The organism is Pseudomonas sp. BJa3 (assembly GCF_026343815.1).
Taxonomy (GTDB): Bacteria; Pseudomonadota; Gammaproteobacteria; order Pseudomonadales; family Pseudomonadaceae; genus Aquipseudomonas; species Aquipseudomonas soli.
In genome coordinates this window covers 1-55,416 of sequence record NZ_JAOXMC010000022.1, presented here as the reverse complement: position 1 = coordinate 55,416, position 55,416 = coordinate 1, and the positions used below count along the sequence as shown (strand labels likewise).

Sequence of the window (55,416 nt, the reverse complement as noted above, 5' to 3'; positions counted from 1 at the left end):
AACGTGTTCTACGAAGCCCGTGGCCAGGCCTGGGCGCTGTCGCACCTGCTGCGCGCCATCGAGGTCGACTTCGCCGACGTGCTGGCGAAGAAGAACGCCACGGTCAGCGTGCGGCAGATCATCCGCGAGCTGGAAGCCTCGCAGGAAGCGCTGTGGAGCCCGATGGTGCTCAACGGCAGTGGTTTCGGCATGTGGGCCAACCACTCGCTGGTGATGGCCAACTACATCTCCCGGGCCAACGCTGCGGTCATCGACCTGCGCCAACTGCTGTCCCAGGGCTGAGATGCCGGTCAATCCTGCCGAGGTCGCGCACCGCGCGGCCTCCGACGCCGAGCTGGTGGCCTGGGTCGATGAGCATGACCAACTGCTCGGCGCCCTGCCACGGGCTGAATTGCGCGAGCGCGGCCTGATCGGGCGCTGCACCTTCATCCTGCTGTTCAACAGCGCAGGCGACTTGTGCGTGCACCGGCGCACCCTGAGCAAGGCGCTGTATCCCGGCTACTGGGATGTGGCGGCGGGGGGAATGGTCGGGGTGCAGGAGTCCTATGCCGAATCCGCGGCCCGGGAGCTGGCCGAGGAATTGGGAGTGAGCGGCGTCGAGCTGCGCTTCCACGAGACGTTCTACTTCGAGCAGCCGGGCAACCGCCTGTGGGGCGCCGTGTTTTCCGCGGTGTGGGATGGGGCGTTGCGCCTGCAGCCCGAGGAGGTCAGCGAGGCGCGGTTCATCAGTGTCGAGCAGGCCCTGGCGGAAAGTGCAACGCTGCCGTATTGCCCGGACTCGCTGGTGGCGTTGCAGCGCTATCAGGCTGCCCCGCAATGAAGTCGCAAAACTTTCGTAAAATGGCGCAATCCTGTACTTAGCAACAGGCGGATTTATCGTTACACTGCGCGCCCTTTTCGGGCTGCCGCACAACCTTGCGGCAGTAAGCGCCGCCCCTGCCAGAGTGGGGCATCGCGGTCGGCTCCCGCCGACCAGTTTTTTGTCCTCGGCACAGAGGAACAAAAGTGGCCAAGAAAGCTTCTTCCTTTTCCGCCCTGGGCGGTCTCGTCTTTTCCACCGATGCCGGTCGGCACTGTCCCGACTGCAGCAAACCGGTGGACGACTGTATCTGCAAGCAGCAGGTCATCCCCGAGGGGGATGGCATTGCCCGCGTGCGCCGTGAAAGCAAAGGCCGTGGCGGCAAGACCGTGACCACCATCACGGGCGTCCCCCTGGCCTTGGAACCGCTCAAGGAGCTCGCCAGCACGCTCAAGCGTCGTTGCGGCACCGGCGGCGCGCTCAAGGACGGGGTCATTGAAATCCAGGGCGATCACGTCGAGCTGTTGCTCGCCGAGCTGATCAAGCAGGGTTTCAAGGCGAAGAAATCCGGCGGCTGAGTGCAGCCGCGCGATTTTTTGCCCAGCGCTTTCTAAACTCGTTCCCGTGGGCAGGGTCTATGCCTGACACGGAAGAATCGTCATTTTCAGTATTTACACTGCCAGCGCCCCGAGGTGGGGCAGTGTTTCGACTTTTCATACAGGGGACTTGAATGTCCGTACGACGCACACGCAAAGACGATGGTAGCCAGTGGACCGTGGCCGACAGCCGCAGTGTTTATGGCATCCGCCATTGGGGCGCAGGTTATTTCGCCATCAATGACGCCGGGCGCGTCGAAGTGCGCCCCAACGGCCCGGACAGCGCGCCGATCGACCTCTTCGAACAGGTCCAGGAACTGCGCCAGAGCGGCCTGTCGCTGCCGCTGCTGGTGCGTTTCCCCGACATCCTGCAGGACCGCGTGCGCCAGCTGACCGGCGCCTTCGACGCCAACATCGCCCGCCTCGAGTACCAGAGCCAGTACACCGCCCTGTACCCGATCAAGGTCAACCAGCAGGAAGCGGTGGTCGAGAACATCATCGCCACCCAGAACGTCTCCATCGGCCTGGAAGCCGGCTCCAAGCCCGAGCTGCTGGCGGTGCTGGCGCTGGCGCCGAAGGGCGGCACCATCGTCTGCAACGGCTACAAGGACCGCGAGTTCATCCGCCTGGCGCTGATGGGCCAGAAGCTTGGCCACAACGTGTTCATCGTGATCGAGAAAGAGTCCGAGGTCGCCCTGGTGATCGAGGAGGCCGCGGAGCTCAAGGTCAAGCCACAGGTCGGCCTGCGCGTGCGCCTGTCGTCGCTGGCGTCGAGCAAGTGGGCCGACACCGGCGGCGAGAAATCCAAGTTCGGCCTGTCTGCCGCCCAGCTGATCTCGGTGGTGCAGCGTTTCCGTGACGCCGGGCTCGACCAGGGCATCCGCCTGCTGCACTTCCACATGGGCTCGCAGATCGCCAACCTGGCCGACTACCAGCACGGCTTCAAGGAAGCCATCCGCTACTACGGCGAATTGCGCGCCCTGGGCCTGCCGGTCGATCACATCGACGTCGGCGGCGGCCTGGGTGTCGACTACGACGGCACCCACTCGCGCAACGCCAGCTCGATCAACTACGACATGGACGACTACGCCGGCGTGGTGGTCGGGATGCTCAAAGAGTTCTGCGACGCGCAGGGCCTGCCGCACCCGCACATCTTCTCCGAGAGCGGCCGCTCGCTCACCGCGCACCACGCCATGCTGGTGATCCAGGTAACCGACGTCGAGAGTCACAACGACGAAGTGCCGACCATCGAAAACAAGGAAAGCCTGCCCGAGACCGTGCAGTGGCTGGCCGACCTGCTCGGCCCGACCGATATCGAGATGGTCACCGAGACCTACTGGCGCGCCACCCACTACATGGGCGACGTGGCCGCGCAGTACGCCGACGGCAAGCTGACCCTGGCCGAGAAGGCCCTGGCCGAGCAGTGCTACTTCGCCGTGTGCCGGCGCCTGCACAACTCGCTCAAGGCTCGTCAGCGCTCGCACCGCCAGGTGCTGGACGAACTCAACGACAAGCTGGCCGACAAGTACATCTGCAACTTCTCGGTGTTCCAGAGCCTGCCCGACACCTGGGCCATCGGCCAGGTGCTGCCGATCATCCCGCTGCACCGCCTGGACGAAGAGCCGCTGCGCCGCGCCGTGCTGCAGGACCTGACCTGTGACTCCGACGGCAAGATCAACCAGTACGTCGACGAGCAGAGCATCGAGACCAGCATGCCGGTGCACGCGGTCAAGGAAGGTGAGGACTACCTGCTCGGCGTGTTCCTGGTCGGCGCCTACCAGGAGATCCTCGGCGACATGCACAACCTGTTCGGTGACACCGACTCGGTGAACATCTACCAGAACGCCGATGGCAGCGTGTACCACGCCGGTATCGAGACCCACGACACCATCGAGGACATGCTGCGCTACGTGCATCTGTCGCCGGAGGAGTTGATGACCCACTACCGCGACAAGGTCGCCAGCGCCAGGATCACCGCCCGCGAGCGTACCCAGTACCTCGACGCGCTGCGCCTGGGGCTGACCCGGTCCTCGTACCTGTCGTCCTGATCGTGCCCGGGTCGCCATGCGGCCCTTTGGCACAGGTGCCGCCACGGGTGATCACCTGTGGCGGCAGCCTTCAGGCGCTGCTGCCCAAGCGCTCGACAAGCAGGGCGGCGTAGCCAGGCAACGCACTGAAATCCCGCGAGCACAGCAACAAGCTGCGTTTCGCCCAGGCCTCCTGCAAGGCGACCCAGCGCAGCGGCAAGCTGTGCTCCCAGCGGCGCACCGAGGTCAACGGGACCACGGCCACCCCCGCGCCACCTCCGACCATCCTGATCACCCCATCGAATCCTTCGGCGCGAACGCGCACCTGCATCCGTTTGCCGAGACGCAGGGCCTGTTCCTCCAGATGCAGCGCCAGGGCGCTGTCGGCACCCAGCCCCACATATCCATGGGCAAGGCTGGCGTTGAAGTCTGCCTGGTCGCTGGCCGCCAGCGGGTGCTCGCGCGGCATCACCAGCACCAGTGGATCGTCGCGAAACGGTAGGGTCTGCAGGGTTGCGCAGGGCGCGGCATTCGAGACGATACCCAGGTCCGCCATGCCCTGGCTGATCGCCTGGACGATATGCAGGCTGGGCAGTTCCTGGATATCCACGCTCACCCCCGGATGCTCGGCCAGGTAGCTCGCCAGCAGCTCCGGCAGGTACTCGGTCAGCGCCGCGGTGTTGCACAGCAGGCGCACCTGGCCTTGCAGGCCGTGGGCGTATTGCCCGAGGTCGAACTGCAGGCGCTCGACCTGCTGCGCGATCAGCCGCGCATGCTGCAGCAGGGCCTGGCCGGCGGGCGTGGGTAGCACGCCGCGGCGGTTGCGTTCGAGCAAAGGAATGCCCAGCGAGGCCTCCATGGCGCGAATGCGCGCACTGGCGGCCGGCAGCGAGAGGTGGCTGCGCCGGGCGCCGGCGGTGATGTTGCCGCTTTCAAGGGTGTGCTGGAACAGCTTGAGGTCGATCAGGTCGAAATGCATCTGCCTCTGTCCTGGCAAGAGTCTGCCTGAGTATATGGCAGATTTTCAGCGCGCTTGCCGCACGGCAGGATGGTGGTCATGAATACCTTCCTGGCTTTTTATCAGAACATCGGCCCGGCGCTGTCATTGCTGGTGATCCTGACCTTCTTCCTGGCCGGCGCGGTCAAGGGTGTCATCGGCCTGGGGTTGCCGACCGTCGCCATGGGATTGCTTGGCCTGGCTATGGCTCCGGCGCAGGCAGCGGCGCTGCTGATCGTGCCATCGACCTTGACCAACCTCTGGCAGCTGGCGGCCGGTGGCCACCTGCTCGCGCTGCTGCGCCGCCTGGGCGGGATGCTGACGATGATCTTCATCGGCACCCTGCTGGGCAGCGTCTGGCTGGGGATCGACAGCGGTCCGTGGGCGGCCCATGGCCTGGGCGCCGCTTTGCTGGTCTATGCCCTCTATGGGGTGGTCGGCCCAGGGCTGCGCGTGGCACCGGCCATGGAGGCCTGGCTGGGGCCGCTCTGCGGGTTGCTCACGGGCGTGGTGACGGCCGCCACCGGCGTGTTCGTCATGCCCGCGGTGCCCTACCTGCAGGGCCTGGGCCTGAGCCGCGACGAGCTGGTCCAGGCGCTGGGCCTGTCGTTCACCGTCTCGACCCTTGCACTGGCGGTCGGCCTGGCCGGGCAGGACGCCCTGGGTGGCCAGGCCCTGGGGGCTTCACTGCTGGTGTTGGCACCGGCTTTGCTGGGCATGTTCGCCGGCCAGTGGCTGCGCGGACGGATCAGCGCAGCGCTGTTCAAGCGCTGCTTCTTCATCGGCCTTGCGCTGCTGGGCGGGCACCTGCTGGTCAACGGCTAGCGGAAGAGGCGCTGAGCATGTCGATCATCTGGATATCGAAATCGCGCTCCAGGTAATCCATGCGTTTTTCGAAGAAGGCACGCATATGTGGCAGTGCCGAATGCTCGTCCAGCGCGTCCTTGCTGGCCCACACCTCGAAGAACACGAACAGGCTCGGGTCTGCCTTGTCGCGCAGCATGTGGTACTCGATGCAGCCCGGTTCCTGGCGGCTCGGCTCCACGTAAGGACGGAACAGTTGTTCGAAGGCCTCGGCCTGCTCCGGGCGGGTCTTGGCTTTGAGAATGAAAGCGTATTGCTCGGTCATGGGAAAACGCTCTGTAAGGGGAGTGAGCAAATTCTAAATCAACAATATGCTTACCATTCGTGATTTCCAGGCAAAAGAATTTTGCCCTGCCCTGGCTGTTTCCCCGCCGCCTGGTTGCCTAACCTGCCGGCAACTTCACTTACAGGGCTGACCCTCCCATGAAAAAGATTCTCCTGCTCAACGGCGGTAAACGCTTCGCCCATTCCGACGGCCGTCTCAACCAGACCCTGCACGATGCCGCACTGGCCCATCTGGACCGCGCCGGTTTCGATGTGCGGGAAACCTTCATCGACGGCGGCTACGACGTCCAGGCCGAGGTGGAGAAGTTCCTCTGGGCGGATGTAGTGATCTACCAGATGCCCGGTTGGTGGATGGGCGCGCCTTGGACTGTGAAGAAGTACATCGACGACGTGTTCACCGCCGGCCACGGCAGCCTGTACGCCAACGATGGCCGTACCCGTTCGGACGCCTCGCAGAAGTACGGCAGCGGCGGCCTGGTGCAGGGCAAGCAATACATGCTGTCGCTGACCTGGAACGCGCCGCAGCAGGCGTTCGATGACCCCAGCGATTTTTTCGAGGGCAAGGGCGTGGACGCGGTGTACTTCCCGTTCCACAAGGCCAACCAGTTCCTCGGCATGAGCGGGTTGCCGACCTTCCTCGCCGTCGATGTGATGAAGCGGCCGGATGTGCCAGCGGCGCTGGCGGCCTATGAGCAGCATCTGGACCAGGTGTTTGGCAAGGCTCAATGACAGCGCGGCTCCAACTGTCTTGTTGTTCCTGCACGGGCCTCTCGCCGGCAAGCCGGCGAAAGGGGCGCGTAGCGGCCCCTTGCGCGGTTGCTGTCCAACCGCTATGAATCACGGCATCCACCTGCCAAGGCCATCCGCGTGAAAACCCGATCCGAAGAACTCCAGGTATTTGTCGCCGTCATCGACAGCGGCTCGATCTCCGCCGCCGCGGAGCAGATCGGCCAGACGCCCTCCGCAGTCAGCCGCACCCTGTCGCGCCTGGAAAGCAAGCTCGGCACCACGCTGGTCAACCGCACCACGCGGCGCATGGACCTGACCGAGGAAGGGCGCTTCTTCCTGCAGCGCGCCCGGGCGATCCTCGAGCAGATGGACGACATGGAAGAGCGCCTCTCGCTGAACCGCCAGACCCCGACCGGGCGCCTGCGCATCAACGCCGCCGCGCCGTTCATGCTGCACGCGATCCTGCCGTGGATCGGCGAGTTCCGTCAGCAGTACCCTGGCATCGAGCTGGAACTGAACACCGACGACCTGATCATCGACCTGCTGGAGCAAAGCACCGACGTGGCCATCCGCATCGGCGAACTGGCCGACTCCAGCCTGCATGCCCGTTCGCTCGGCTGCAGCCCGGTGCAGGTGCTTGCCAGCCCCGACTACCTGGCCCGGCATGGCACGCCGCAGCGGGTCGAGGATCTCGAGGCCCATTGCCTGCTCGGCTTTAGCACCCTCGAGTCGCTCAACCAGTGGCCACTGCGCCATGCCCAGGGCGACCGCTGGGCGATCCGCCCGCAGCTGGTCGCCTCGAGCGGCGAGACCTTGCGTCAGCTGGCCATCGCCGGCGAGGGCATGGTCAGCCTGTCGCACTTCATGACCCACGAGGACATCCGCGCCGGCCGGCTGAACGTGATCCTCGCCGAGCACAACAATGGCTATCGCCAGCCGATCCACGCGGTCTACTACCGCAATACCCAGCTGGCCCTGCGCATCCAGTGCTTTCTCGATTTCATCCAGAAAAAGCTGGCGGTCTATGCCTGCTGAGTTGCCTGAACGCGACAGGGTCTGCCCGTCGGCGGCGTGAAACGACCGGGGTGTTTGCTTAGTGACAGGGCTTCGGCCTTAATGACTGATCAACAAAAACAACACCAAGGAAGTGCGCATGCGTATTGTCATGTTCCAGCCCCTGGCCCTCGGGGCCGCGATCCTGAGCTGCTCCTCCGCCTTTGCCGTGACGCTTGAAGGCGGCGCGGTGGCCGCGCCTGATCAATATGGCGCACAGGTGGCCGCCGACATCCTCAAGAAGGGCGGCAACGCGGTGGACGCCGCCGTCGCCACCGCCTTCACCCTGGCGGTGACCTACCCCGAGGCTGGCAACATCGGCGGCGGTGGCTTCATGACCCTGTTCGTCGACGGCAAACCCTACTTCCTCGACTACCGCGAAGTGGCGCCCAAGGCCGCGACCAAGACCATGTACCTGGACGACAAGGGCGAGGTGATCGAGAACCTCAGCCTGGTCGGCGTGCGCGCTGCCGGTGTGCCGGGCACGGTGATGGGGCTGTGGGAGGCACACCAGAAGTTCGGCAAGCTCAAGTGGAGCGAGCTGCTGACCCCGGCCATCGGCTATGCGCACAACGGTTTCAAGATTGCCCAGAAGCAGTACCAGTACCGTGATGACGCCCAGGGCCTGTTCAAGACCGCGACCAACTTCAACGACTACTTCGGCAGCATGAAAGTCGGCGAGCTGTTCAAGCAGCCGGAGCTGGCGCAGACCCTCGAGCGTATTGCCGACAAGGGCGTCAGCGAGTTCTACCAGGGCAAGACCGCCGACTTGCTGGTGGCGCAGATGCAGGCCGACAAGGGCCTGATCAGCAAGGACGACCTCAAGGACTACAAGGCCGTGTGGCGCGACCCGATCGCCATCAACTGGCGCGGCAACGTGGTCTACACCGCGCCGCCGCCAAGCTCAGGCGGCGTCGCCCTGGCCCAGCTGCTGGGCATCAAGGAAGACCGCGCGGCGGACTTCAAGGGCGTCGAGCACAACTCCGCCAAGTACATCCACCTGCTGGCCGAGATCGAGAAGCGCGTGTTCGCCGACCGCGCCGACTATCTCGGTGATCCGGCCTTCACCAAGGTTCCGGTCGACCAGCTGGTGGCCAAGGATTACCTGGCCAAGCGTGCCGCCCAGGTCAACCCGAACGCGATTTCCGCAACCGACCAGGTCAAGCCGGGGCTGGAACCGCACCAGACCACCCACTTCTCCATCGTCGACAAGCAGGGCAACGCGGTGAGCAACACCTACACCCTCAACCTCGACTACGGCAGCGGCGTGGTGGTCAAGGGCGCGGGCTTCCTGCTCAACGACGAGATGGACGACTTCAGCGCCAAGCCGGGCGCGGCCAACGCCTTTGGCGTGGTCGGCGGCGACGCCAATGCCATCGCGCCGGGCAAGCGCATGCTCTCGTCGATGAGCCCGAGCCTGGTGGCGCGTGACGGCAAGGTGGTGCTGGTGCTGGGCACCCCGGGCGGTTCGCGGATCTTCACCTCGATCTTCCAGGTGATGAACAACCTGTACGACTTCGGCATGCCGCTGGAGAAAGCCGTGGCGGCGCAGCGCGTGCATCACCAGTTGCTGCCCAAGGACACCATCTACTTCGACAGCTATGCGCCGCTCAAGGGGCAGGTGGCTGACGACCTGAAGAAGATGGGCTACGTGCTGGAGGACCAGGGCTGGGAGATGGGCGACATCCAGGCGATCCGGGTCACCGGCGAGAAGCTGGAGACGGCGTCTGATCCGCGCGGGCGCGGGGTGGGGATGATCGTCAAGTAACCCGAGGCAGAAATGATCGCGGGGCAAGCCCGCTCCCACGAATCTGTGGGAGCGGGCTTGCCCCGCGATGCTTTACAGGATCAGACGCGGAACTGGCTGACCAGGGTCTGCAGGTGGCCACCCAGGCGCGCCAGCTCGACGCTGGAAGCGGCGGTCTCGTCGCTGGCCGCGGCGGTCTGCTCCGACACGTCGCGCACGTTGAGGATGCTGCGGCTGATCTCTTCGGCCACGGCGCTCTGCTGCTCGGCGGCGGCGGCGATCTGCTGGTTCATCGACTGGATGTTCGACACCGTGCGGGTGATGCTTTCCAGCGAACCACCGGCCTTGCGCGCCAGCTCGACGCTGCTGTCGGTCAGGTTGCGGCTGCCGTTCATCACTTCGGCAACCTGCTGGGTGCCGTGCTGCAGGCTGGCGATCAGGCCTTCGATTTCCTCGGTGGACTGCTGGGTGCGCTGGGCGAGGCCACGCACCTCGTCGGCGACCACGGCGAAACCACGCCCGGCCTCACCGGCACGGGCGGCCTCGATGGCGGCGTTGAGCGCCAGCAGGTTGGTCTGCTCGGCCACCGACTTGATCACGTCCATGACGCTGCCGATCTTCTGGCTTTCCTGCTGCAGCAAGGTCATGGCCTCGGTGGAGCGGTGAACTTCGTGGGCCAGGCGCTCGATCTGGCTGATCGCTTCACCCACTACCTTGTCGCCGACACGGGCTTCGTCGTCGGCGTTGGTCGCGGCGTGGGAGGCTTGTTCGGCGTTGCGCGCGACTTCCTGCACGGTGGCGGCCATCTCGTGCATGGCGGTGGCTACCTGGTCGGTCTCGACCTTCTGGCTGTTGGCGCCGGCGCTGGTCTGCTCGGTCACCGCCGACAGTTCTTCGGCGGCGCTGGCGATCTGGGTGACGCCGTCGCGGATGCCGGTGATCAGGTCACGCAGGGTGGTGCCCATGCGTGCGATGCCTTGCTGCAGGGCGCCCAGTTCGTCGCGGCGGGTGACGCGCAGTTGCTGGGTGAGGTCGCCGCTGGCGATGCGGTTGACCACGTCCATGGTCTCGCGCAGCGGACGGGTGATCTGACGGGTGATGATGAACGCGGCGAGCACGCCTACCAGCAGCGCCAGCAGGGTTGCGGTGGTTTGCAGGCTGCGGGCCTGGACGCTTTCGTCGTCACGGCGCTCGATCTGGATCTTGTACAGCTCGTCGCTGCGCTTGACGATATCGGCGCCCTGCACGGTCATTTCGGCACGGGCTACGCCAATGGCGGCAGTGGCGTCGCGGAACTGACGCACGGCATCACGGTAGGCCAGAACGGCGCTTTCGAACTGCTGGATGCGCGAGGCTTCGGCCGGCAGCTGGCGCTTGAGGCTGTCGATTTCGCTGAGGGCGTTTTCCAGCTGGCGCAGGGCGGCCTGCTCGGCTTCGCTGGTCAGGTCGGCGATGTAGCTGCGCACGTCCAGGCGGACCTGCACCAGCTGCTGCTTGGCCTTGCTGATCAGCAGGTATTGGGCCAGGCGGCTGGCATCGCTTTCGCTGCTGGACAGCACGGCGCCGCTGATCGCTTCGATGGCGTCGTTGGCGCGGGCTGCGGCCTGGTTCATCGAGTCGCGGGCGGTGAGGGTGGTCTTGTAGCCCTGGCGCATCTTCTCCAGCGAAACCCGGTACTCGCTGATGCTCTGGCCCTGCTCGCGCAGCAGCTTGAGGTTCTCGGGGCTCTTGAAGGTGTTGACCAGGTGCTGCTGCTGGCTGCCGAAGGCGTCGAGCTTGGCCTGGACGTTGGCTGCCGAGGCGTCGTCGCCGTTGGTCAGCATCCACTGCAGGCGGGCCACGCGCAGGTTGGTCAGGTCACTGTTGAGCTGGGTGATGTCGCTCATCCAGTTGCTGCGGTCGATAAGGCTGCCCAGGCTGTTCCAGCCGGTCAGGGCCAGCAGGCCGGTCAGGACCAGGACCAGGCCGAAGCCCAGGCCGAGTTTGAGGTTGACGCTGATATTGGCGAACCAACTGTTCATGCACGCTCTCCCAGAGAATGATTTCGCTCACTTGATCTCAAAAGTTGGGCGTTGTTGTTGTCAGATAGCCCGCAGATTTGTGTAGGACTTATCGGCAACGCTGGGAGAAGCTGAAACGCTTTTTCCGCAATTTTGTAACTTGTTGAATACGTTTACGTTTTTGATGTTGTCAATTGCGGGTCAGCGGACTCGCAGCAGGAGCCGGCTGACCGCCGATCGCTATTTCAGAGGCTACGCGCGCTGAAGGTATCGCACTGGTTCAGATCGCCGCTGGAGAACCCGGCCTTGAACCAGCGCATGCGCTGCTGGGAGGTGCCATGGGTGAACGAGTCGGGCACCACGCGGCCCTGACCCTGCTGTTGCAAACGGTCGTCGCCAATGGCGTTGGCGGCGTTCAACGCCTCCTCGACGTCACCCGGCTCCAGCCAGTTCAGACGCTTCTGCGCCTGGTAGGCCCAGACCCCGGCCAGGCAGTCGGCCTGCAGCTCCTGGCGCACCAGCAAGCCATTGTCGCCCTCCATGCGCTGGCCACTGCGGCGCGCCGCATCGACTTTGGCCGAGACGCCCAGCAGGGTCTGCACATGGTGGCCGATCTCGTGGGCGATCACATAGGCCTGGGCGAAGTCGCCGGCGGCCTTGAAGCGGGTTTCCATTTCGCGGAAGAAGGTCATGTCCAGGTACACGCGCTGGTCGCCGGGGCAATAGAACGGCCCGACCGCCGAGGAGGCGAAGCCGCAGGCAGAGTTGACCTGGCCGCTGAACAGCACCAGCTTGGGGTCGCGGTACTGTTTGCCGGCCTGGGCGAACAGTGCCTTCCAGGTGTCCTCCGTGTCGCCGAGGATCAAGGCGACGAATTCGGCCTGCTCGTCGTTGGCCGGCGGTGCCTTGCCGTCGACGTTGGCAGGGGCGGTCTGTTGCTGCTCCATCTGCCCAGCCAGTTGGCCGAGGATCTGCAGTGGGTCCTGCCCGGTAAGCCAGCCGATGCCGACGATCAGCAGGATGGCGCCGAGCCCCAGGCCCTTGCCGCCGCCGAAGCGCATGCCGCCGCCACCCCCTTCGCCGCGGGCATCGACCACGTTGTCGCTGCGTCGGCCTTTTCGCCATTCCATGTAGAGCTCTCCGGTTGCTGAAACATGAAGTCCAAGATTAGTTCAGCGAAGACCGAGGTGTATTCCCGACCGCTGACGCATAACCAAATGGTTATGCCTGGGACCGCTGAATTCAATATTCATCCCGTCGCACCTGCCGGAAACTGCAAGTCCGCCTGCCACGCCCAGGCGTTCGATAATTCCAAGAGAGGAAACCGGCATGCCCGCCCAGGACACCAGCCGCTTCGTGATCCGTGATCGCAACTGGCACCCCAAGGCCTTCACCCCCGACTACAAGACCTCGGTGGCGCGCTCCCCGCGCCAGGCGCTGGTCAGCATCCCGCAGTCGATCAGCGAAAGCACCGGCCCGGACTTTTCCCACTTGCGCTTCGGCGAGCACGACCATGACCTGCTGCTCAACTTCAACCAGGGCGGCCTGCCCATTGGCGAGCGCATCATCGTTGCCGGACGGGTGGTCGACCAGTATGGCAAGCCGGTGCCCAACACCCTGGTGGAAATGTGGCAGGCCAATGCCGGTGGCCGTTACCGGCACAAGAACGACCGCTACCTGGCACCGCTGGACCCGAACTTCGGCGGTGTCGGCCGCTGCCTGACCGACCGCGACGGCTACTACAGCTTCCGCACCATCAAGCCCGGCCCGTACCCCTGGCGCAACGGCCCCAACGACTGGCGTCCGGCGCATATCCACTTCTCCATCAGCGGCCCGTCGATCGCCACCAAGCTGATCACCCAGTTGTACTTCGAGGGCGACCCGCTGATCCCGCTGTGCCCGATCGTCAAGTCGATCGCCAACCCGGATGCCGTCGAGCGGCTGATCGCCAGGCTCGACATGAGCCACGCCAACCCCATGGATTGCCTGGCCTACCGCTTCGACATCGTCCTGCGCGGCCAGCGCCAGACCCACTTCGAAAACCGCTGAGGAGCCCCGTCATGCCTATCGAACTGCTGCCGGAAACCCCTTCGCAGACCGCCGGCCCCTATGTGCATATCGGCCTTGCCCTGGAAGCGGCCGGCAACCCGACCCGTGACCATGAAATCTGCAACCGCCTGGCCCAGCCCGATGCACCGGGCGAGCACATATTGCTGATCGGCCAGGTGTACGACGGCAATGGCCACCTGGTGCGCGACTCGTTCCTGGAGGTGTGGCAGGCGGACGCCGAGGGCCGCTATCAGGACGAGTACCACCTCGAGAACGCCTTCAACAGCTTTGGCCGCACCGCGACCACCTTCGATGCCGGCGAGTGGACCCTGCACACGGTCAAGCCGGGGGTGGTGAACAACGCCGCGGGCGTGCCGATGGCGCCGCACATCAACCTCAGCCTGTTTGCCCGGGGCATCAATATCCACCTGCATACCCGGCTGTATTTCGATGACGAAGCCGAGGCGAACGCCAGGTGCCCGGTGCTGAACCTGATCGAACAGCCGCAGCGGCGCGAGACCTTGATTGCCAGGCGCTGCGAAGTGGACGGCAAGACGGCGTACCGCTTCGACATTCGTATCCAGGGCGACGGGGAGACAGTGTTCTTCGACTTCTGACGCCCCCGGTCGGCAAGCCCGGCAACACTGGCAGGGCTTGCCGCTTGTACTAATGAGTTACGACTAATCCTTTCGTGGCGCATCCCTGCGCGCGTCGTCAAACTACTGAAATTCTTCTTGTTTTCCCGCCCTCATTGCCCCTGCCACAGGTACTAACACCAAGTTGTGAGCTACCCGATTCGGCGCCATGCGCTTTCACTGCTGTTGTGAGCAAAACATTTAGCAGCGGGAGTCCTTCCATGAACACTCAAGCGTGGATCAAGGCGGCAACGGCGCTGACGATGGCCGTGAGTCTGGGCCTTGCCGGTTGCAGCAGCGGCGGCGGCGGGCATCACAGCGAGGTCGATGGTTCGTCGTCCGACGGCGGCGCGGGTGCCGGAGCCGGTGGCGGCGGGGGCGATGGCACGGGCGGCAGTGGTGGAGGCGGTAGCGGTGGCACCACGTCCCCGGGTGATGGCAGCGCCGGTACCGGTGGCGGCGGCGGCGGTGGAGGCACTGGCGGCGGCAGCACGCCTGGTGGCGGTGACGGCGGCACGGGCGGTGGTAGCACACCCACCGCGCTGGTCACCGGCCAGGTGGTCGATCAATTGGGCAATACTGTGTCCGGGGTCGGTGACGGCGTGAGCAATCTCGGCCAGGTGATCGGTGCGCTGCCCATTGCCGGCAATACCTCGTTGAGCGGTGGCGTGGGCACGCTGGTGTCCTCCGCCGGCAACGCCGTGAACAGCGTCGGCGGTGGCCTGAGCGAGGGCCTGGGGCAATTGGGTACCGGCAACAATGCCGTGGGCACCACGGTCGGCGTGGTCGGTGCTGCCACCGCCGACCTGGGCGGCGGCGTCTCCGGCCTTGGCCAGGGCGTGGCCGGGCTGGCCACCAACGGGCCGGTCGAGCAGGTGCCGGTGGTCAACCAACTGGTTGCCGGGGCCGGTCAAGGCGTCGACCGGGTCGGCCAGGCGGTGACCATGCTCGGCGACACCCTGTCGCCGGTCGGCACCAGCGGCCCGCTCGCCGGGGCGACCCAAGGCGTGAGCGATGCCTTGGTGCCGGTGGTCTCGCTGGTGGAAAACACGGCGGCCAATGCCACGCGGCAGACCGGGCTCGCCGGGCCGCTGAACCAGGCGCTGAACCAGACCGGTGGTGCCCTGAACCAGGCCGGCCAGCAACTGGCGGGGGCGGGCAACGGCAACCCCTTGAGCAACACGCTCGGTCAGGCGGTGGCCAATACCGGCACCACGGTCAGCACGGCGAGCGGGCTGGCCCCTGCCACCGGCGGCCCACGCAGCGGCCTGCTGGAAACCGTCGGCGGCGTGCTGGCCGGTGCCGGCAATGGGCTGACGGCGAGCACCACCAGCCCGACCGTGAGTGGTATTGGCGGCACTTCGGTGCAGACGGGCAATACCGTCGCCAGCCTGGGCACTGTGCTCGGTGGCAACGGCGTGGCCAACAGCGCTGCCGGGGCGCCGGTCGCGGCGCTGACCCAACAGGTGGGCAGCGGCCTCAACCCGGTGGTCACTGGTGTCTCCAGCGTCACCCAGCAAGTTGGCGCCAGCACCGGCGTCGGCGCCCCCGTGGCGGGGCTGCTGAACCAGGTCGGTGGCGCGGTGGGCTCTGCCGGCACGCAGCTGGCCGGTACCACAGGCAACCCGGTTGTCAGCCAGGTTGGCGCGACGGTGACCGCGGTCGGTACAACGCTCGGCCAGGCGGGCACCTTGGTCAATGGCGGCGCACCGGCCGGTGGTCTTGGTGGTGCGCTCAATGGTGTGTCAGGGGCTCTGGCAGGCGGGCAGCGCTGACGCCACGGGCTACGCTCAAGGTGAGTGAGACCGACCGGCGCGCCGTTCGCCGGTCGGTCACCCCGCAACTCGTGGATCATGGAGTGTCCGAATGCGCCGATTGCTGCTGACGATGCTGGGCCTGTCCGCAGCCTGCCTGGCCCGGGGCGAACCCCTGCCGAGCTTCCTCAACCGCAACGAGACCGAACGCCGCCTGCCCACGCCCAACCTGCCGGTGGATGCCTACCGGCCCGACCAGCCCGGCTTGCGCGTGCCCAGCGTGGACACCACGCGGCAACCACCGTTGCTGATGAACACCCGGGTGGCGGTGCGCAAGGTGCGTTTCGAAGGCGGCACCGTCTACCCCCTGAGCGACCTGCGCGAGCATTTCCAGCCGGTGATCGGGCGCGAGGTCACGCTCGCCGAGTTGATCGAGATCACCCGCCGCCTGACCCAACGCTACCAGCAGGACGGTTACCTGCTGTCATACGCCTACCTGCCGCCCCAGGACTTCGCCGATGGCCGGGTGCGGGTGGTGCTGGTGGAAGGCTACATCCACGACTATCACATCGAGGGCGACATTGGCGCGGCGCGGGCCTACCTGGTGCAACTGCTGGACCGGCTCAAGGCCGAGCGTCCGCTGACCCGCGAAAGCTTCGAGCGCTATACCAGCCTGGCCGGGCGCATCCCCGGGGTGACGTTCCAGGCCCAGGTGCCGCCGCCGGCGACCACCGACGGCGCGACCCGCCTGCTCGCCCAGGTGTCGCGCAAGCCGGTCACCACCACCTTGAGCCTCAACGACGGCAGCCGCGACGACCTGCAGGCACTGCTGGGTGCCAGCAGCAACGCGCAGACCCGCTTTGCCGAACAGTTGAGCGCCAGCGTGCTGGTACCGCCTGGCGAGGACAAGGAGCATTACTACCGCCTCGACTACAGCCAGTTCCTCGATGCCGAAGGCTCGAAGCTGTTGTTGTCGGCTTCGCGCTACCGCAGCGACCCTAAGGCGCGTATTCGTCTGGACAACGGCATCGACCTGACCCAGCACCGCGAGAACGAACGCTACTCGGTGGGCATCAGCCAATCGCTGATCGCCTCGCCCAGTGAATGGCTGGAGGTGGTCGGGCGCTTCTACGTGGTCAACGACCGCATCGATTACCAGGTGGTGGGTTTCCCCCTGCGCCTGGACAGCGAGACCGATATCCGCGCGCTGTCCTTCGAAGGCGACTGGCGCAAGGCTGATGCGCGCCGCCTGCGTATCCTCAGTGCCGGGGTCTATCAGGGGCTCGACCGCCTTGGCGCCAACACCAATGCCGACTACGACCTGGACTTCCTGCGCCTGCGGGTCTCGGGCGTGCAGAGCGACAACTTCAGCGACAACTGGCAGGGCGTGGCATCGGCGGCGGCCTACTGGAGCAACGACAGCCTGCCCGACAGCGAGCGGGCGGTGTTCGGCGGGCAGAACTTCGGGCGCGGCTACCCCAGCGACCAGGGCTCCGGAGACAAGGGCTGGGGGTTGGCCTACGAGCTCAACTACAGCTTCCGGCGCGACGCTGGCTGGCTCAAGGTCGTGCAGCCGTACGTGGCGCTCGACACCGCGCGGGCCTGGTTCAACGCGCTGGAGGTGCGCGACTCGAAGATGTCGTCGGCGGCGCTGGGGCTGCGCTTTGGCGATATGCGCTACTACAACATCGCGGTGGAGGTGGCCAAGCCGATGTCGGACATGGCGCTGGACAGCTTCAACCGGCGGCCACGGCTGAACCTGAGTTTCAGTTATCAATTGTAAGGGGGCCGTGCCCCTCATCGCCGGCAAGCCGGCGATGCGCCGCGTCAGCGGCGCCTTCTGTAAGGGCGTTGTACGGTGCCGACTCCGGCGTTATTTCACCGCCTGCATCAACGGTTTGGGAAACAGGTTCTCCAGCGTCTCGAGCAAGCGGGCGTGATAGATCGGCTTGCGAAACAGGTCGAGTACCTGCAGCCGCAACAGGTCGCTGACGTCGTCCATGTCGGCATGCCCGGACATGACGATTACCGGCAAGTGCTGGCGGGCGGTGTGGTCACGTAGGCGCTGGACCAGGCCCAGGCCGCTCTCCTCGGGCATGCGCAGGTCGGTGATCACCAGAGCCACATCGGGATGGCGGGTCAGCTGTTGCAAGGCAGACCTGACCGAAGTGGCGGTGTGACAACAGAAACCTTCGTTTTCCAGCAGCTCGGCCAGCTCCAGCAAGGCCTCCTCCTCGTCGTCCACCAGCAGGATCTGTTGACGCAAGGAAGAGGTCGGCATGCTTGGCTCCGGGCGGTTGGACTACACGTCTCGCTGGCGCGGTGCGGTCACTGGGTGATCGCGGTCTGGATCTTGGTCATGATCTCCGACACTTCGCCCGAAATGGGGGTGACGAAGCCAGCCAGCACCACCGCGACCATGGCCGCGATCACCGCGTATTCGATACCGGAGGCGCCATCCTTGCGCAGGAGGAAGGTCTTCACGTGGAGGAGGATCTGTTGCAGCAGCATGGCACGTCTCCTTGCGCTCGATGGGCGCCGGTCGGAGGGGCTTGATAAGTGATACCCCTTTGCCATCAGAGCATCGCCAAGCCGTGGCGGCCTGCAAATGTAAAAAAGCATTAATCCAAAAGTATTGGTTGGAATTGGCGGCGCTAAGTTTTTGTTTTGTCGGTGCGTCAATTTCGTGGCTCGAAAAAACCAGCACAGGTAATGGCGAAAGATTGCGCCTCAGCTACCGTCCAATAGCGAAATAGTTACTTTTTGCCATCATTGGTCCCGGGCGTAAGGGAGAGCGCAGATGAGCAGTCGCCTGACCATGATCCTCGCCGGCCTGTTCCTGCTCGCGGCCTTGCTCGCGGGGTATTGGGGCCTGCGCTTGAGCCGTCCGCCAGAGCCGGCGCCGACGCCCTTGACCCCGCCTTCCGAGGCTGCCATTCCGGTCGCTGCCGTGCCCGCCGCGCCCCCGGAACCGGCGCGTTCGCCCATCGTTATCCTGCGCAGGGCGGTCGCGGCCAACACCCCCTTGAGCGAGGAGGATGTGCTGCTCGAGCGCCTGCAGGTGGTGCCTGCCGGCGCGTTCCAGCAACTTGACCAGGTGCTTGGGCGCAGCAGTACCCGCCCCCTTGCTGCGGGCAGTTGGCTGGACGAGTCAAGTTTTCAGGCCGGCGGTCCATTGGCGCGGATGATTCGCCCCCACGAACGGGCGGTCGCGGTGGCCATCGACGATGTGATCGGTGCCGCCGGGCAACTGCGCCCAGGCGATTATGTCGACGTGCTGCTGTTCCTGCGTGAAGAAAACAACAACCCGCAATCTTCAGCCCAGGTAGTGCTGCCGGCCTTGCGTGTGCTGAGTGTCGACCAGCAGACGGGCCTGGCCAACGATGGGCGCCCGGCCCAGACCGCCGAAGAGCTCAAGGCCCGGCGAGACCAGCAGACCATCGGTGGCAATCCGGCGCGCACCGTGGGGCTGGCGGTGCCCGAGGCCCTGGCCAGCCGGCTGATGCTGGCGGCCCAGGCCGGCACCCTGCGCCTGGCAGTGCGCAGTGCCGACGAACCGCTGCTGGCGGGGTACTGGTCCGGCCAGGACGCCAGTGCGCAGGTGGAAACGGCCAACCGCAACCTCTATCGCTTCAGCCAGCTGTCCCAGGTGCCCCTGGCCAGCCAGGCGGCGGCCGCGGCGGCTGGCGCGCCGACCATGCAGATCATCCGCGGCGCGCAGAACGGCGACAACAACAAGACTCCCTGAACCGGCAAGGATGCGATCCATGCGTAGTTCTTTGCGTGTTACTCCACGAGGTAACTGGCTGGCCCCGGCGCTGCTGGCCCTGGCCCTGCTCGCACCGACGGCGCAGGCGGCCGCAAAGGGTTGCGCGGCCTTCGGCCAACTGCCCTCGGTCATCGAGATGGACCAGGGCCTGCAGCAAGAGCTGCGCTTGCCGGTGGCCATCACCCGGGCGGCGGTGGGCGAGCCCAAGGTGGCCGATGTCCAGCCCAGCGGCGCGCGGGCCGTGCTGCTCACGGCAGTGGGGCAGGGCACCACCAGCCTCATGCTCTGGACCGACTGCGCTGCCCAGCCGCATCGGGCCATGCTGTTCGTCAAGGGCCGGGCCAGCGCCGACATGGCAGAGGCCGCGCAACTGCCCACGGCCCAGGAGGACCTGCCCGTGCAGGTGCAGGCCGATATTCGCTTCGTTGAAGTGCGCCGCCTGAAATACAAGGAGGCCGGCGCGCGGTTGTTCTTCAAGGGCTCGAACAACAGCCTGATCGGCTCGCCCAATACCGTGCCCAACACCGTGGTGCGCCCCGGCTACGTGCCGGGCGTTGCCACCGGCACCAACCCGGTGACCTACGCCGATGTGCGGCCCGGCATCCCGCTCGACAACGACGTCTTCAACATCGTCTGGGGCGGCGGCAGCAGCCGCTTCCTGGCGATGATCAACGCCTTGGAGAACAGCGGCTTCGCCTACACCCTGGCCCGCCCCAGCCTGACCGTGCTCAGCGGCCTGACCGCGAGCTTCCTGGCCGGTGGCGAGATCCCCATACCGGTGCCCAGCAGCGGCAGCGACAACGTGTCGATCGAGTACAAGGAGTTCGGCGTGCGGCTGGCGCTGACCCCGACCGTGGTCAGCCGCAACCGCATCACCCTCAAGGTGGCGCCCGAGGTCAGCGAGCTCGACTACAACAACGCGGTGGTCATTGCCGGTACCCAGGTGCCGGGCCTGAGCGTGCGCCGCACCGACACCAGCATTTCGCTGGCCGATGGCGAGAGCTTCATCATCAGCGGGCTGATCAGCAGCAACGTGCGTTCGGCCGTGGACAAGATGCCGGGCCTGGGCAACCTGCCGATCATCGGCGCGTTCTTCCGCCAGTCGGCACTGAACCGCGAAGAGACCGAGCTGCTGATGATCGTCACCCCGCACCTGGTCCAGCCGTTGGCCGTCAATGCGCGCCTGCCGGAGCTGCCGGGCGAGGCGCTGCGCACCTACGACCCCAGCTGGGGCCGCCTGTTCTTCATGGAAAACGGCAACTTCGAAGGCCGTGGCGGGTTGTCCCAATGAGCGAAAGCCTGAACCAGACCTACCTGGCCCTGACCCGCAACGACGAAGACCTGCACTGGCTGCAGGGCGCGTTGGCGCCGCTTGGGCAGGTGATCGGCGCCAGCAGTGCGAACCTTGATGAGTTGCTGGCGCTGGTCGACATGACCTTCAGCAACCTGGTGTTCATCGGCCTGGACCGCGAACAGCTGATTGGCCAGTGCGCGTTGATCGAGGGCCTGCTGGAAGCCAAGCCGATGCTGGCCATCGTCGCCCTCGGCGACGGTATGGATAACCAGCTGGTGCTGCACGCCATGCGCGCCGGCGCCCGTGACTTCGTCGCCTACGGCTCGCGCGCCAGCGAGGTGGCGGGGCTGGTGCGGCGCCTGGGCAAACGCTTGCCGACGGCCACCAGCAACCCCAGCCTGGGCGGGCTCACCGTGCTCTATGGCGCCCAGCGCGGCGCCGACGGCGCGCTGCTCACCACCCACCTGGCGCGGGTGGTACAGGAGAGCGGGCAGCAGACCCTGCTGCTCGACCTCGGCCTGCCCCGTGGCGACAGCCTGGCTTTGCTTGGCCTGGAGGCGTCGTTCCATTTCGGCGATGCCCTGCGCCACCTGCGCCGGCTCGACGCCACCCTGATCGACAGCGCCTTCACCCGCGACAAGGGCGGCCTGCGCATCCTCGCCTATGCCGACAGCGACGAGGCCCTGCAACAGTCCAGCGCCGCCGAGCTGCACATGCTCCTCGGCGCCCTGCGCCAGCACTTCCAGCACATCGTCGTGAACCTCACCGGGCAGGCCGACAGCGAGGCGCTGCGGACCCTGGTCAGCCACTGCGACAAGTTGATCGTCTACACCGACCAGAACATCCTCGACTGCCGGCGCAACCTCGACGTGCTCGAGCAGTGGCGCGACCGTGGCATCAAGCTCGAGCACGCCAGCCTGCTGGTGGACCGCTACCTGCGCCAGGTTGCGCCGGATGCCGAGGCCCTGGCCAAGCGCTACGGGCTGCCCCTGCTCAAGGTCATGCCCTACAGCCCGGAAGTGCGCCTGAACGCCAAGAACCAGGGCCTGAGCCTGTTCGAACTGGCCCCTCGTGAAAGCCTTACCCAGGCTCTGCGCGGTCTGGGCGAGCGCCTGGCGCGGCGCTCGGAGAACCTTTCGCCGCCGGGCCAGACCTGGCTGCGCCGGCTGTGGGGCAACCGATGATCAGCGAAGAACCCTTTGGCGGGCCCCGTCACGCGGCCAGTGACCCGCAGGCGCTCAAGCGCGCCTTGCACCGGCACGTGATCGATGCCATCGAGGACAGCGGCCGCAACCTGCTGGAGGGCGCGCGGCCGGTGCTGGCGCAGTTCGTCCTCGAGCAGGTGGGCGACTATGTCGCGCGCCTGCGCCTGGCCCTGTCGCGCTACGAGATGGAGCGCCTGGCCGAGGAGATCGTCGACGAGCTCACCGGTTATGGACCGTTGGAGGTGCTGCTGCGCGACCCGAGCGTCACCGAGATCCTGGTCAACGGCCCGTACCGGGTGTTCGTCGAACGCTCCGGCCTGCTGCAGCAGACCGACCTGCGCTTCATCGATGCGCACCATGTCGAGCGGGTCATGCAGCGCATCCTCGCGCCCCTTGGTCGGCGCCTGGACGAGTCGTCGCCGATGGTCGATGCGCGCATGCCCGATGGCAGCCGGGTCAACGCGATCATCCCGCCGGTGGCCCTGGACGGGCCGTGCCTGTCGATCCGCAAGTTCCGCCAGGACATGCTCAAGAGCGCCGACCTGCTGGCCACCCGGGCCATCGACCAGCCCATCTACGACTTCCTCGAACGCGCCGTGGGCCGGCGCTGCAACATCCTGGTCAGTGGCGGCACCGGCACCGGCAAGACCACCCTGCTCAACATCCTCAGCCAGATGATCGCGCCCCAGGAGCGCCTGGTGACCATCGAGGACGTGGCCGAACTGCAGCTGCACCATCCGCACGTGGTGCGCCTGGAAACCCGCCCGCCGAATGCCGAGGGCCACGGCGAGATCAAGGCCAGCGAGCTGATCCGCAATGCCCTGCGCATGCGCCCCGACCGCATCATCCTCGGCGAGATCCGCGGCGCCGAAGTGCTCGACGTGATGACCGCGATGAACACTGGCCACGACGGTTCGATGAGCACGGTGCACGCCAACACCGCCCAGGACGCCCTGCTGCGCCTGGAGACCCTGGTCGGCCTGACGGGGCGGCAGATTGCCGAGAAGACCCTGCGGCAGATGATCTGCGCCGCGCTGGACGTGGTGATCCAGCTGACCCGCCTGGCCGATGGTCGGCGCTGCGTCAGCGAGGTGCTCGAGGTGGTCGGGGTGCGTGACGACGTGTATGTCACCAACACCTTGTTCCGCCTGGACCGGCGCAGTGGCGAGGGCTTTCTGCGCGAGGCGCCGAACCCCGCCGGCGGCAAGCTGCGCCACGAAGGGGTGCTGTGATGGGCCCGCTGCTGCTGGCGCTGTCGCCCCTGTGCCTGGGCATGGCCTTGCTGCTCTGGCGTCTCGGCCTGTACAAGCGCGGCGAGGAACGCATCCTCGAACGCCTGGGCCGGGCCTACCGTGTCGTGCGCAGCGGTACGGCCCGGCGTGACTGGCTCGACCCGTTGCTGCAGCGTGCCGGCCTTGCCCATGCCGATTTTTCCCCGCGCCCCTGGCTGCTGGGCTGGCTGGCGCTGACCCTGCTCGCCGGCCTGCTGGCCGGCTGGGTGGCGGCGCTGATGGTGCTGGCGGGCCTCCCTTTGCTCGGCCACCTGTATCTGAGTTGGCGCTGTCGGCGTCGCCTGCAGCAGATCGTCCAGCAATTGCCCGGTCTGCTCGACTACAGCGTGCGCAGCCTCAAGGCCGGACGCACCCTCAACGAGGCGGTGCTCGGCGGCGTCGACAGCACCCGCGAGCCGTTGCGCTCGGCAATGTTGCGGGTGCGGCGCAACGTGCAGCTCGGTGTGCCGCTGGAGGATGCCGTCAGCGAATTCGCCGAACTCTACGGCCAGGCCGAGCTGCGCATGTTCGCCCTGGGATTGCGCATCAACCAGCGCCACGGCGGCAACGCCAGCGAACTGATGGAGAACCTGATCAAGCTGATCCGCGAACACGAGCAGGGCGACCGGCAACTGCGCGCCATGACCGGCGAGACCCGCATCACCGCGTGGATCCTCGGCGCGCTGCCGTTGGTGATGGTCGGCTACTTCCTGTTCGCCAACCCCACCTACCTGCTGGCCATGTGGCGTGACGCCAGCGGCCAGATGATGCTGCTGTTCGCCTTTGTCATGCAGGCGGTCGGCTGCCTGGTGCTGTGGCGCATGATGAGGAGCCTGTGACCATGGCCCTGATGCTCAGCGCCCTGTGCCTGTTCGCCGCGTTCGCCCTGCTGGCCGCGCAGGCCATCGGCCAGTGGCGCGCTCGCCAGCGCGTGGCGCGGCGACTGCAGGGGCGGCTGGACCGCGACGAGCGCCTCGGCGACTGGTTGCAGTGGCTGGGCAGCAGCCCGTGGGGGCGGCGCCTGCAACGGCTGGACGGCGAGACCCAGGCGCTGCTCGACCGCCTGGGCTGGCGACGCAGCCGGCAACGCGCACTGTTCGCCGCCGTGCAATTGGGCTTGCCGGTGCTGGCAGTGGGCATGGCGCTGCTGTTGGCCCATGGCCTGCCCGGGGAAAACCGTGGGCACTGGGGAGTGCTGTTGCTTTGTGCGCTGGGCGCGGGCTACCTGTTGCCCAAGCGCCTGCTGGTCGTGGCGGCGGCCCGGCGCCAGCGGCGGATCGCCGAGGAGGTGAGCCTGCTCATCCCGTTGCTGCGCATCCTCTTCGAAACCGGGCTGGCGGTGGAGCAGGCCCTGCGCGTGCTGGCCCTGGAAGGCCGCAGCCTGGTGCCGAACATCAGCGACGAGTTGCGCCTGGTGTTGCAGCGGGTCGATTCCGGCCTGGCCCTGGGCCCGGAGCTGGAAAAGACCGCGCGCCTGCTGGCGGTGGACGAGTTCATCGACACCTGCGTCATCCTCCAGCAACTGCTGGTGCAGGGCAGTGGCTCGATGAAGTCGCTTCTGGCGCTCAAGGAACTGCTCGACGACCGCCGCCTGACCGGCCTGCAGGAGCGGGTGTCGAAAATGTCGGCGAAGATGTCGGCGGTGATGATGGTGTTTCTGTTCCCGGCCCTGCTCATCGTCCTGGCCGGGCCGGGGTTTTCCGCCCTGGCGCGGGCCTTGGGCTCATGAGCGCCGGAACATTCGGGCATTGATAGGGGAGACGCGCAATGAAAGCCATCCTGACGTTCATCAGCCTGCTGCTGCTCGGCGGCTGCGCCGGGCAGCCCCCCGAAGGCCTGGCGCGCCTGCTGGGCGGCGGTACCTGTGGCAAGCCCGACGCCGACCAGCAGTTGAGCCTGGACATGGCCGACCAGATGATCAGCGAAGGCCGCCCGCACGCCGGGCTGGCCCACCTGGAGCAGTTGCCCGAGCAGCTCGAGCAGGTGCGTCTGCGCAAGGCCAAGGTGCTGCGCCTGCTCGGGCGCCCCGAGGCCGAACCGCTTTACCGCAGCCTGCTCGGCGGCTGCCTGGCCGCCGAAGGCGAGCACGGCCTGGGGCAACTGGCCTCGGCCCGTGGCGACGACACCCAGGCCCTGCGCAACCTGCAACGGGCGGCGCGGCTGGCGCCCACCGACGAGAAGGTGCGCAACGACCTGGGCGTGGTGCAGATGAACCTGGGCAATCACGAACAGGCGCGTTTCGAGTTTCTGACCGCCATCGAGCTCAAGGACGATAACCCGCTGCCGGCCGTCAACCTGGTGACCCTGTCGCTGGTGCAGGACAACTGGCGCCAGGCGGAGGACCTGGTCAATCGCCTGCACCTGAAGCCCGAGCAGTTCGCCGAGGCCCAGGCCCGGGCGCAGCGCATTCTTGCCAACGGGCGTGGCCCGCTGGCCGCCACTGAATCCCCGGCCGCGGCCATCAACTGAGCGGAGGTGAACATGTTCAAGCCCTGGATCGTCCTCGCCTGCCTGGCCGCGCCACTGTCGGCGCTGGCCGAGGACCCGCCGCGCCAGCCGCGCCCGCAGACCGCCACCGAAGCCCTGTTGCAGGTGCAGGCGAGCAACCGCCAGGCCTCCAGCGTGCGCCAGGTGCAGACCGACAAGGAGCGCGACCAGGCCATGCAGCGCTGGCTGGACAGCTACAAGTATCCGATCCCGGATTTCTACCGCTGGACCAAGATCAGTTCGTCGAACAATTGAGTGCCTGATCGCGGCCTGGCCCCGCGATCAGAATCAAGACATTCAATGGGTGGTAAAGCGCTGATGCACTGGCGAAGAGCGTGGGGTCAGCGCCAGCGCCAGTTGCGTGCGGTTGTGCATGTGGGTCAGGCGCAGCACCTGGGACACGTACAGCTTCACCGTGTTTTCGGTGATGCCCAGTTCGCAGGCGATCTGGTAGTTGGTCTTGCCCTTGCTCACCAGCCGGGCGACTTCCAGTTGCCGCGGTGACAGCTTCTCGAACGCCGCCGGCAGCTCCGGCTCGCCTTCCTCGCTATCGCCGGCGCGCCGATGGGCGCCTTGGCCCCGGGCTTTCTCCAGGTCCTGGTAGAGGTCGTCGATGGACTCGGCCAGCTCCTGCAGGCGTTGGTTGAGGCTGCCCAGTTCGCGGAAGTTGCGCCGCCGCTCCAGCAGCGCGGTTTCCTGGCGGCGCACGCCTTCGAGCAGTTCGTCCAGGTCCATGGGTTTCTGGTAGTAGTCCGCAAAACCCTCGCGCAGGGCGCGGATCACGTCCTGCTTGTCGGCGCGGCCGGTCAACATGATCGCCTCGAACATGCGCTGCGGCCCGGCGAGCTGCTTCAACGTGCGCACCAGTTCGATGCCATCGCGTTCGGGCATGTGCAGGTCACACAGGATCAGGCCGATGGTTTCGTCCGCCTTGAAGCAGTCGATGCCCTGGCCGGTGGAGTGGGCGGGGACACAACGGTAGCCCTCGCTTTCGAGGAATTCGCACAACTCTTCGACGATCACTGGCTGGTCGTCGACCACCAGCACTTTCACCTCACTGACGGGTTTGTTCACGATCAACTCCCTGTTGTATCGGCCCTGCTCCCGGGCCAGACGCTCTGGCAGTTAGAAAAGTAGTCGCACTTTGCCGTTATGTACATCGGTCCTACTCCAGAATCCGACCCTTCGGTCGTTTATTGGATCCATACCGCTGTCAGCAGGAAGCCAGCGAGCACGTAGGGGGCAAAGGGCTGCTTGTCGCCGACCTGTTCGGCCAGCGCCTGCAGGCGCTTCTTCACCTTGGGGTTGAGCAGGGTCCACAGGCGCCGGCGGCCGAACATCCAGGCCAGGACGGTGACCCCGGCGCCGATGAAGGTACCGAGCACGTACTGCGGGCTGGTGGCCAGCGCCAGGGCGCCCATCAGTTTCACGTCGCCGGCGCCGAAGCGGCCGAGCATGTAGCCGGGCAGGGTCAGCAGCATGACGATGGCCAGGCCCCAGCCGGCCTCGCTGGCGTCGGCGCCGATCCAGCTGCGTCCGGTGGCGAACAGCCAGGCCAGGGCGCACGCCGCGACGCCCAGGGTCAGGGCGTTGGAGATTTGTCGTTCACGGACATCTTGTTCGGTGCACAAGGCAAGCCACAGCAGGAGAACAATGCTTTGCATTGGCAAATTGCCATCCCTATTCGTTGAACGGTTCTATGCTTTCAGACAGGTCTCACAGTCAGGGTAGACGCGAACATGAAAGCAGGCCCGGCGGGACAACAAAAAGGCGCGGCTGCCATCGAGTTTGTCGCGGTATTCATGGTGTTTTTCGCGGTGTTCTACGGCCTGGTCAGCTACGCCTTGCCAATGCTCATGCTGCAGTCGTTCAACCAAGCCAGCAGCGAAGCGGTGCGCCGTTGCGTGGCCGTGGACCCGAGCAGCCAGACCTACGAGCTGGACGTGCAGGGGCTGGCCCGTCAGGTGATCGGCCAGCAATTGGCGTGGATGCCCAATGCGCTGGGCTTCAATGTGAACACCGATACCCGGGTCACCGTGGGCACGGACAAGGTGCTGACGGTGGTGATCGACTACCCCCGCGAACGCCTCAACCGGGTCTTGCCAACCCTGCTGCTGCCGGTGATCGGTGATGTGCCCAAGCTGCCCGCGCGGCTGCAGGCCCAGGCGAGCCTGCAACTGTGAGTGGCGGTCTGTTCGACCGCTGGTTCGCCGCGCCGGCTCCTGCCCAGGCGCCCGAGGCGACACCCGCCGTCGGCCTGCAACTGTGGCTCGACGACCAGGCGCGGGTGCTGCGCCTGGCCGGCCCGCTGCGCAGCTTGCTGGCATTGCCCGGCCAGGCTGGCGCACGGGTGCACGACTACCTGGAGCGACACAGTTGGCTGGTGCTCGAAGGCCATCCCGCGGACTGGCAGGGGCAGCCACTGGACTTGGATTTCCATACGGTCATGGGCCACGCCCTGCACACCCGTGGCTGGCTGCAACGCCACGAGCAGGGCTGGATGCTGCAACTGTTCGATATCGGCGACCTGCTCCGCGAACAGCGCTGGGATCGCCAGCGACCGCTGCTCGGAGAGATCGGCCATGCCCTGCGCGAATGCGGCGCCGAGCGCCTGGCGCAGACGGTGCGCGAGCAGTTGCGCAGCCTGACTGAACACTGGCAGGCCGCCGCGCTGCGCCTGGTGCTGCGCGAGCCGGGCGGCTGGCGCCACTTTGCCAGCAGCGATGATGCCTGGCCCTGGCCCGATGATCGTCGGTTGCGGGACAGGCTGGACCAGTGGCCGACCCAGACCCTGATCGAGGTGCGCGACGACCCTGATCTGCTCGCCCTGTGCGGAGGCGCCTCGCTGTTCCTGGTGCCCTATCGGCAAGGGCTGGAGGCCGAGGCCTGGATGTTGTGCGCCGGGGCGCGCCAGGTGCCTGCGGTCGACATGGCCATGGCCCTGGTGCGCAGCTTGACCGAGCCGCTGCTGGTACGGCATCGCCGCCAGCAACTGCAGCACCAGGCCCATCACCTCGACGACCTGCAGCAGCAGTTGGGCGCCGGGTGGTGGGAGTGGCCGGCGCACGGCGACCTGCAGTTGGACCCGGCCCTGGCCGCAGCCCTTGGTTTCGACAGCCGGGTCGGCCAGGCCCAGTGGCTTGACCGCCTGCACCCGGCCGACCGCGAACCGGCGCAGCTGGCCCTGGACCAGGCCCGTGACGGGCAGGCGTTGAGCCTGGGTGTGCGTCTGCTGGACCGTGACCCGCTCGCGACGCCGCGCTGGTTCCATTGGGCCGGCCAGGGCCGGGGCGGCCAGTTGCGCGGTTTCCTGCTCGATATCAGTGCCCTCAAGGCCCAGGAGCAACAGGCTGGCGCGGCCCGGGCGCGGCTGGAGAACCTGATTGCCCGCTCACCCGCGGTGATCTATGTGCAACGCTATGCCGAGGGCGCGCTGCACAGCGATTTCTACAGTGCCAGCCTGGCGCCGTTGCTGGGTTGGGAGGCCGACGGCGAATTCGCCCGCCAGCCGGGCCTGGCGGTGCACCCCGACGACCGTCCGCTGTGGCTGGAGCGCACCCGCAGCCTGCTGCGCGATGGCCAGGTGCGTTGCCGCTATCGCCTGCGCGACCACCTGGGGGGTTACCACTGGATGCTCGACGAGGCCCGCCTGCTGCGTGACGACTTGGGTCAGCCGCTGGAGGTGGTCGGCCTGTGGCTGGACGTCAGCGAAGCCACCGAGGCCGCCGAGCGCATGCGCCAGAGCGAGGAACGCTACCGGGTGCTGGTGGAGGACTCGCCGGCGATGATCTGCCGCTATCGCCCGGACCTCAGCGTGCTGTTCGGCAATCGCCCGCTGGCCGATTACCTGGGTTGCACGCCCGAGCAGTTGCAGGGCGCGGACCTGGGGCAATGGTTGTCCGCCGACCAGCGCGAGGGATTCATCCAGCGCCTGCGGGCACTGACGCCCGAGCAACCGGTGAGCAGCGCGGAGATCTGCCTGCAGTTGCCTGGCCGTGAGCATGCCTGGTGGGTCTGGGCCGACCGCGGCATGTTCGACGGCGAAGGCCGCCTGCTCGAGGTCCAGGCCGTGGGCCGTGACAACACCGAGGTGCGGCGCAGCCAGCAGCAGCTGTTGCAGGGGGCCAAGATGGCTACCCTCGGCGAGTTGGCCACCGGCCTGCTGCACGAGATCAACCAGCCGCTCAACGTGATGCGCATGGCGGTGGTCAATGCGCTCAAACGCCTGGAGAACGGCGCCGCCGATCCGGCCTACCTGGAGGACAAGTTGCGTCGCATCGAGGCGCAGGTAGAGCGCGCGGCCCGGCTGGTCGAGCACATGCGCGTGTATGGCCGGCGTTCGACGGTCGAGCGCGAGCGCTTCGCCGCCTGGTGCGCGGTACAGGGCGCCCATGCATTGCTGGAGGAGGGCCTGCGCGGCAAGGGCGTGGCGCTGCAGCTGGAATCGCCCGAGGCGATGCCACAGGTGCTCGGGCATCAGGACCAGCTGGAGCAGGTGCTGATCAACCTGATGGTCAACGCCCGCGATGCCTTGCTGGAGCAGCAGGTGGCGCAGCCCTGGATCCGCGTGCGCCAGGCACTGCATGGCGAGCGGCTGTGGCTGCTGGTGGAGGATAATGCCGGCGGCATCGATGCGCGGCTTCACGAGCGGATCTTCGAACCCTTTTTCACCACCAAGCCGGCTGGTGTCGGCACCGGCCTGGGGCTATCGGTCAGCCATGGCATCGTCAGCCAGATGGGCGGCGAACTGACGGTGAGCAATACGCCTGGGGGCGCGTGCTTCTGCATCGAGCTGCCGGTTCACTGCACCAGTTGAGCGTGGCCGCTGGAGCAACTGAGGTTGGCGCCGACCTCGGCGCTGGCCAGATCGATGCCCAGCACCTTGAGCAAGCCGTTGACCAGTGGATCGAGCAGCGGGCTGAGCAGGTTCCTGATGATCGGCTCGAGGATGTTCTTCACCCCATCCAGCAGGCCGGCGGTGAGCACCAGCACCTGGCCGAGGCCACTGTTGGCAGTGGGTCTGTAGGCTTCCAGATGTACTCCCGCAAGCGTGCCGGACAGACTGCCCACCACCTGGCCCTGGTCGCTATCCATGGGCTGGAACATCGGATCCTGGCCGATAGTGCGTGGGGCATGGTCGCCGGCGAAGACCAATGGTTTTTCCGTCGGGCTGCTGCCGAGCAGCTTGGTGTCCACCCGCAGGCCGATACCGCCGCCGGCATAGGGCACGCGTGTACCGCAGGAAGGCGGCAGGATCAGCAGGCGGCTGCAGACATTGGTGCCGATATCGATTACCGGCAGGGCCTGCACTTTCACTAGGTCAGGCCCATTGCTGAGGAACTCGGCCGGTGAGTCGAACTTGCCGATCGCGATCCTCGCCGCCGAGCGCTGGGTGAGAGTGGTCAGGCTCTTGGGCGCGCAGCTGTAGTTGTCGGGTGGTGCCGGGCGCAGGCGGCTGGTGCCTTCGGCCACTTCGATGCCGATGTCGATGTGCACCTGGCTGTCCAGCAGCTTGATGTCGCTGACCTTGCACGGGATGCCCAGGGCGCAGGTCAGCGACTGCACGGTGCCCAGCAGGTTCAGGCTGAGCAGGTTGTTGAGCACGTTGGTCAAGGGCGCCGCCAGGTCCAGCACGGCATTGAGCAACCCGGCGATGCCGGTCAGCAGGGGCAGGTCCAGTGATACCAGCGCGCGGATCTGCGCGGTATGGACGCGCAACTCATCGCTGCGCGGGTCGCCCACGGCGGAGTTCTGCGGGGGCTGGATCACCTTCAGATACACGCGGCCGTTGATCAGACCCAGCACGGTGATGGGGATCTCGGCGTTCACCGCTTGCCGATTAGCCGCCAGTTGAATCATGGCCTGGACCAGTTGCAGCAGTTGCACGTTCGCGTCCAGGCCGGCCTGGACGGTGCCGGTCTGCAGGTTGAGTAATTGTCCAACGGTGATCGGCCCTTTGAGGTCCGCGGCGAGTTTGAGCAGATTGCCGGTCACCTCCACGGCGGCGCCGCTTTGCTGCAGTACCTTGACGGCGACGTCCAGCAGCTTGTCGGCGGTGGTCTGGAGGTTCAGCAGTTGCTGGTAGTCGCCCAGGTTCAGGTGCAGGTCGGTGGACAGTGCGTCGAGGTAATCGAGCAGGTTGAGCTGGGTATCGGCGATGCCTTGCCAGCCCAGCACGGTGAGTTGGGTGCTGGCGCCGATGGCCTTCAACAGGGCGTTGAGAATGGCCGACTGCATCGAACTGACCTGCAGCAGTGTGCTGCGAATGCTCAGCATTGCCTGGGGCGGCCCAGGGTTGGCGGCCACCGCGCTGGCGCGCAGGGTGGTGGTGCGGGCGATGGCACCGCCCTGCACCAGCGCGTAGATGCCACCGGCAAAGCTGGTGACCACCACATTGCTGACCTCGACCTTGATCGCCTCGTTGCGCTGATTATCGGCAGTGAAGGTGCGCAGGTTGTCATTGCCGGTGCGCAGGTAGCCACAGCTGGCGATCAACGGGTTGAGCGGCGAATGGCCGTTGCGGGTGGCGGCTGTTCGGGCCAGGGTGGATGCCTGCGGGCCGCTGCCGGTGCAGGCGCCGTCATGCTCGGCGGCTTCCAGCGCAGCCATGTCGGCGATGCGTTGCAGCTTGCGTTGTTCGAGGTAGAGGCGGCCGCTGTCGACGGTCAGGAGCATGAACACCAGGGCCAGGCCCATGGTCAGCGCGGCCATCAGGCCGATCGCGCCGCGTTGGCGCACAACGGAACGGGGAACCACGGGCACTCCTTTGCCGGCCTGGGGCCCGGCAGCGTGGCGGCGGTGCAAGGAGTGTAGTCAAGGTGATGGCAAGTTGCCTTGATCGAAGTGCCCCGCCCCAGCGGCGCATCGCGGGGGCGGGGCAGCGGGTTTGCCCCGCGATCAGGGGCTCAATGTGGCGGATAGTTGCTCAGCACCTGGGTCACGGTCTTCTGGATTGCCGCGTTGCGCTCCTGCGGGCTGGGTGGGTAGTTGTTCATGATCTGTTCGGCGCTGCCACGCCACACCAGCTTGCCGTCACGCCCGTCGAACAGGTCGACCTGGATGGTCGCCACCTTGTAGTCGACGCTGCGGGTCTCGTTGTACATCGGCCCGCCCCAGTAGCCGCCCCAATAACCACCCCAGGCGCCGCCATAGTTGGTGGTGATCTGCTGCTGGCGGTCCTCGACGATCAGGTAGGCGCGCACCTTCACATCGGCCCGGGCACTGCCCTGGACCGGGCGCAGGCCACGCTGGTCGAGTTGCCCGGCGACCGCCTGACGGATGCGCTGCTCGGTCAGGTCGCTCTTGATCCGCGGATCGTCCGGACGGTATTGCAGGGCCGGCTCCTGCCAGGCCCAACTGCGGTAGGCGGCGAAGTCGCGGCTGGCATCGAAGTCCTGCTGCACGTTGTTGCTCGAACAGGCCGCCAGCAGCAGGGCGAAGGACAGAAGGACGAGACGGCGCAACATGATGGTTCTCCGTAAAGGGTCAGCTGGGAGGATAGCCGCTCATCGCCTTGCTCACCGACTCGCGCAGGGCGCTTTCGCGTTCACGCGGCGAGTCCTTGTCGCTGCCGCTTTCGGCGCTGGCGCTCCACACCGGCTGGCCGTTGCGGGCATCGAACAGGTCGATGCGCACCACCATCACTTCGACCTGGTAGGTGCGCACGATCGGCACGCTGCCATAGGCGCCATAACCATTGCGGTAGCCGCCGTAGCCGACGCTGCCATAGGGGTAGGGGCCGTAATAGGGATCGTAGTCGTAGTCGCGTACCTGGCGCAGGCGCCGCTCCAGGCGCACGTCGGCGCTGACCAGCAGGTCGGCAGGAGCATTGTGGGCCGGGCGCAGGCCGTGCTGGTCGAGGGCGCTGCTTACCGCGTCGGCCAACTGGCCCGGCGTGGCGTTCGCCAGGCCGCCGGGGGGCTGGCTGTTGCGCCAGCTCCAGCTGCGGTACCGGCCATAGTCGCGCGGTGGCGTGGGGTAGGCGCTGGCGTCGAAGGTACCGGCGGCTTGCGGCGGTGCCGGTGGCAGCGGCTTGCCGCTGGCGACATAGGGGTTGCTGCCCTGGCAGGCGGCCAGGGCGAGGGGGAGCAGGGCCAGGCAGAGCAGACGGTACGGCATGTATCCTCCTGGCGGACGGGTCAGTGGGGCCGGCAGATCCAGTGCAGGTAACGACCCAGGCCGGCGAAGCTGGGGTGGCGACGGTGCGCCAGCTCCATCTCCAGCAGGTCGAGCAGCTCGGCCTTGGCCTGGAACTCCTTGGGCATGTAGTCGTGGAACACCCGCACGCCGCTTTCGCTTTCGACCTGCCACATGGGCTCAAGTTGCGCCTTGAGCTCGCGTGGATCAAGTGGTTTCTGTGGCGTCAGGCTCTGCTTCTCGCCGGCCAGGCGGTTGTGCCGCAGCTTGCGGAAATGCCCCTTGAGCAGGTTGCGGTAGACCAGCGCGTCGCGGTTGTAGAAGGCCAGCGACAGCCAGCCGCCCGGCGCGGTCAGCTGATGCAGCACCGGCAGGATGCTTTCGGGTTCGGCCAGCCATTCGAGCACCGCGTGGCACAGCACCAGGTCGTAGGGCTCGGTGAGCTGGCCAAGCAGGTCCTGCCAGGGCGCCTGGATGAACGTCGCCTGCTGGCCGGCCTCGGCGAAGCGCGCACGGGCACCGTCGAGCATCGGCGCGGCGGGCTCGGCGAGGGTCAGTTGGTGGCCACGCTGGGCCAGCCACAGGGCCATGTGGCCCAGGCCGGCGCCGATGTCGAGTACCCGCAAGGGGCGGTCGGGCAACGTTTCGGCCAGGTCGGCCTGGAGCACCGCCAGGCGGATCGCCCCCTTGGCGCCACCATAGATCTTCTCGGCGAAGCGGCTGGCCAGCTCATCGAAATGACGGTCGTTCATTTGGCGAAGCGCCTCTCGCTGTCGGCGAGCTTGGCCCGCACCACCTCGTTCATGTCGAGGCCAAGCTCGCTGCACAACAGCAGCAGGTAGAGAACGATATCGCCCACTTCCTGGCCGGCGTGGGCAAGCTGGTCGGCAGGCAGCTGGCGCGACTGGTCTTCGCTCAGCCACTGGAAGATTTCCACCAGCTCGGCCATTTCGACGCTGGCGGCCATGGCCAGGTTCTTCGGGCTGTGGAAACCCCGCCAGTCGTTGGTGTCGCGGATGCGGTGCAGGCGTTCGGTCAGTTCTTGCAGGTTCATCGGGATCTCCTCGTGGCGCATAGCTTCCGGCGAGGTTCCTTGCAAAGCAAGCCCGATCAGAGCGCGCGCCAACTGCCAAGCATGTGCACCAGCCCACCGTGGCCATCCAGGCGCAGCTCGCCGGCCGGACCCGCCTCGCTGGCGCTCAGCACTACTTCCGAAGGCAGTCGCACCGGCTTATGGAAATCCACCGCGAATTCATAACCGGCTTTCGGCAGGTGCCCCTGCAGCGCCGCCAGCGCCATGGCCTTGCTCCACATGCCGTGGGCGATGGCTCTGGGGAAACCGAACAGCCGTGCGCTGAGGCGGCTCAGGTGGATCGGGTTGTAGTCGCCGCAGACCCTGGCATAGCGCCTGCCGATGTCGCTGTCGGCGTACCAGCGGGTGGCCTCGGGCAATGCGGCGGGTGTCTGCGCGGTGGCGCTGGCGGCCTGTTGCTCGAGCTTGAGGCCGCGCACCAGCATGCGGCTGGTCTCGCGCCAGAGCAGCCCGAGCCCGTCCTCGGCCTCGGTCACCAGGTCGAAGGTGCCGCCCTTTTCGTGGGGCTGCAGGTTGTCGGCGTACACCGCGAAGCGCAACCCATCGATGCCGCCCAGTGGGCGCAGCACCCGCAGGCTGTTGTGCAGGTGCACCAGCCCGAGCAGGGGGAAGGGGAAGTCGTCGCCGGTGAGCAACTGCAATTGCAGGTTGAAGGCCATGATGTGCGGGTAGGTGCCCGGCAGGCGGCCGTCATCGGCGAAGTGGCAGAGCCGGCGATAGGCCGCCAGGTTGGCGGCATCGACCCGCAGGTAGCAGCGCAGGCCCGGCTCCGGCAACTGGCTGCCACGGATCTTGCGTCTGCCGAGGGCGCGCAGGTAGAGGTTCAGGCGTGAGTCGGGGCTGTGCAGGTCGTGCCAAGGTCGGGTCATGGTCAGGCTCCCATCAAGGCCTGGCCGCAGACCCGCAGGGCCTGGCCGTTGACCGCGCCGGAACCTGGCTGGCTGAGCCAGGCGATGGCCTCGGCGACATCCTGCGGCAAGCCGCCCTGGCCGAGCGAGCTCAGGCGCCGGCCGGCTTCGCGCAGGCCCATGGGCATGGCCGCGGTCATGTGCGTCTCGATAAAGCCCGGCGCCACCGCGTTGATGCTGGCACCCTGTGCGGCCAGGCGCGGCGCCCAGGCCTGGGCGAAACCGATCAGCCCGGCCTTGCTGGCCGCGTAGTTGGACTGGCCGCGGTTGCCGGCGATACCGCTGACCGAGGCGAGCAGGGTGATACGGGCGTCGCGCTGCAGCTTGCCACCCTCGAACAGCGCCTGGGTCAGCACCTGCGGGGCCTTGAGGTTGACGGCCAGCACCGCGTCCCAGTATTCCGGGGTCATGTTGGCAAGGGTCTTGTCGCGGGTGATGCCGGCGTTGTGCACCACGATGTCCAGGCCTTGCGGCAAGGCTTCGAGCAACTGCGCGGCGGCATCGGCGGCGCAGATGTCCAGGGCCAGGGCACGGCCGCCCAGGCGCGCGGCGAGGGCGTCGAGGTCGCGCTGCGCCTGGGGCACGTCGAGCAAGGTCACCTCGGCGCCATCGCGGGCCAGTGTTTCGGCGATGGCCGCGCCGATACCCCGCGCGGCACCGGTGACCAGGGCGTGACGGCCGGCCAGCGGGCGAGTCCAGTCTTCGACCTGGGCGGCGCACGCCGACAGGCGCAGGACCTGCCCGGAAACGAAGGCACTCTTGGGCGAGAGGAAGAAGCGCAGCGCGCCTTCGAGCTGGTCTTCGGCGCCATCACCGACATACAAGAGATTGGCCGTTGCGCCGTTGCGCAACTCCTTGGCCAGCGAACGGCTGAAACCCTCCAGGGCGCGTTGGGCGACACTGGCTTGCGCATCGTCCAGGCTTTCCGGGGCGCGCCCCAGGATCACCATATGGGCGCTGGGGGCCAGGCTGCGCAGCAAGGGCTGGAAGAATTCGCGCAACTGCTTGAGCGCATCGCTGTCGGACAAGTGACTGGCATCGAACACCACGGCCTTGATTTTCGGCCCCAGGCCGGCGACCCAGGCGGGGGCGTCGAGCGCTTCGGCGTCGAAGCCGTAGCAATCGGCGGTCAGGCGTGGGGCGATTGCCGCGACCTGGCTGGCCAGCGGGCCGCCACCGAGTACCAGCGCGCCCTCGATGGGGCGCAGGCGCCCGGCCTGCCAGCGCTCCAGCGGCACCGGGCGCGGCAGGCCGAGGGCATCGACCAGTTTGCGGCCAAGGGTGGAGTTGGCAAAGCCCAGATAGCGGTCGCTCATGTACGGTTCTCCCTGAAGGCAAGCATGCAAGTGTGGACCAACTTTGTGGCAGGGTCGTTCGAATAGCCGAAAAGAACCTAGTCTTAAGGCTCAAATTGTTTCAGGAGGAACAGGCATGCAGTCAATTCGCCGGGTCGCGATCCTGGGGGGCAACCGGATTCCCTTCGCCCGCTCCAATGGCGCCTACGCCAAGGCCAGCAACCAGGCGATGCTCACCGCCGCCCTCGAAGGCCTGGTGGAGCGCTACCGCCTGCATGGGCTGCGCCTGGGCGAGGTCGCGGCGGGGGCGGTGCTCAAGCACTCGCGTGACATGAACCTGACCCGCGAGTGCGTGCTCGGCTCGCGCTTGTCGCCGCAGACGCCGGCCTACGATATCCAGCAGGCCTGCGGCACTGGGCTGGAGGCGGCGTTGCTGGTGGCCAACAAGATCGCCCTGGGACAGATCGACAGCGGCATCGCCGGCGGCGTCGACACCACCTCGGATGCCCCCATCGCGGTGAGCGAAGGGTTGCGTCAGATCCTGCTGCAGGCCAACCGTGGCAAGAGTCTTGGCGAGCGCCTCAAGCCTTTCCTCAAGTTGCGTCCGGGCCTGCTCAAGCCCGAGCTGCCGCGCAACGGCGAGCCGCGCACGGGGCTGTCGATGGGCGAGCATTGCGAGCGCATGGCGCAGACCTGGCAGATCGAGCGTGGCGACCAGGATGCGCTGGCGCTGCTCAGCCATCAGCACCTGGCGGCGTCCTATCGCGAGGGATGGCACGACGACCTGCTCACGCCCTACCTGGGGCTGAGCCGCGACAACAACCTGCGCGCCGACCTCACCCTGGAACAGCTGGCCAAGCTCAAGCCGGTGTTCGAGCGCAGCGGCCTTGGCACGCTCACGCCGGGCAACTCCACGCCGCTGACCGATGGTGCCTCGCTGGTACTGCTCGGCAGCGAGGCCTGGGCCGAGGAACATGGCCTCAAGGTGCAGGCCTACCTGGTCGACGGCGAGGCGGCGGCGGTGGATTTCGTCCATGGCCAGGAGGGCCTGCTAATGGCGCCGGTGTACGCGGTGCCACGGCTGCTGGCACGCAACGGCCTGACCTTGCAGGACTTCGATTTCTACGAAATCCACGAAGCCTTTGCCGCCCAGGTGCTGTGCACTCTCAAGGCCTGGGAAGATGCCGACTACTGCCGCACACGGCTGGGGCTCGACGCGCCACTCGGTGCGATTGACCGTACCAGGCTCAATGTTAAGGGCAGTTCGCTGGCTGCGGGGCACCCGTTCGCCGCGACGGGCGGGCGGATTCTGGCGAACATGGCCAAGCTGCTCAGCGAGCGGGGCAAGGGGCGCGGCCTGATCTCCATCTGCGCGGCGGGCGGCCAGGGAGTGACGGCGATCATCGAGCGATAGGTTCGGCGTTGACTGCGATGGCTGATACCCTTGTCCGTCCCGAGACACCAGGCCCAATCATGTCGACTATCGGCCCGCGCCCCATCCCCACGCTGGACCACTTGCCCAGGCCGCTCTATGCCCGCGCCGAGAGCCTCGGTGCCGGATCCTGGACCACCCGCCACCGCCACGACTGGGTGCAGTTCTCCTACGCCATCAGCGGGGTGCTTGGCGTGTACACCAGCGACGGCAGCTACTTCGCCCCGCCGCAATGGGGCGTGTGGATCCCGGCCGGCACCGAGCACGATGTGGTGACCTCGATGCAGGCCGAGATGCGCAGCCTGTATGTGCGCAGCGACGCCTGCCCATGGTCGCCCAGCGAATGCCGGGTGCTGGAGGTCACGCCGCTGGCGCGCGAGCTGATCAAGCAGTTCTGCACCTTCGCCGTGGCCTATCCGGAGGGCGACAGCGCCGAGGCGCGGCTGGTGGCGGTGTTGCTGGACCAACTGCGCACCCTGCCGCAGGTAGGCTTCTCTCTGCCGTTGCCGCGCCATCCGGGGTTGCTGGCGTTGTGCAACGGGCTGATCGCCGCGCCCGACCAGGTGCAGACCTTGCAGCAGTGGGCCGTGCAACTGGGGGTGTCGGAAAAGACCCTGATGCGCCTGTTCCAGCGCGAGACGGGGCTGAGCTTTCGCAACTGGCGCCAGCGCATGCGCCTGTTGACGTCGCTGGCGCTGCTGGAGGCGGGGGAGAGCGTCACCCAGGCGGCGCTGGGCTGCGGTTATGACTCGACCTCGGCCTACATTGCCGCGTTCAAGCAGTTGTTCGGGGCGACGCCGGGGGAGCTTCGCCTGTAGCAGGTAAAAGGCCGGTCGGTGGGCAACCGCGCATCTACAAGAGCGCGCGTGCCCACCGCCGGCAACTCAGGTCTTGAACCTGCGCACCAGCGCATCCAGCTCGTTGGACAGCCCGGCAAGGCTCTCGGAGTCCTGACGCGCCGCCTGGGCCAGTTCCGCCACCAGTTGGGCATCGCCATGGATCTGGCTGATGTGGCGGTTGATGTCCTCGGCCACCTGGTGCTGCTCCTCGGCGGCGGTGGCGATCTGGGTGTTCATGTCGCGGATGACGTCCACCGATTCGCGGATCTGGCCGAAGCTGTCGCGGGCCAGGCCGATACGGCTGACCGACTGCTGCGAGACCTCGATGCTGGCGTGCATCTGTTCGGCCACCTGGGCCGTGCGGCTGGCCAGGTTGCCCAGCAGGCCGTCGATCTCGGCGGTGGAGTCGGCGGTGCGCTTGGCCAGGGCGCGGACTTCGTCGGCGACCACGGCAAAGCCGCGGCCCTGCTCACCGGCGCGTGCGGCCTCGATGGCGGCGTTGAGCGCCAGCAGGTTGGTCTGCTCGGCAATCGAGCGGATGGTGCCGAGGATCGACTGGATGGCATTGCTGTCACGCTCCAGTTGCTGGATCGACTGCGCCGACTGCTCGATTTCCTGGCTCAGGCGATCGACGCTCTGCACCGCCGCGTCGATCTGCTGCTGCCCTTCACGGGCCTGCTGCTGGCCGCTGTCGGCCGATTGCGCGGCCTGGCTGCAGGAACGGGCCACCTCGTTGGCGGTGGCGACCATCTCATGGAAGGCCGTGGAGACCATGTCCACCGCTTCGCGCTGGCGCCCGGCCGCTTCGGCCATGTCGCCGGAAACGCGGGTCGAGCTGTTGGAGGTGCTGAGGATCTTGCTCGCCGCACCGCCGATGTGCTGGATCAGGCTACGGATGGCGCCGAGGAACTGGTTGAACCAGCTGGCCAGCTGGGCGGTTTCGTCGCGGCCGCGGATCTCCAGGTTGCGGGTCAGGTCGCCTTCGCCTTGGGCGATGTCCTCCAGGCCGCTGGTGACGCTGTTGATCGGGCGCACGATGAGCTTGGCGAACGCCGCGCCTACCACGGCGAACACGGCGGCCAGGATCAACGCGACGACGCCGATCAGCCAGGTAAGGCGGGTGGTGGTCTGCATCACTTCGTCTTGCTGGATCAGGCCGATGAAGGTCCAGCCGAGTTTCTCGTCGGGGTAGACGTTGGCCATGTAGCGCTCGCCGTTCAACTGCACTTCGGCCAGGCCCTTGCCGGCCTTGGCCAGCTCGGCGTAGCCGTCGCCCAGGCTGGCGAGCTGCTTGAAGTTGTGGCTGGCGTCGCGCGGGTCGACCATCACGTTGCCGTTGTTTTCCATGAGGATCAGGTAGCCGCTCTCGCCCAGCTTGATCTGCTTGACGATTTCGGTAAGGCCCTTGAGCGACACATCGATGTTGACCACGCCGCCCGGGTTGCCCAGCGTGTTGGCCACGGCGCGCACGGTGCTGACCAGCACGGCGTCGTCGCCGGCCCAGTAGTAGGGGGCGGTGCGCAGGGTTTTGCCGGGGTTGGCCATGGCCGCCTGGTACCAGGGGCGAGTACGCGGGTCATAGTTGGCCATTTTCGGATCGCCCGGCCAGAACGCGTAGCCGCCGTCCTTCAGGCCATAGGACACATAGGCGTAGTCCGGGTGGCTCTGGGCCAGGCGGCTGAACAGGTCGAACAGCGCCTTGTCCTGCTCGCCGGGAGCGATGCTGGCGGCATCGGCGCTGATGTGCTTCTTGACGTTGTCAGCGCTGGCCGCCACCAGGGGCTGCGCGGCCAGGTAGTCGACGTTCTGGGTGATGCCCTGGAAGAAAATGTCCATGGCATTGCCGACCTGGCGAATCTCCCGGCTGCTGTTGTCGAGAAAATCATCGCGGGCTTCGCCGCGCAGGTTGAGCACCACCAGGGTGGCGACCAGGACGATGGGCAGGCCGGCGATGATGGCGAAGGCCCAGGTGAGTTTCTGCTTGATGTTCATCCACGCTCCCAGAGTTGTTCTTGTCGTTGCACGAGGCTGTAACAGTGCATCGGCAAAGCCTGGGTTTTATGTAGGCGAACGCCCGTATTTATTGGGTGAAAACGCTATTCAAGGGGATATCGGTCGAGGTTGGCTAATATGGCATACCAAAAGGCTTCCGCAGGAGTGGCGCCTTGCCACTCCCGCAGACGATGCCCTCAGTGACAGCAGCCGCTGCCATTGGCCAGGTCCTTGAGGATCGGGCAGTCCGGGCGGTCATCGCCCTGGCAGTGGGCCACCAGCTCACCGAGGGTGTCGCGCAGGCTCACCAGTTCCTCGATGCGCTGGTTCAGCGCGTCGATATGCTGCATGGCCAGGGCCTTCACGTCGGCGCTGGCGCGCTGGCGGTCCTGCCACAGGGTCAGCAGCTTGGCGACTTCGTCCAGGGAGAAGCCCAGGTCCCGCGAGCGCTTGATGAACGCAAGGCTGTGCAGGTCTTCCTGCTGGTACAGGCGATAGCCGCTTTCGCTGCGCGTGGCGGGGCGCAACAGACCGATGGACTCGTAGTAACGGATCATCTTGGCGCTGAGCCCGCTACGGCGGGCGGCCTGGCCGATGTTCATGGCGCCTCCTGGTCGATGGCGGTGGGTTTCCAGGTTTTCAGCCACAGGGCGTTGCTGACCACGCTGACGCTGGACAGGGCCATGGCGGCGCCGGCCAGTACCGGGTTGAGGTAACCAAGTGCGGCCAGGGGGATGCCGACCAGGTTGTAGATGAAGGCCCAGAACAGGTTCTGGCGGATCTTCGCATAGGTCTTGCGGCTGATGTCCAATGCCGCGGGCACCAGGCGCGGATCGCCGCGCATCAGGGTTATGCCGGCGGCCTGCATGGCCACGTCGGTGCCGCCGCCCATGGCGATGCCGATATCGGCGGCGGCCAGTGCCGGGGCGTCGTTGATGCCGTCGCCGACCATGGCCACCACGCCTTGCTGCTTGAGCGCGGCGACTGTAGCCGCCTTGTCCGCTGGCAGCACTTCGGCATGCACGTCATCGATGCCCAGGGCGTCGGCCACCACTTTGGCGCTGCCACGGTTGTCGCCCGTCAGCAGGTGGCTGCTGATGCTACGGGCATGCAGCGCGTCGATGGCCGCGCCGGCGCCGGGCTTGAGGCTGTCGCCGAAGGCGAACAGGCCGAGTACGCGAGGGTGCTGGCCGCGTTCGATCAACCAGGACAGCGTGCGGCCCTCGGCTTCCCAGGCCTGCGTACTGTCGGCCAGGTCACCCGGCGGCAGACCGTTTTCGTCGAGCAGGCGACGGTTGCCCAGGGCCAGTTCACGGCCATCCACCTGGCCGGCGATGCCGCGACCGGTGAGGGACTGGCTGTCAGCAACCTGTGGCACGTGCAGGCCTTGTTCGGCGCAGGCGTCGAGTACCGCTTTGGCCAAGGGGTGCTCACTGCCGCGTTGCAGGGCGCCGGCCAGGCGCAGCAACTCGTCGTTGTCGCCGCTGCTGGCTTGGCTGTGGACGATGCGCGGGCTGCCCGAGGTGAGCGTGCCGGTCTTGTCGAACACCACGCTGTTCACCGCATGGGCACGCTCCAGTGCTTCGGCGTCCTTGATCAGGATGCCGTGACGGGCGGCGACGCCGGTGCCGGCCATGATCGCGGCGGGCGTGGCCAGGCCGAGGGCGCATGGGCAGGCGATCACCAGCACGGCGACGGCGTTGATCAGGGCGGTTTCCAGCGGCGCGCCGGCCAGCCACCAGCCGACCAGGGTGATCAGCGCCAGCACCAGTACTGCTGGCACGAACACCTGGCTGACCCGGTCGACCAGCTTCTGGATGGGCGCCTTGGCCGCCTGGGCGTCCTCGACCAGGCGGATGATGCGCGCGAGCACGGTCTCGGTGCCCAGGGCCAGGGTTTTTACCAGCAGCCGGCCTTCGCCGTTGATGGCCCCACCGGTTACCGAGTCGCCAGGCGCCTTGGGCACAGGCAGGCTTTCACCGCTGATCAACGCCTCATCGGCATGGCTGCTGCCTTCGAGTACTTCACCATCGACCGGGAAGCGCTCGCCGGGTTTGACCAATACCAGGTCGCCCAGGCGCAGCTGACTGATCGCCACATCTTCCTCGCGCCCTTCGATGACTCGCACCGCCCGTTCCGGGCGCAGCGCCTCCAGCGCCCGGATGGCGCTGGCGGTCTGGCGCTTGGCGCGGCTTTCCAGGTACTTGCCCAGCAGCACCAGGGCGATGACCACCGCCGAAGCTTCGAAATACAGGTGCGGTTCCATGCCGTCATGGGCGTTGGCCCATTGGTACAGGCTCAGGCCGTAGCCGGCGCTGGTGCCCAGGGCGACCAGCAGGTCCATGTTGCCGGCACCGGCGCGCACGGCCTTCCAGGCGGCGACGTAGAAGCGTGCGCCGAGGATGAACTGCACCGGCGTGGCCAGCAGGAACTGCGCCCAGGCCGGCAGCATCCAGTGCACACCGAAGGGTTGCGCCAGCATCGGCAATACCAATGGCAGGGCCAGCAGCAGGGCGGCGCCGACCGCCAGGCGTTCGTTGCGCAGGCGGCGTTGGGCTTGGGCCTGGTCATCGTCGGCGGTGCGCGGCAGGCTGGCGCTGTAGCCGGCCTTTTCCACCGCGGCGATCAACACGCCGTCATCGACGGCCTGCAAAACTTCGAGGTGGGCGCGTTCGCTGGCCAGGTTGACGCTGACCTGCTCGACCCCCGGCAGCTTGCCGAGGGCGCGTTCGACACGGCCGGCGCAGCTGGCGCAGGTCATGCCGCCGATCTGCAGTTCGAGGGTGCGGGTGGGGACGCTGTAACCGGCGTCGCGCACCGCGCCGACCAATGCCGGCAGGCTGTCGGCCGGCGCCTGTACCCGGGCCTGCTCGGTGGCCAGGTTGACGCTGACATGTTCGGTGCCGGTGACCTTGCGCAGGGCGCGTTCAACCCGACCTGCGCAACTGGCGCAGGTCATGCCGCTGATCGGCAGGTCGAAGGTGGTGGATGCGGGCATGGCTCTCTCCTCCGTGGATAGGCCTTCAGCATCAACCTTGCCATGCGGGCAAGGTCAATAGCCCAGGTTGGCTTGCCTCAATTCCAGGCCCTTGTGCCCTGTGGCGATGCGGTACTTCTTGATCTGCCCCGCCTGCAACGTCAGGCGCGTGCTGCGCTGGTCCTCGATACCCGGGGCGCAACCGGGCATCTGCCCAGGGAGCAGGCGCAAGCGTACGTCGACCGGGCCCGGTGGCAGGTTGAACGAGGTCGATTGCTCCTGGAACAGCCGGCCGGCCAACTGATCATTGAGGTAGATACCGATCTCGCAACTGCTGGCCACTTCCAGGCGCTCCCGGGAAATCATCAGCACGCTGTAGTCCGAGTTGCCTTCGGCGCTGGCCGGTGGCACCACGGCCAGCGCGCCCAGCAGTCCGACTAGGCTCATTGCTGCCCTGATCATGAAGAATCTCCTGCTTGCCAAAATCGTCAAAGGCGCAGCTTGGCCGAGCCGCGCAAGGATTTCCAGCCCGGCCGTTTGACGCGGAACTTGACCTTGCCCCGATGGCAAGGCTGAAAGTAGACAAAACCCACAAGGAGGCAACCCCTATGCAAGTGTTCAATGTACAAGGCATGACCTGTGGCCATTGCGTGAAAGGCGTGACCCGTGCGGTGCAGGAGCAGGACGCCGCGGCGCGGGTAGAGGTGGACCTGGCGGCGAAGCAGGTGCGGGTGGACAGTGCGCTGGCGGCGGATCAGATCCTGGCGGCGATTCGTGAAGAGGGGTATCAGGCCGAGGTGGCCTGAACAGCTGGATTGTACAGCTAAAGCATTTCTGTAGACGCGGGCTGCCCGGGCAAGTCCGCGTCTACAGAACTACAGGCCAATTATTACAAAGGTTTTCAACGCCCAATGATCCAGTGCAGGTAGACTAACCGACTTGCTTAGCCTGCTATGGATTCTCCATGAACCTGCGAACCTTGCTGATTCTCGGCGCCCTCAGTGCGTTCGGGCCTTTGGCGATCGACTTCTATCTGCCCGCCTTCCCGGCCATGGCGCATGCCTTCGCCACCGACGAAAAGCATGTGCAGGCGACCCTGGCCGCCTACTTCCTCGGCCTGTCCCTGGGGCAGCTTGCCTATGGGCCAGTGGCCGACCGATTCGGCCGGCGCATCCCGCTACTGTTCGGGGTCGGCTTGTTCACCGTGGCCTCCCTGGCCTGCGCCTACGCCCCCAACCTCGACAGCCTGATCGTGGCGCGCTTCGTCCAGGCCCTGGGCGGCTGCGCCGGCATGGTGCTGTCGCGGGCGATCGTCAGCGACAAGTGCGACGCGGTGGCCTCAGCCAAGGTGTTCTCGCAATTGATGCTGGTGATGGGCTTGGCACCGATCCTCGCGCCGATGCTCGGTGGCGTGCTGGTCAACGTGTCCGGTTGGCAGTCGATCTTCCTCGCCCTGAGCCTGTTCAGCGCGGCCTGCCTGGTGGCCGTCGGCCTGGGGCTGCCAGAGAGCTTGCCGGCCCATGTGCCGCGCCAGCCTCTGTCGGGCGCGCTGCGCCAGTACCTGCGGCTGTTCGGTGACCGGGTTTTTGTCGGTCATGCGTTGACCGGTGGTATCGCCATCGCCGGGATGTTTGCCTACATCGCCGGTTCACCGTTCGTGTTCATCAAGTTATATGGGGTGCCCGCCGAGCACTATGGCTGGCTGTTCGGCACCAACGCCGCAGGCTTCATCCTGATGGCCCAGGTCAATGCGCGCCTGCTGGCCAAGCGTGGCCCGGCGTTCCTGCTGGCGCGGGCAGTGTGGCTGTACCTGGTGGCGGCGCTGGCGCTGCTGGTGGTCGCGGCGCTGCGCCCAGCGCAGTTGTGGCCGTTGCTGGTGCCGTTGTTCATATGCATCGCCAGCCTTGGTTGCATCATCCCCAACGCCTCGGCCTGCGCCATGAGCGGGCAGGGCGCGCGGGCCGGCAGCGCCTCGGCGCTGATGGGCTGTCTGCAGTTCAGCGTCGCCGCGGGCGCGGCAGCGCTGGTCGGGGTGCTGCACGATGGCAGCGCGGTGCCCATGGCGCTGGTGATCAGCCTGTGCGGCGCACTGGTGGTCAGTGTCGCAGTGCTGACCCGGCGCTTGCAGGCCAGCCGGCCTGCGTGAGGGTGTGGGGCGCGCTCAGGCGCGCCTCCAGCAGGGCGACGAACGAGCGTGCCTCGGCCTCGCTACGGAAACTCACCACATGCTGGTCGAGCTGGACCTGCCAGGGGCAGGCGGGATTTCGGTTCGACGCACTGACGACAATCTTCATCGCGATCCACCTCCAGTGAGCGGGAGCGGAACTAGTGTAGCGCCGCTCCCGGCGCTCACCATGACCTTCAGTCACTCCCCTGACTGACGGTCATGGTGGCTTGAAGTAAGGCCACCTTCTGTTTTGCGCAGCGGAAGTTTTCACTGTGTATGTCGGACTTTTCGAGCCTGGTGATAGCGGCTGTCAGCTACGTTCCTGGCGCAGCCACAGTAGAACGGGGGCATAAGCCACTTCTGCGGCGCGGCGCGCTGACAAACGCACCTTTGCGGACGTTGCGCGGGGGACCAACGCCCACTCGGTCCGTGCATGCATGCCGCGAGGCGAGCCACCTCCAGCGGCTTATACTGCCTCCGGCGCCCAATGCCAGCGTGAGATCCTTCCTGGCCTGGCGCTGACCATCCGGCACACGAACCATCCCGTGCTTGCCCGCACAGGCGGCAGGGCGTCGGCGCTTATCGCCGCCAGACGAGTTACATCAGGGAGCTTCAGTTTCATGACCGCAGTCCGCAGCATCAGTCAGGTTGCCAGCCTGATGGCCGATCCCAAGCGCAGCGCCATGTTGTGGGCGTTGATCGATGGCACCCCGCGTGCGGCGGACGAGCTTGCCGTGATCACCGGCCTGAGCACTTCCTCGGCTTGCGCGCACCTGTCGCTGTTGTCCAGTGCCGGTTTGCTCAGGCACGAAACGCGTGGGCGCAAACGCTTTTTCCGCCTGGCAACGCCGGAGGTCGGCACCGCAGTGGAGGCCCTTGCCAGCGTCCAGTTGGCCAGCCGCTCCGTGGGTGGGCAGGGCTCTTCGCTGCAAATCCCTCTGTCGATGCGCAAGGCGCGCTTGTGCGGTGATCATCTGGGCGGCGAGGTGGCTGCCGCGCTCCTGCATCGCCTGCATGTGGCCGGTTGGTTGGAGGGCAGCGAACAGCACCTGGTCGTGAGCCAGGAGGGCAAGGGGCAACTGGAGGCGATGGGGGTGTTCATCGACGCGCTGGCCGCCGCCGACCGGCGTGGCTGTGTGATCTGCCACTGCAGCAAGTGGAACGATCAGGGTCCGCACCTCGGCGGTTGCCTGGGCCAAGCGTTGCTCAGGCTGTTCACCCAGTCGGGCTGGGTGCGTGAGCAGGAGGGCAGCCGGGCGGTGCACCTTACACCGCTCGGCCAGCAGCAGATCAACGCGATCGCCTGCCTACCCTCGCGCCAGGTCGGTTAGCGCACCAGGCGTGCGTCCAGGCTGTTCTGCGCCAGGCGGCGTGCCTGCTCCTGGGTCATGCCCAGATGCTCGTGCAGGGCATGGAAGTTCTCGGTGACGTAGCCGCCGAAGTAGGCCGGGTCATCGGAGTTGACCGTGACCTTCACGCCACGCTCGAGCATGTCGAGGATGTTGTGCTGGCTCATGTGGTCGAACACGCACAGTTTGGTGTTGGACAACGGGCAGACGGTCAACGGGATCTGCTCGTCGATGATGCGCTGCATCAGGCGTTCGTCCTCGATGGCGCGCACGCCGTGGTCGATACGCTGGATCTTCAGCAGGTCGAGCGCCTCCCAGATGTATTCGGGCGGGCCTTCCTCGCCGGCATGGGCCACGGTCAAAAAGCCTTCGCTGCGGGCGCGGTCGAAGACGCGCTGGAACTTGCTGGGCGGATGGCCTTTTTCCGAGCTGTCCAGGCCTACGGCGACGAATGCGTCGCGGAAGGGCAGGGCCTGGTCGAGGGTTTGCTGCGCCTCGTCCTCGCTCAGGTGGCGCAGGAAGCTGAGGATCAAACCACTGGAGATGCCAAGCTGTTCACGGCCATCCTTGAGTGCCTGGCTGATGCCATTGAGCACCACCTCGAACGGAATGCCCCGGTCGGTATGGGTCTGCGGGTCGAAGAACGGCTCGGTGTGGATAACGTTCTGCGCCTTGCAGCGTTGCAGGTAGGCCCAGGTCAGGTCGTAGAAATCCTGCTCGGTACGCAGGACGCCGGCGCCCTGGTAATAGAGGTCGAGGAACTCCTGCAGGTTGTTGAAGGCATAGGCGCCGCGCAGGGTTTCGACATCGGCCCAGGGCAGCGCGACCTTGTTGCGTTCGGCCAGGGCGAACAGCAGTTCGGGCTCCAGCGAGCCCTCCAGGTGCATGTGCAGTTCCGCCTTGGGCAAGGCGTTCAGCCAGTCATACATGTGTGCAATCTCGATCAGGTACGGTTGGCCGCCATTCTACAGGGCCTGGCCGGGCAATGCGCCCATCCAGGCCTGTCACGCAGTGAATCACCAGGTGAGCGGCTCGCCCTTGTAGTTGATGAAACGCAGGCCGCCGTTGCCGCTCTGCGCCTTGATCTGCTCGAGCATGCCACGGGTGCTGGTGAGCACGTCGATCTCGGCATTCTCGCCGCCCATGTCGGTCTTCACCCAGCCCGGATGCATGGCCAGCACGGCAAGGTCGGGGCGCTGCAACTCGACCACGAAGCTGTTGATCATCGAGTTGAGGGCAGCCTTGCTGGCCTTGTACAGGCAGATCTCGCCGCCGTCGGGGATGGTCACGCTACCCAGGATCGAGCTCATGAAGGCCAGCACGCCGCTGCCTTGACGCACTTGGCTGGCCAGGCGCCGGGCCACACGGATCGGCGCCACGGCGTTGGTCATGAACAGCTCGCCGATCTGCTGCACCTGCACGCTTTCAAGGTCCTGCGGCAGCGGGCCCATGACTCCGGCGTTGACGAACACCAGGTCGAACACTTCACCTTGCAGGCGCTGCTTGAGCCCGTCGAGTTGGACGGTGTCGTTCATCTCCAGGCGCTCGATACGTACACCGGAAACCTCGCGCAGAGCGCCTGGCTGTTGCGGGTCGCGCACGGTGGCGACGACATTCCAGCCATCTTCGCGCAAGCGTTGCACCAGCCCGAGGCCAAGGCCTCGGGAGGCGCCGATGATCAGGGCATTCTTGTTTGCGGTCATTGCGATACTCCATATCAAAGGCGGGGCGAGCGCTGTTGTGCATAGGTTCGCTCGCCGAGCGACAACGGGGTGATTGCCCTCCACCGGGAAAGGCCTGGGTGACGAGCATAAACCAGGTAACTGGCGCTCGCCTTGTGGAGGCTGATCAAAAAACGATCGATTGCCTGGAAAGCCTGTGGGGGCTGGGCCTGGCGCTGTAGTTCACGGGTTATCCACAAGCCGCTCCACAGTAATTGTGTGCAAGCGCAGCGGGCCAGAAAATGGCGGTTTGGGGGCGAGCTTACATTGAAAGCTGGGGATAACTCACAGTCTTTCAGTCACTTGTGCCGGTGTCACACAAATGTGATCAAAATATGCTCAATGCTTCGCAGGCCTTGTCGCACAAGGCCTGTATCAGCTTGCCCCAAGCTTATCCACAGGCAGGCCCACAGTAGTTGTGGGCAACGCTCACTCTCTTTCCAGCAGGATGCGACCGCGGCTCAGGTCGGCGAGTTGCTGCTGCAGTAGGTTTAAGTGGCTTTCACCCAGGGCGATGCGCAGGTCGACGCCGTTGGCGGTGAACTGCTCGTCCAGCACCACGCCGTCCACCTCAGCCAGGCGTAGCTTGAGCAGCGCCAGTTCGCTGAAGGTGCAGCTGCAACTGAACGCGCTGCGCTGCACCAGCACACGCTTGGGTGCCTGCTGCAGGCATTTGTTGGCGCCGCCGCCGTAGGCCCGGGCCAGGCCACCGGTGCCCAGCTGGATGCCGCCATACCAGCGGATCACCAGCACCACCACCTGGTCGCAGTCCTGGGCTTCGATGGCGGCTAGGATCGGTCGCCCGGCCGTGCCGCCCGGTTCGCCGTCATCGCTGCTGCGGTACTGGGCGCCGAGCTTCCAGGCCCAGCAGTTGTGGGTGGCCGCCAGGTCGCTGTGGCGTTCGATGAAGGCCATGGCCTCGGCGGGGCTGCCGATCGGGCCGGCGAGGGTGATGAAGCGGCTCTTGCGGATTTCTTCGCGCAATTCGCAGAGCTCGAGCAGGGTAGAAGGCATAAGTCCGGGTCAGGCGGGCGTGCTGATGCCGCAGCCTTTGAGAATGATGTGGATAAGATTGTTGCTGGCGTCTTCCATGTCCTGTTTGGTCAGGCGGCTGCGGCCGGTGACCTGGCAGATCTGGGTGGCGAAGTCGGCGTAGTGCTGGGTGCTGCCCCAGAGCAGGAAGATCAGGTGCACCGGATCTACCCGGTCCATCTTGCCGGCGTCCATCCAGGCCTGGAACACCGCGGCGCGGCCACGGAACCATTCCCGGTAGTCGGCGCTGAAGTACTCGCTCAGGCACTCGCCGCCGCTGATCACTTCCATGGCGAAGATTCGCGAGGCCTGCGGGTTGCGCCGGGAGAACTCCATCTTGGTGCGAATGTACTGGCTGAGCGCCTCGGCCGGGTCGTCCTCCACGCTCAGGGCGTTGAAGGTGCTGTCCCACAGTTCGATGATGTTGCTCAGCACCGCGATGTACAGGCCCAGCTTGTTGGTGAAGTAATAATGCAGGTTGGCCTTGGGCAACCCGGCCTTGAGCGCGATGGTGTTCATGCTCGTGCCCTTGTAGCCGTGGCGGGCGAACTCGTCCTCGGCGGCCTGGATGATGGCCTGTTCGTTCTTCTGGCGAATGCGGCCGGCGGGCTTGCCCGAGGCGGGGGAGCGATGCGCAGGGACTTCTAGGGTCATGGACGATTCCGGGCGGGTCGTTACGGATGTCGGACAGATTACCTGCCTGTGCCGAAGTGACAAGCATTAGCGTCAGGGACAGGCATCAGCGTGTCGCAGCCAGGCTCTCGAGGAAGCTTTCCAGCACCAGGTTTGGTCGTCGTCCCTTGCGCGTTACCCAGCTCAGGCCCAGGTCATAGAAGCGCTGGGCGGGCTTCAGCGCCCGCAGGCGCCCTTGCTGCACCCAGAAGCTGGCGTAGTGGTCGGGCAAATAGCCGATATAGCGGCCCGTCAGGATCAGGAAGGCCATGCCTTCGCGGTCCGAGGCGCTGGCGGTACAGTGCAGGGCCTGGTAGTGCGCCTGGATGTCGGCGGGCAGGCGGAAGGTCGGGGCGATAGCGTCCTGGGCGTTGAGGCGATCGTCATCGATCTGCTGGTCTTCGGCGTAGAACAGCGGATGGCCGACCGCGCAATAAAGCAGCGAGCGCTCGCTGTACAGCGGTTGGTATTCAAGACCTGACAACGGACTGGTCTGCGGTACCACGCCCACGTGCAGGCTGCCGTCGAGCACGCCTTGCTCGACCTGGCTGGGGGCGATCATGCGGATCTGGATACGCACGTCGGGGCCGCGGTCCTTGAGTTCGGCAAGGGCGTGGGTGATGCGCATGTGTGGCAGGGTGACCAGGTTGTCGGTGAGACCAATGTTCAGCTCGCCGCGCAGGTGCTGGTGCAGGCCATTGACCTCGGTGCGGAACGTCTCCAGGGCGCTGAGGAGTTGCAGCGCCGAGTGGTAGACCTCGCGACCTTCCTCGGTCAGCGAAAAACCTGCCCGGCCACGTTGACACAGGCGCAGGCCCAAGCGCTGTTCAAGGTCATTCATCTGCTGGCTGATGGCCGAACGGCCGATGCCCAGGACGTTTTCCGCCGCTGAAAAGCCGCCGCACTCGACCACACTGCGGTAGATCTTCAATAGGCGAATGTCGAAATCGCTGACCTGCGCGAGGGGATCGGGACGTCGGCTCATTAGTTTAGTTATCCGCTGACTGAAGGTTAGAAAAGCTGGGTTTTTCGAACTTTATCGCCGTGACAACTTAGCTGCAACAACACCCATCGTTGCCTAATCGTCTTTCGAGGAACCGCCCGATGAACATGCCCGAATCCGCTCAAGCCGGTCTGGCCAGCCAGCTCAAGCTGGATGCCCACTGGATGCCGTACACCGCCAACCGCAACTTCCAGCGCGACCCGCGGCTGATCGTGGCGGCCGAAGGCAACTACCTGGTCGACGACAAGGGCCGCAAGGTGTTCGACGCCTTGTCGGGCCTGTGGACCTGCGGCGCCGGGCATACTCGCAAAGAGATCAGCGAAGCGGTGGCCCGTCAGGTCGCCACCCTCGACTACTCGCCGGCCTTCCAGTTCGGCCACCCGTTGTCGTTCCAGCTGGCTGAGAAGATCGCCAACCTGGTGCCGGGCGACCTGAACCACGTGTTCTTCACCAACTCCGGCTCCGAGTGCGCCGACACCGCGCTGAAAATGGTGCGTGCCTACTGGCGCCTGAAAGGCCAGGCCACCAAGACCAAGATCATCGGCCGTGCCCGTGGCTATCACGGGGTGAACATCGCCGGCACCAGCCTGGGTGGCGTCAACGGTAACCGCAAGCTGTTCGGTCAGTTGCTGGACGTCGACCATCTGCCCCACACCGTGCTGCCGGGCAACGTGTTCAGCAAGGGCATGCCGGAAGAGGGCGGTATCGCCCTGGCCGACGAGATGCTCAAGCTGATCGAGCTGCATGACGCCTCGAACATCGCCGCGGTCATTGTCGAACCGCTGGCTGGTTCCGCCGGTGTGCTGCCGCCGCCGAAGGGCTACCTCAAGCGCCTGCGCGAGATCTGCAGCCAGCACAACATCCTGCTGATCTTCGATGAAGTGATCACCGGCTTCGGCCGCATGGGCGCCATGACCGGTGCCGAAGCCTTCGGCGTGACCCCGGACCTGATGTGCATCGCCAAGCAGGTCACCAACGGCGCCATCCCGATGGGCGCGGTGATCGCCACCGGCGAAATCTACCAGACCTTCATGAACCAGCCGACCCCTGAGTACGCGGTGGAATTCCCCCACGGCTACACCTACTCGGCGCACCCGGTCGCCTGCGCCGCCGGCATCGCCGCGCTGGACCTGCTGCAGAAGGAAAACCTGGTGCAGTCCGCAGCCGAGCTGGCGCCGCACTTCGAAAAGCTGCTGCATGGCGTCAAAGGCACCAAGAACGTCGTCGATATCCGCAACTACGGCCTGGCCGGCGCGATACAGATCGCCGCGCGCGATGGCGATGCCATCGTTCGTCCGTACGAGGCAGCCATGAAGCTGTGGCAAGCCGGCTTCTATGTACGCTTCGGTGGCGACACCCTGCAGTTCGGGCCGACCTTCAACACCCAGCTTCAAGAGCTGGATCGTCTGTTCGACGCCGTGGGCGAAGCCCTGAACAAGGTCGACTGATTTTCCGATTCTGACGTCGGGCGCGTGAGTGCCACGCGCCTGTCTCTACCTTCTTTATCTGGAGTTATGCATGAGCATTGTTCAGCACCTGATCCACGGCGAACTGGTCAGCAAGGGCGAGCGCACCGCCGATGTCTTCAACCCGTCGACCGGCCAGGCCGTGCGCAAGGTCGAGCTGGCCAGCCGCGCCACCATCCAGCAGGCCATCGATTCGGCCAAGGCCGCCTTCCCGGCCTGGCGCAATACCCCACCGGCCAAGCGCGCCCAGGTGATGTTCCGCTTCAAGCAGCTGCTTGAGCAGAACGAAGCGAAAATCTCGCAGATGATCAGCGAGGAACACGGCAAGACCGTGGAGGACGCTGCGGGCGAGCTCAAGCGTGGCATCGAGAACGTCGAGTTCGCCTGCGCCGCCCCGGAGCTGCTCAAGGGCGAGTACAGTCGCAACGTCGGCCCGAACATCGACGCCTGGTCCGATTTCCAGCCGCTGGGCATCGTCGCCGGTATCACGCCGTTCAACTTCCCGGCCATGGTGCCGCTGTGGATGTACCCGCTGGCCATCGCCTGCGGCAACGCATTCATTCTCAAACCGTCCGAGCGTGACCCGAGCTCGACCCTGTACATCGCCCAGCTGCTGCTGGAAGCCGGCCTGCCGAAGGGCATCCTCAACGTGGTGCACGGCGACAAGGAAGCGGTCGACGCACTGATCGAGGCGCCAGAGGTCAAGGCCCTGAGCTTTGTCGGCTCGACCCCGATCGCTGAATACATCTATGCCGAAGGCACCAAGCGCGGCAAGCGCGTGCAGGCCTTGGGCGGTGCGAAGAACCATGCGGTGCTGATGCCCGACGCCGATCTGGATAACGCGGTCAGCGCGCTGATGGGCGCTGCCTATGGTTCTTGCGGCGAGCGCTGCATGGCCATTTCGGTGGCGGTGTGTGTCGGCGACCAGGTGGCCGATGCGCTGATCGCCAAGCTGGAGCCGCAGATCAAGGCGCTGAAGATCGGTGCCGGTACATCCTGCGGCCTGGACATGGGCCCGCTGGTGACCGCGGCCGCCCGTGACAAGGTTGTGGGTTACATTGACGACGGCGTCGCCGCTGGCGCCAAGCTGGTGGTCGATGGGCGCGGTTTCCGTGTGGCCGGTAACGAAGATGGCTATTTCGTCGGTGGCACCTTGTTCGACAAGGTAACCCCCGAAATGCGTATCTATAAGGAAGAGATTTTCGGGCCGGTGCTGTGCGTTGTGCGGGTGAACAGCCTGGAGCAAGCCATGCAGTTGATCAACGAGCATGAGTACGGCAACGGTACCTGCATCTTCACCCGTGACGGTGAGGCGGCGCGGCTGTTCTGCGATGAGATCGAAGTGGGCATGGTCGGCGTCAACGTGCCGCTGCCGGTGCCGGTGGCGTATCACAGCTTCGGTGGCTGGAAGCGTTCGCTGTTTGGTGATCTGCATGCCTATGGCCCGGACGGTGTGCGTTTCTATACCCGTCGCAAGGCGATCACCCAGCGTTGGCCGCAGCGGGCCAGCCATGAGGCGTCGCAGTTTGCCTTCCCTAGCTTGTAAGGCGCAGGGATGAAAGCGGGGCGGCCGAGAGGCCGCCCCGCTTAGTTTTGAGGTTTTGCTTTATATAACTGAAATAAAGGTTGACGGGGTTTCAGATCCCCTTATAATGCGCCCCACTTCCAGCGACATCGGAACGAAAAACTCCTTGAGTATCAATGAGTTGATCGATCAAGAGGGTTGCGGAGGTGCTTCGGTCGTCAGATCGGCAGCGGTGAAAAAGGCAGTTG

Annotated in this window: 54 protein-coding genes and 2 pseudogenes (1 of these 56 only partly in view); 29 read left to right on the top strand and 27 right to left on the bottom strand. The window is 66.1% G+C overall.

Translation table 11 applies throughout. The annotated features are described in order from the left end of the window. The 4 genes from OH705_RS23120 to speA form a co-directional block, all read left to right on the top strand. Positions 1-282, top strand: the 3' portion of a protein-coding gene (locus OH705_RS23120; protein WP_094012484.1) for a DUF2333 family protein. Its footprint begins 786 nt before the window's first position; only the last 282 of its 1,068 coding nucleotides appear in the window; its start codon lies off the left edge, out of view; its stop codon occupies positions 280-282. Between the two features lies 1 nt (position 283). Further along, entirely contained in the window at positions 284-820 is a 537-nt protein-coding gene (locus tag OH705_RS23115; protein WP_094012485.1) for an NUDIX hydrolase, read from the top strand. Between the two features lie 185 nt (positions 821-1,005). After that, on the top strand, positions 1,006-1,377 hold the full coding sequence (locus OH705_RS23110) for a translation initiation factor Sui1 (RefSeq protein ID WP_023631654.1): 372 nt from the start codon (positions 1,006-1,008) through the stop codon (positions 1,375-1,377). 152 nt (positions 1,378-1,529) lie between these two features. Further along, positions 1,530-3,443 carry an arginine decarboxylase gene (speA, locus tag OH705_RS23105; protein ID WP_023631655.1) on the top strand — a complete coding sequence of 638 codons (1,914 nt, stop codon included), beginning with the start codon at positions 1,530-1,532 and terminating at the stop codon, positions 3,441-3,443. Positions 3,444-3,513: 70 nt separating this feature from the next. Here speA and OH705_RS23100 read toward each other — a convergent pair whose 3' ends face one another. Beyond that, positions 3,514-4,401, bottom strand: coding sequence for a LysR substrate-binding domain-containing protein (locus OH705_RS23100; RefSeq protein ID WP_094012486.1), 888 nt, complete (start codon positions 4,399-4,401; stop codon positions 3,514-3,516). Positions 4,402-4,479: 78 nt separating this feature from the next. On the opposite strand from OH705_RS23100, the gene OH705_RS23095 reads away from it, so the two are divergent. Next, complete coding sequence (locus OH705_RS23095; RefSeq protein ID WP_267303055.1) at positions 4,480-5,244, top strand: sulfite exporter TauE/SafE family protein; 765 nt, start codon at positions 4,480-4,482, stop codon at positions 5,242-5,244. Here OH705_RS23095 and OH705_RS23090 read toward each other — a convergent pair. Beyond that, positions 5,234-5,548, bottom strand: coding sequence for a putative quinol monooxygenase (locus OH705_RS23090; RefSeq protein ID WP_023631587.1), 315 nt, complete (start codon positions 5,546-5,548; stop codon positions 5,234-5,236). The genes OH705_RS23095 and OH705_RS23090 overlap by 11 nt on opposite strands. A 158-nt stretch (positions 5,549-5,706) precedes the next feature. On the opposite strand from OH705_RS23090, the gene OH705_RS23085 reads away from it, so the two are divergent. The 3 genes from OH705_RS23085 (at position 5,707) to ggt (ending at position 9,118) form a co-directional block, all read left to right on the top strand. Then, the gene (locus OH705_RS23085; RefSeq protein WP_023631586.1) at positions 5,707-6,297 is read left to right on the top strand and encodes an NAD(P)H-dependent oxidoreductase; all 591 of its coding nucleotides are present in this window, start codon (positions 5,707-5,709) and stop codon (positions 6,295-6,297) included. Between the two features lie 138 nt (positions 6,298-6,435). Next, entirely contained in the window at positions 6,436-7,332 is an 897-nt protein-coding gene (locus OH705_RS23080; protein ID WP_094012512.1) for a LysR family transcriptional regulator, read from the top strand. 118 nt (positions 7,333-7,450) lie between these two features. Next, complete coding sequence (gene ggt / locus OH705_RS23075; protein WP_094012487.1) at positions 7,451-9,118, top strand: gamma-glutamyltransferase; 1,668 nt, start codon at positions 7,451-7,453, stop codon at positions 9,116-9,118. 80 nt (positions 9,119-9,198) lie between these two features. Here the strand turns inward: ggt and OH705_RS29405 are convergent, their stop codons facing one another. The 3 genes and pseudogenes from OH705_RS29405 to OH705_RS23065 form a co-directional block, all read right to left on the bottom strand. Then, entirely contained in the window at positions 9,199-9,903 is a 705-nt protein-coding gene (locus OH705_RS29405; RefSeq protein WP_371918342.1) for a methyl-accepting chemotaxis protein, read from the bottom strand. Positions 9,904-10,101: 198 nt separating this feature from the next. Continuing rightward, a pseudogene (locus OH705_RS29400) lies at positions 10,102-10,983 on the bottom strand (methyl-accepting chemotaxis protein); the annotation flags it as partial. Positions 10,984-11,342: 359 nt separating this feature from the next. Then, the gene (locus OH705_RS23065) at positions 11,343-12,227 is read right to left on the bottom strand and encodes a neutral zinc metallopeptidase (RefSeq protein WP_267303054.1); all 885 of its coding nucleotides are present in this window, start codon (positions 12,225-12,227) and stop codon (positions 11,343-11,345) included. A gap of 199 nt (positions 12,228-12,426) precedes the next feature. Here OH705_RS23065 and pcaH point away from each other — a divergent pair, with 199 nt between their 5' ends. The 4 genes from pcaH (at position 12,427) to OH705_RS23045 (ending at position 17,318) form a co-directional block, all read left to right on the top strand. Beyond that, positions 12,427-13,146 carry a protocatechuate 3,4-dioxygenase subunit beta gene (gene pcaH / locus OH705_RS23060; protein ID WP_094012489.1) on the top strand — a complete coding sequence of 240 codons (720 nt, stop codon included), beginning with the start codon at positions 12,427-12,429 and terminating at the stop codon, positions 13,144-13,146. A gap of 11 nt (positions 13,147-13,157) precedes the next feature. Continuing rightward, on the top strand, positions 13,158-13,763 hold the full coding sequence (gene pcaG / locus OH705_RS23055) for a protocatechuate 3,4-dioxygenase subunit alpha (protein ID WP_023631026.1): 606 nt from the start codon (positions 13,158-13,160) through the stop codon (positions 13,761-13,763). Positions 13,764-14,002: 239 nt separating this feature from the next. Continuing rightward, positions 14,003-15,556, top strand: a complete 1,554-nt coding sequence (locus OH705_RS23050; protein ID WP_267303053.1) for a collagen-like triple helix repeat-containing protein — start codon at positions 14,003-14,005, stop codon at positions 15,554-15,556. Between the two features lie 91 nt (positions 15,557-15,647). Beyond that, positions 15,648-17,318 carry a ShlB/FhaC/HecB family hemolysin secretion/activation protein gene (locus tag OH705_RS23045; RefSeq protein ID WP_267303052.1) on the top strand — a complete coding sequence of 557 codons (1,671 nt, stop codon included), beginning with the start codon at positions 15,648-15,650 and terminating at the stop codon, positions 17,316-17,318. Positions 17,319-17,408: 90 nt separating this feature from the next. On the opposite strand, the gene OH705_RS23040 is transcribed toward OH705_RS23045, so the two are convergent. Further along, on the bottom strand, positions 17,409-17,816 hold the full coding sequence (locus OH705_RS23040; protein WP_023632522.1) for a response regulator: 408 nt from the start codon (positions 17,814-17,816) through the stop codon (positions 17,409-17,411). A gap of 47 nt (positions 17,817-17,863) precedes the next feature. Beyond that, a complete protein-coding gene (locus OH705_RS23035) occupies positions 17,864-18,046 on the bottom strand; it encodes a Flp family type IVb pilin (RefSeq protein ID WP_023632521.1) in 183 nt (60 codons plus the stop codon). A 289-nt stretch (positions 18,047-18,335) separates the two neighbouring features. On the opposite strand from OH705_RS23035, the gene cpaB reads away from it, so the two are divergent. Genes cpaB through OH705_RS22995 form a run of 8 tightly spaced genes read left to right on the top strand, consistent with a single transcriptional unit; the run spans position 18,336 to position 25,816 of the window. After that, the gene (cpaB, locus tag OH705_RS23030; protein ID WP_038706840.1) at positions 18,336-19,283 is read left to right on the top strand and encodes a Flp pilus assembly protein CpaB; all 948 of its coding nucleotides are present in this window, start codon (positions 18,336-18,338) and stop codon (positions 19,281-19,283) included. 19 nt (positions 19,284-19,302) lie between these two features. Beyond that, positions 19,303-20,595 (top strand): type II and III secretion system protein family protein, encoded by a 1,293-nt coding sequence (locus tag OH705_RS23025; RefSeq protein WP_052062228.1) that lies wholly within the window; start codon positions 19,303-19,305, stop codon positions 20,593-20,595. Then, positions 20,592-21,782 (top strand): pilus assembly protein, encoded by a 1,191-nt coding sequence (locus tag OH705_RS23020; RefSeq protein WP_038706839.1) that lies wholly within the window; start codon positions 20,592-20,594, stop codon positions 21,780-21,782. Before OH705_RS23025 ends, OH705_RS23020 begins: the two co-directional genes overlap by 4 nt. Continuing rightward, positions 21,779-23,035, top strand: coding sequence for a CpaF family protein (locus OH705_RS23015; RefSeq protein WP_038706838.1), 1,257 nt, complete (start codon positions 21,779-21,781; stop codon positions 23,033-23,035). The genes OH705_RS23020 and OH705_RS23015 overlap by 4 nt, the downstream gene beginning before the upstream one ends. Further along, complete coding sequence (locus OH705_RS23010; protein WP_267303051.1) at positions 23,032-23,913, top strand: type II secretion system F family protein; 882 nt, start codon at positions 23,032-23,034, stop codon at positions 23,911-23,913. The genes OH705_RS23015 and OH705_RS23010 overlap by 4 nt, the downstream gene beginning before the upstream one ends. 2 nt (positions 23,914-23,915) lie before the next feature. Next, entirely contained in the window at positions 23,916-24,803 is an 888-nt protein-coding gene (locus OH705_RS23005) for a type II secretion system F family protein (RefSeq protein WP_094012496.1), read from the top strand. Positions 24,804-24,841: 38 nt separating this feature from the next. Continuing rightward, a complete protein-coding gene (locus OH705_RS23000; protein ID WP_094012497.1) occupies positions 24,842-25,543 on the top strand; it encodes a tetratricopeptide repeat protein in 702 nt (233 codons plus the stop codon). 12 nt (positions 25,544-25,555) lie between these two features. Then, positions 25,556-25,816, top strand: coding sequence for a DUF3613 domain-containing protein (locus OH705_RS22995; protein ID WP_038706834.1), 261 nt, complete (start codon positions 25,556-25,558; stop codon positions 25,814-25,816). Between the two features lie 42 nt (positions 25,817-25,858). On the opposite strand, the gene OH705_RS22990 is transcribed toward OH705_RS22995, so the two are convergent. Together OH705_RS22990 and OH705_RS22985 are read right to left on the bottom strand one after the other, a co-directional pair. Further along, complete coding sequence (locus OH705_RS22990) at positions 25,859-26,641, bottom strand: response regulator (RefSeq protein WP_376780528.1); 783 nt, start codon at positions 26,639-26,641, stop codon at positions 25,859-25,861. A 113-nt stretch (positions 26,642-26,754) separates the two neighbouring features. Further along, positions 26,755-27,225, bottom strand: a complete 471-nt coding sequence (locus tag OH705_RS22985) for an A24 family peptidase (protein ID WP_038706832.1) — start codon at positions 27,223-27,225, stop codon at positions 26,755-26,757. Positions 27,226-27,300: 75 nt separating this feature from the next. Here OH705_RS22985 and OH705_RS22980 point away from each other — a divergent pair, with 75 nt between their 5' ends. Then, the gene (locus tag OH705_RS22980; RefSeq protein WP_023632045.1) at positions 27,301-27,744 is read left to right on the top strand and encodes a TadE family protein; all 444 of its coding nucleotides are present in this window, start codon (positions 27,301-27,303) and stop codon (positions 27,742-27,744) included. Next, positions 27,741-30,377 (top strand): PAS domain-containing sensor histidine kinase, encoded by a 2,637-nt coding sequence (locus tag OH705_RS22975; RefSeq protein ID WP_094012500.1) that lies wholly within the window; start codon positions 27,741-27,743, stop codon positions 30,375-30,377. Before OH705_RS22980 ends, OH705_RS22975 begins: the two co-directional genes overlap by 4 nt. Here OH705_RS22975 and OH705_RS22970 read toward each other — a convergent pair. The 7 genes from OH705_RS22970 to OH705_RS22940 all read right to left on the bottom strand — a co-directional run bounded on the left by OH705_RS22970 (position 30,362) and on the right by OH705_RS22940 (position 37,014). Then, entirely contained in the window at positions 30,362-32,317 is a 1,956-nt protein-coding gene (locus OH705_RS22970) for a pilus assembly protein TadG-related protein (RefSeq protein ID WP_232888279.1), read from the bottom strand. The two genes, OH705_RS22975 and OH705_RS22970, sit on opposite strands and share 16 nt — an antisense overlap. Before the next feature lie 149 nt (positions 32,318-32,466). Next, positions 32,467-33,027 (bottom strand): DUF4136 domain-containing protein, encoded by a 561-nt coding sequence (locus tag OH705_RS22965; RefSeq protein ID WP_023630953.1) that lies wholly within the window; start codon positions 33,025-33,027, stop codon positions 32,467-32,469. Between the two features lie 19 nt (positions 33,028-33,046). Continuing rightward, positions 33,047-33,679 (bottom strand): DUF4136 domain-containing protein, encoded by a 633-nt coding sequence (locus OH705_RS22960; protein ID WP_038706830.1) that lies wholly within the window; start codon positions 33,677-33,679, stop codon positions 33,047-33,049. Positions 33,680-33,699: 20 nt separating this feature from the next. Further along, the gene (locus OH705_RS22955; protein WP_094012503.1) at positions 33,700-34,449 is read right to left on the bottom strand and encodes a methyltransferase domain-containing protein; all 750 of its coding nucleotides are present in this window, start codon (positions 34,447-34,449) and stop codon (positions 33,700-33,702) included. Next, positions 34,446-34,751, bottom strand: a complete 306-nt coding sequence (locus OH705_RS22950) for a MazG-like family protein (protein WP_046857688.1) — start codon at positions 34,749-34,751, stop codon at positions 34,446-34,448. The genes OH705_RS22955 and OH705_RS22950 overlap by 4 nt, the downstream gene beginning before the upstream one ends. A 56-nt stretch (positions 34,752-34,807) precedes the next feature. Then, the gene (locus OH705_RS22945; protein ID WP_267303049.1) at positions 34,808-35,659 is read right to left on the bottom strand and encodes a MaoC family dehydratase; all 852 of its coding nucleotides are present in this window, start codon (positions 35,657-35,659) and stop codon (positions 34,808-34,810) included. 2 nt (positions 35,660-35,661) lie between these two features. Next, positions 35,662-37,014 (bottom strand): 3-oxoacyl-ACP reductase, encoded by a 1,353-nt coding sequence (locus OH705_RS22940; RefSeq protein ID WP_110605531.1) that lies wholly within the window; start codon positions 37,012-37,014, stop codon positions 35,662-35,664. A 115-nt stretch (positions 37,015-37,129) separates the two neighbouring features. Between OH705_RS22940 and OH705_RS22935 the strand changes: the two genes are divergently transcribed. Next, complete coding sequence (locus OH705_RS22935; RefSeq protein WP_104444885.1) at positions 37,130-38,407, top strand: acetyl-CoA C-acetyltransferase; 1,278 nt, start codon at positions 37,130-37,132, stop codon at positions 38,405-38,407. Positions 38,408-38,466: 59 nt separating this feature from the next. Then, the gene (locus OH705_RS22930) at positions 38,467-39,243 is read left to right on the top strand and encodes an AraC family transcriptional regulator (RefSeq protein WP_038706826.1); all 777 of its coding nucleotides are present in this window, start codon (positions 38,467-38,469) and stop codon (positions 39,241-39,243) included. A gap of 66 nt (positions 39,244-39,309) precedes the next feature. Here the strand turns inward: OH705_RS22930 and OH705_RS29395 are convergent, their stop codons facing one another. The 5 genes and pseudogenes from OH705_RS29395 to OH705_RS22910 form a co-directional block, all read right to left on the bottom strand. Beyond that, positions 39,310-40,038, bottom strand: coding sequence for a methyl-accepting chemotaxis protein (locus tag OH705_RS29395; RefSeq protein ID WP_376752419.1), 729 nt, complete (start codon positions 40,036-40,038; stop codon positions 39,310-39,312). Between the two features lie 129 nt (positions 40,039-40,167). Continuing rightward, positions 40,168-41,100: pseudogene (locus tag OH705_RS29390) on the bottom strand (cache domain-containing protein); the annotation flags it as partial. A gap of 353 nt (positions 41,101-41,453) precedes the next feature. After that, entirely contained in the window at positions 41,454-41,858 is a 405-nt protein-coding gene (gene cueR, locus OH705_RS22920; RefSeq protein WP_023631307.1) for a Cu(I)-responsive transcriptional regulator, read from the bottom strand. After that, complete coding sequence (locus tag OH705_RS22915) at positions 41,855-44,254, bottom strand: heavy metal translocating P-type ATPase (protein ID WP_267303047.1); 2,400 nt, start codon at positions 44,252-44,254, stop codon at positions 41,855-41,857. Before OH705_RS22915 ends, cueR begins: the two co-directional genes overlap by 4 nt. A gap of 54 nt (positions 44,255-44,308) precedes the next feature. Continuing rightward, positions 44,309-44,695 (bottom strand): hypothetical protein, encoded by a 387-nt coding sequence (locus OH705_RS22910; protein WP_023632214.1) that lies wholly within the window; start codon positions 44,693-44,695, stop codon positions 44,309-44,311. A gap of 146 nt (positions 44,696-44,841) precedes the next feature. Between OH705_RS22910 and OH705_RS22905 the strand changes: the two genes are divergently transcribed. Together OH705_RS22905 and OH705_RS22900 are read left to right on the top strand one after the other, a co-directional pair. Further along, positions 44,842-45,039 (top strand): heavy-metal-associated domain-containing protein, encoded by a 198-nt coding sequence (locus OH705_RS22905; RefSeq protein ID WP_023632213.1) that lies wholly within the window; start codon positions 44,842-44,844, stop codon positions 45,037-45,039. A 158-nt stretch (positions 45,040-45,197) separates the two neighbouring features. Then, the gene (locus OH705_RS22900) at positions 45,198-46,379 is read left to right on the top strand and encodes a multidrug effflux MFS transporter (RefSeq protein WP_038706823.1); all 1,182 of its coding nucleotides are present in this window, start codon (positions 45,198-45,200) and stop codon (positions 46,377-46,379) included. Here the strand turns inward: OH705_RS22900 and OH705_RS22895 are convergent. Next, complete coding sequence (locus OH705_RS22895) at positions 46,330-46,527, bottom strand: hypothetical protein (protein ID WP_031315199.1); 198 nt, start codon at positions 46,525-46,527, stop codon at positions 46,330-46,332. The genes OH705_RS22900 and OH705_RS22895 overlap by 50 nt on opposite strands. 493 nt (positions 46,528-47,020) lie before the next feature. Between OH705_RS22895 and OH705_RS22890 the strand changes: the two genes are divergently transcribed. After that, positions 47,021-47,731, top strand: a complete 711-nt coding sequence (locus OH705_RS22890; RefSeq protein ID WP_023630783.1) for an ArsR/SmtB family transcription factor — start codon at positions 47,021-47,023, stop codon at positions 47,729-47,731. Here OH705_RS22890 and OH705_RS22885 read toward each other — a convergent pair. The 5 genes from OH705_RS22885 to OH705_RS22865 all read right to left on the bottom strand — a co-directional run bounded on the left by OH705_RS22885 (position 47,728) and on the right by OH705_RS22865 (position 52,159). Continuing rightward, positions 47,728-48,678 carry an adenosine deaminase gene (locus OH705_RS22885; RefSeq protein ID WP_094012510.1) on the bottom strand — a complete coding sequence of 317 codons (951 nt, stop codon included), beginning with the start codon at positions 48,676-48,678 and terminating at the stop codon, positions 47,728-47,730. The genes OH705_RS22890 and OH705_RS22885 overlap by 4 nt on opposite strands. Before the next feature lie 87 nt (positions 48,679-48,765). Further along, positions 48,766-49,452: an SDR family oxidoreductase gene (locus OH705_RS22880; RefSeq protein WP_023630782.1), complete on the bottom strand. Its 687-nt coding sequence runs from the start codon at positions 49,450-49,452 to the stop codon at positions 48,766-48,768. A gap of 447 nt (positions 49,453-49,899) precedes the next feature. Beyond that, positions 49,900-50,484, bottom strand: a complete 585-nt coding sequence (locus OH705_RS22875) for an IMPACT family protein (RefSeq protein WP_038706821.1) — start codon at positions 50,482-50,484, stop codon at positions 49,900-49,902. Between the two features lie 9 nt (positions 50,485-50,493). Further along, complete coding sequence (locus tag OH705_RS22870) at positions 50,494-51,156, bottom strand: TetR/AcrR family transcriptional regulator (protein WP_023629633.1); 663 nt, start codon at positions 51,154-51,156, stop codon at positions 50,494-50,496. 85 nt (positions 51,157-51,241) lie between these two features. Further along, the gene (locus OH705_RS22865) at positions 51,242-52,159 is read right to left on the bottom strand and encodes a LysR family transcriptional regulator (RefSeq protein ID WP_023629634.1); all 918 of its coding nucleotides are present in this window, start codon (positions 52,157-52,159) and stop codon (positions 51,242-51,244) included. A 119-nt stretch (positions 52,160-52,278) separates the two neighbouring features. Here OH705_RS22865 and OH705_RS22860 point away from each other — a divergent pair, with 119 nt between their 5' ends. Further along, positions 52,279-53,625 carry an aspartate aminotransferase family protein gene (locus OH705_RS22860; RefSeq protein WP_267303046.1) on the top strand — a complete coding sequence of 449 codons (1,347 nt, stop codon included), beginning with the start codon at positions 52,279-52,281 and terminating at the stop codon, positions 53,623-53,625. A gap of 70 nt (positions 53,626-53,695) precedes the next feature. Continuing rightward, the gene (locus tag OH705_RS22855; protein WP_023629636.1) at positions 53,696-55,189 is read left to right on the top strand and encodes a CoA-acylating methylmalonate-semialdehyde dehydrogenase; all 1,494 of its coding nucleotides are present in this window, start codon (positions 53,696-53,698) and stop codon (positions 55,187-55,189) included. Positions 55,190-55,416 lie beyond the last annotated feature (227 nt).

Excerpts from the sequence above, each read along its gene's own strand:
- pcaG (WP_023631026.1), top strand. The coding sequence starts at position 13,158 with ATGCCTATCGAACTGCTGCCGGAAACCCCTTCGCAGACCGCCGGCCCC.
- pcaH (WP_094012489.1), top strand. The coding sequence starts at position 12,427 with ATGCCCGCCCAGGACACCAGCCGCTTCGTGATCCGTGATCGCAACTGG.
- OH705_RS22870 (WP_023629633.1), bottom strand. The coding sequence starts at position 51,156 with ATGACCCTAGAAGTCCCTGCGCATCGCTCCCCCGCCTCGGGCAAGCCC.
- OH705_RS22885 (WP_094012510.1), bottom strand. The coding sequence starts at position 48,678 with ATGTATGACTGGCTGAACGCCTTGCCCAAGGCGGAACTGCACATGCAC.
- OH705_RS22890 (WP_023630783.1), top strand. The coding sequence starts at position 47,021 with ATGACCGCAGTCCGCAGCATCAGTCAGGTTGCCAGCCTGATGGCCGAT.
- OH705_RS29395 (WP_376752419.1), bottom strand. The coding sequence starts at position 40,038 with ATGGTCTCCACGGCCTTCCATGAGATGGTCGCCACCGCCAACGAGGTG.
- OH705_RS22940 (WP_110605531.1), bottom strand. The coding sequence starts at position 37,014 with ATGAGCGACCGCTATCTGGGCTTTGCCAACTCCACCCTTGGCCGCAAA.
- OH705_RS23005 (WP_094012496.1), top strand. The coding sequence starts at position 23,916 with ATGGCCCTGATGCTCAGCGCCCTGTGCCTGTTCGCCGCGTTCGCCCTG.
- OH705_RS22930 (WP_038706826.1), top strand. The coding sequence starts at position 38,467 with ATGTCGACTATCGGCCCGCGCCCCATCCCCACGCTGGACCACTTGCCC.
- OH705_RS22965 (WP_023630953.1), bottom strand. The coding sequence starts at position 33,027 with ATGTTGCGCCGTCTCGTCCTTCTGTCCTTCGCCCTGCTGCTGGCGGCC.
- OH705_RS22955 (WP_094012503.1), bottom strand. The coding sequence starts at position 34,449 with ATGAACGACCGTCATTTCGATGAGCTGGCCAGCCGCTTCGCCGAGAAG.
- OH705_RS23040 (WP_023632522.1), bottom strand. The coding sequence starts at position 17,816 with ATGCCGACCTCTTCCTTGCGTCAACAGATCCTGCTGGTGGACGACGAG.
- OH705_RS23020 (WP_038706839.1), top strand. The coding sequence starts at position 20,592 with ATGAGCGAAAGCCTGAACCAGACCTACCTGGCCCTGACCCGCAACGAC.
- OH705_RS22865 (WP_023629634.1), bottom strand. The coding sequence starts at position 52,159 with ATGAGCCGACGTCCCGATCCCCTCGCGCAGGTCAGCGATTTCGACATT.
- OH705_RS22960 (WP_038706830.1), bottom strand. The coding sequence starts at position 33,679 with ATGCCGTACCGTCTGCTCTGCCTGGCCCTGCTCCCCCTCGCCCTGGCC.
- OH705_RS22995 (WP_038706834.1), top strand. The coding sequence starts at position 25,556 with ATGTTCAAGCCCTGGATCGTCCTCGCCTGCCTGGCCGCGCCACTGTCG.
- OH705_RS22900 (WP_038706823.1), top strand. The coding sequence starts at position 45,198 with ATGAACCTGCGAACCTTGCTGATTCTCGGCGCCCTCAGTGCGTTCGGG.
- OH705_RS23090 (WP_023631587.1), bottom strand. The coding sequence starts at position 5,548 with ATGACCGAGCAATACGCTTTCATTCTCAAAGCCAAGACCCGCCCGGAG.
- OH705_RS23100 (WP_094012486.1), bottom strand. The coding sequence starts at position 4,401 with ATGCATTTCGACCTGATCGACCTCAAGCTGTTCCAGCACACCCTTGAA.
- OH705_RS23095 (WP_267303055.1), top strand. The coding sequence starts at position 4,480 with ATGAATACCTTCCTGGCTTTTTATCAGAACATCGGCCCGGCGCTGTCA.
- speA (WP_023631655.1), top strand. The coding sequence starts at position 1,530 with ATGTCCGTACGACGCACACGCAAAGACGATGGTAGCCAGTGGACCGTG.
- OH705_RS23115 (WP_094012485.1), top strand. The coding sequence starts at position 284 with ATGCCGGTCAATCCTGCCGAGGTCGCGCACCGCGCGGCCTCCGACGCC.
- cpaB (WP_038706840.1), top strand. The coding sequence starts at position 18,336 with ATGAGCAGTCGCCTGACCATGATCCTCGCCGGCCTGTTCCTGCTCGCG.
- OH705_RS22860 (WP_267303046.1), top strand. The coding sequence starts at position 52,279 with ATGAACATGCCCGAATCCGCTCAAGCCGGTCTGGCCAGCCAGCTCAAG.
- OH705_RS23085 (WP_023631586.1), top strand. The coding sequence starts at position 5,707 with ATGAAAAAGATTCTCCTGCTCAACGGCGGTAAACGCTTCGCCCATTCC.
- OH705_RS22935 (WP_104444885.1), top strand. The coding sequence starts at position 37,130 with ATGCAGTCAATTCGCCGGGTCGCGATCCTGGGGGGCAACCGGATTCCC.
- OH705_RS23050 (WP_267303053.1), top strand. The coding sequence starts at position 14,003 with ATGAACACTCAAGCGTGGATCAAGGCGGCAACGGCGCTGACGATGGCC.
- OH705_RS22855 (WP_023629636.1), top strand. The coding sequence starts at position 53,696 with ATGAGCATTGTTCAGCACCTGATCCACGGCGAACTGGTCAGCAAGGGC.
- OH705_RS22950 (WP_046857688.1), bottom strand. The coding sequence starts at position 34,751 with ATGAACCTGCAAGAACTGACCGAACGCCTGCACCGCATCCGCGACACC.
- OH705_RS23035 (WP_023632521.1), bottom strand. The coding sequence starts at position 18,046 with ATGCTGCTGCAACAGATCCTCCTCCACGTGAAGACCTTCCTCCTGCGC.
- OH705_RS22905 (WP_023632213.1), top strand. The coding sequence starts at position 44,842 with ATGCAAGTGTTCAATGTACAAGGCATGACCTGTGGCCATTGCGTGAAA.
- cueR (WP_023631307.1), bottom strand. The coding sequence starts at position 41,858 with ATGAACATCGGCCAGGCCGCCCGCCGTAGCGGGCTCAGCGCCAAGATG.
- OH705_RS22895 (WP_031315199.1), bottom strand. The coding sequence starts at position 46,527 with ATGAAGATTGTCGTCAGTGCGTCGAACCGAAATCCCGCCTGCCCCTGG.
- OH705_RS23015 (WP_038706838.1), top strand. The coding sequence starts at position 21,779 with ATGATCAGCGAAGAACCCTTTGGCGGGCCCCGTCACGCGGCCAGTGAC.
- ggt (WP_094012487.1), top strand. The coding sequence starts at position 7,451 with ATGCGTATTGTCATGTTCCAGCCCCTGGCCCTCGGGGCCGCGATCCTG.
- OH705_RS23000 (WP_094012497.1), top strand. The coding sequence starts at position 24,842 with ATGAAAGCCATCCTGACGTTCATCAGCCTGCTGCTGCTCGGCGGCTGC.
- OH705_RS22985 (WP_038706832.1), bottom strand. The coding sequence starts at position 27,225 with ATGCAAAGCATTGTTCTCCTGCTGTGGCTTGCCTTGTGCACCGAACAA.
- OH705_RS22945 (WP_267303049.1), bottom strand. The coding sequence starts at position 35,659 with ATGACCCGACCTTGGCACGACCTGCACAGCCCCGACTCACGCCTGAAC.
- OH705_RS22875 (WP_038706821.1), bottom strand. The coding sequence starts at position 50,484 with ATGCCTTCTACCCTGCTCGAGCTCTGCGAATTGCGCGAAGAAATCCGC.
- OH705_RS22880 (WP_023630782.1), bottom strand. The coding sequence starts at position 49,452 with ATGACCGCAAACAAGAATGCCCTGATCATCGGCGCCTCCCGAGGCCTT.
- OH705_RS23065 (WP_267303054.1), bottom strand. The coding sequence starts at position 12,227 with ATGGAATGGCGAAAAGGCCGACGCAGCGACAACGTGGTCGATGCCCGC.
- OH705_RS23045 (WP_267303052.1), top strand. The coding sequence starts at position 15,648 with ATGCGCCGATTGCTGCTGACGATGCTGGGCCTGTCCGCAGCCTGCCTG.
- OH705_RS23025 (WP_052062228.1), top strand. The coding sequence starts at position 19,303 with ATGCGTAGTTCTTTGCGTGTTACTCCACGAGGTAACTGGCTGGCCCCG.
- OH705_RS29405 (WP_371918342.1), bottom strand. The coding sequence starts at position 9,903 with ATGGCCGCCACCGTGCAGGAAGTCGCGCGCAACGCCGAACAAGCCTCC.
- OH705_RS22910 (WP_023632214.1), bottom strand. The coding sequence starts at position 44,695 with ATGATCAGGGCAGCAATGAGCCTAGTCGGACTGCTGGGCGCGCTGGCC.
- OH705_RS22980 (WP_023632045.1), top strand. The coding sequence starts at position 27,301 with ATGAAAGCAGGCCCGGCGGGACAACAAAAAGGCGCGGCTGCCATCGAG.
- OH705_RS22915 (WP_267303047.1), bottom strand. The coding sequence starts at position 44,254 with ATGCCCGCATCCACCACCTTCGACCTGCCGATCAGCGGCATGACCTGC.